At 71.9% G+C, this 56,865-nt stretch carries 51 protein-coding genes and 1 pseudogene (1 of these 52 only partly in view); 16 read left to right on the top strand and 36 right to left on the bottom strand.

What is annotated here, in order from left to right; genetic code table 11:
* From JS756_RS23185 to JS756_RS23170, 4 genes are all read right to left on the bottom strand, one after another.
* On the bottom strand, positions 1-144 hold the start of the coding sequence (locus JS756_RS23185) for an aspartate kinase (RefSeq protein WP_205385110.1). The gene continues 1,134 nt to the left of window position 1, outside the view; only the first 144 of its 1,278 coding nucleotides appear in the window; it begins with the start codon at positions 142-144; the stop codon falls past the left edge of the window.
* 574 nt (positions 145-718) lie between these two features.
* Positions 719-1,378 (bottom strand): DUF5063 domain-containing protein, encoded by a 660-nt coding sequence (locus JS756_RS23180; RefSeq protein ID WP_205385109.1) that lies wholly within the window; start codon positions 1,376-1,378, stop codon positions 719-721.
* On the bottom strand, positions 1,371-1,970 hold the full coding sequence (recR, locus tag JS756_RS23175; protein WP_205385108.1) for a recombination mediator RecR: 600 nt from the start codon (positions 1,968-1,970) through the stop codon (positions 1,371-1,373). Before recR ends, JS756_RS23180 begins: the two co-directional genes overlap by 8 nt.
* A 59-nt stretch (positions 1,971-2,029) precedes the next feature.
* Positions 2,030-2,374, bottom strand: a complete 345-nt coding sequence (locus tag JS756_RS23170; protein ID WP_205385107.1) for a YbaB/EbfC family nucleoid-associated protein — start codon at positions 2,372-2,374, stop codon at positions 2,030-2,032.
* A gap of 282 nt (positions 2,375-2,656) precedes the next feature.
* Between JS756_RS23170 and JS756_RS23165 the strand changes: the two genes are divergently transcribed.
* Positions 2,657-3,409: an SLATT domain-containing protein gene (locus tag JS756_RS23165; RefSeq protein ID WP_205385106.1), complete on the top strand. Its 753-nt coding sequence runs from the start codon at positions 2,657-2,659 to the stop codon at positions 3,407-3,409.
* Between the two features lie 58 nt (positions 3,410-3,467).
* Here the strand turns inward: JS756_RS23165 and JS756_RS23160 are convergent, their stop codons facing one another.
* Positions 3,468-5,687, bottom strand: a complete 2,220-nt coding sequence (locus JS756_RS23160) for a serine/threonine-protein kinase (RefSeq protein WP_205385105.1) — start codon at positions 5,685-5,687, stop codon at positions 3,468-3,470.
* A gap of 324 nt (positions 5,688-6,011) precedes the next feature.
* Here JS756_RS23160 and JS756_RS23155 point away from each other — a divergent pair, with 324 nt between their 5' ends.
* From JS756_RS23155 to JS756_RS23145, 3 genes are all read left to right on the top strand, one after another.
* Entirely contained in the window at positions 6,012-7,370 is a 1,359-nt protein-coding gene (locus JS756_RS23155; protein ID WP_205385104.1) for an aspartate aminotransferase family protein, read from the top strand.
* A gap of 253 nt (positions 7,371-7,623) precedes the next feature.
* The gene (locus JS756_RS23150; RefSeq protein WP_205385103.1) at positions 7,624-8,325 is read left to right on the top strand and encodes a GntR family transcriptional regulator; all 702 of its coding nucleotides are present in this window, start codon (positions 7,624-7,626) and stop codon (positions 8,323-8,325) included.
* Between the two features lie 101 nt (positions 8,326-8,426).
* Positions 8,427-9,077 (top strand): putative DNA-mimic protein, encoded by a 651-nt coding sequence (locus tag JS756_RS23145; protein WP_205385102.1) that lies wholly within the window; start codon positions 8,427-8,429, stop codon positions 9,075-9,077.
* A 56-nt stretch (positions 9,078-9,133) separates the two neighbouring features.
* On the opposite strand, the gene JS756_RS23140 is transcribed toward JS756_RS23145, so the two are convergent.
* Both JS756_RS23140 and JS756_RS23135 read right to left on the bottom strand, forming a co-directional pair.
* Complete coding sequence (locus JS756_RS23140) at positions 9,134-9,328, bottom strand: hypothetical protein (protein WP_205385101.1); 195 nt, start codon at positions 9,326-9,328, stop codon at positions 9,134-9,136.
* A 111-nt stretch (positions 9,329-9,439) separates the two neighbouring features.
* Positions 9,440-10,723, bottom strand: coding sequence for an adenylosuccinate synthase (locus tag JS756_RS23135; RefSeq protein WP_205385100.1), 1,284 nt, complete (start codon positions 10,721-10,723; stop codon positions 9,440-9,442).
* Positions 10,724-10,918: 195 nt separating this feature from the next.
* Between JS756_RS23135 and JS756_RS23130 the strand changes: the two genes are divergently transcribed.
* Entirely contained in the window at positions 10,919-11,767 is an 849-nt protein-coding gene (locus tag JS756_RS23130) for a diacylglycerol kinase family protein (protein ID WP_205385099.1), read from the top strand.
* A gap of 119 nt (positions 11,768-11,886) precedes the next feature.
* Here JS756_RS23130 and JS756_RS23125 read toward each other — a convergent pair whose 3' ends face one another.
* Positions 11,887-12,393 carry a GbsR/MarR family transcriptional regulator gene (locus tag JS756_RS23125; protein WP_205385098.1) on the bottom strand — a complete coding sequence of 169 codons (507 nt, stop codon included), beginning with the start codon at positions 12,391-12,393 and terminating at the stop codon, positions 11,887-11,889.
* Between the two features lie 103 nt (positions 12,394-12,496).
* Between JS756_RS23125 and JS756_RS23120 the strand changes: the two genes are divergently transcribed.
* The 3 genes from JS756_RS23120 to JS756_RS23110 all read left to right on the top strand — a co-directional run bounded on the left by JS756_RS23120 (position 12,497) and on the right by JS756_RS23110 (position 15,428).
* On the top strand, positions 12,497-13,432 hold the full coding sequence (locus JS756_RS23120) for an ABC transporter ATP-binding protein (RefSeq protein ID WP_205385097.1): 936 nt from the start codon (positions 12,497-12,499) through the stop codon (positions 13,430-13,432).
* Between the two features lie 4 nt (positions 13,433-13,436).
* A complete protein-coding gene (locus tag JS756_RS23115; RefSeq protein ID WP_205385096.1) occupies positions 13,437-15,038 on the top strand; it encodes an ABC transporter permease in 1,602 nt (533 codons plus the stop codon).
* Between the two features lie 168 nt (positions 15,039-15,206).
* Entirely contained in the window at positions 15,207-15,428 is a 222-nt protein-coding gene (locus JS756_RS23110) for a hypothetical protein (protein WP_205385095.1), read from the top strand.
* Here the strand turns inward: JS756_RS23110 and JS756_RS23105 are convergent.
* The 4 genes from JS756_RS23105 to JS756_RS23090 all read right to left on the bottom strand — a co-directional run bounded on the left by JS756_RS23105 (position 15,403) and on the right by JS756_RS23090 (position 19,857).
* On the bottom strand, positions 15,403-16,620 hold the full coding sequence (locus tag JS756_RS23105) for a cytochrome P450 (RefSeq protein WP_205385094.1): 1,218 nt from the start codon (positions 16,618-16,620) through the stop codon (positions 15,403-15,405). The genes JS756_RS23110 and JS756_RS23105 overlap by 26 nt on opposite strands.
* 61 nt (positions 16,621-16,681) lie before the next feature.
* A complete protein-coding gene (locus JS756_RS23100; protein WP_205385093.1) occupies positions 16,682-17,407 on the bottom strand; it encodes a response regulator in 726 nt (241 codons plus the stop codon).
* Positions 17,404-18,786, bottom strand: a complete 1,383-nt coding sequence (locus tag JS756_RS23095; protein ID WP_205385092.1) for a sensor histidine kinase — start codon at positions 18,784-18,786, stop codon at positions 17,404-17,406. Before JS756_RS23095 ends, JS756_RS23100 begins: the two co-directional genes overlap by 4 nt.
* 201 nt (positions 18,787-18,987) lie before the next feature.
* Positions 18,988-19,857, bottom strand: a complete 870-nt coding sequence (locus tag JS756_RS23090) for an alpha/beta hydrolase (protein WP_205385091.1) — start codon at positions 19,855-19,857, stop codon at positions 18,988-18,990.
* 197 nt (positions 19,858-20,054) lie between these two features.
* Between JS756_RS23090 and JS756_RS23085 the strand changes: the two genes are divergently transcribed.
* The gene (locus JS756_RS23085) at positions 20,055-20,678 is read left to right on the top strand and encodes a TetR/AcrR family transcriptional regulator (RefSeq protein ID WP_205385090.1); all 624 of its coding nucleotides are present in this window, start codon (positions 20,055-20,057) and stop codon (positions 20,676-20,678) included.
* Between the two features lie 207 nt (positions 20,679-20,885).
* Here JS756_RS23085 and kynU read toward each other — a convergent pair whose 3' ends face one another.
* The 3 genes from kynU to JS756_RS23070 all read right to left on the bottom strand — a co-directional run bounded on the left by kynU (position 20,886) and on the right by JS756_RS23070 (position 23,475).
* A complete protein-coding gene (kynU, locus tag JS756_RS23080) occupies positions 20,886-22,073 on the bottom strand; it encodes a kynureninase (RefSeq protein ID WP_205385089.1) in 1,188 nt (395 codons plus the stop codon).
* Positions 22,066-22,914 (bottom strand): tryptophan 2,3-dioxygenase family protein, encoded by an 849-nt coding sequence (locus tag JS756_RS23075; RefSeq protein WP_205385088.1) that lies wholly within the window; start codon positions 22,912-22,914, stop codon positions 22,066-22,068. Before JS756_RS23075 ends, kynU begins: the two co-directional genes overlap by 8 nt.
* A 147-nt stretch (positions 22,915-23,061) precedes the next feature.
* A complete protein-coding gene (locus JS756_RS23070) occupies positions 23,062-23,475 on the bottom strand; it encodes a DUF3151 domain-containing protein (RefSeq protein WP_205385087.1) in 414 nt (137 codons plus the stop codon).
* A 127-nt stretch (positions 23,476-23,602) separates the two neighbouring features.
* On the opposite strand from JS756_RS23070, the gene JS756_RS23065 reads away from it, so the two are divergent.
* On the top strand, positions 23,603-24,178 hold the full coding sequence (locus JS756_RS23065) for a hypothetical protein (protein ID WP_205385086.1): 576 nt from the start codon (positions 23,603-23,605) through the stop codon (positions 24,176-24,178).
* Positions 24,179-24,300: 122 nt separating this feature from the next.
* Here the strand turns inward: JS756_RS23065 and JS756_RS23060 are convergent, their stop codons facing one another.
* From JS756_RS23060 to JS756_RS22995, 14 genes are all read right to left on the bottom strand, one after another.
* Entirely contained in the window at positions 24,301-25,809 is a 1,509-nt protein-coding gene (locus JS756_RS23060; RefSeq protein ID WP_205385085.1) for an MFS transporter, read from the bottom strand.
* 6 nt (positions 25,810-25,815) lie between these two features.
* Positions 25,816-26,838: a class II fructose-bisphosphate aldolase gene (gene fbaA / locus JS756_RS23055; protein WP_205385084.1), complete on the bottom strand. Its 1,023-nt coding sequence runs from the start codon at positions 26,836-26,838 to the stop codon at positions 25,816-25,818.
* Positions 26,839-26,971: 133 nt separating this feature from the next.
* Entirely contained in the window at positions 26,972-27,544 is a 573-nt protein-coding gene (gene pyrE / locus JS756_RS23050; RefSeq protein ID WP_205385083.1) for an orotate phosphoribosyltransferase, read from the bottom strand.
* A gap of 10 nt (positions 27,545-27,554) precedes the next feature.
* Positions 27,555-28,343, bottom strand: coding sequence for an aldose epimerase family protein (locus JS756_RS23045; protein WP_205385082.1), 789 nt, complete (start codon positions 28,341-28,343; stop codon positions 27,555-27,557).
* 38 nt (positions 28,344-28,381) lie between these two features.
* Positions 28,382-29,368 carry an SRPBCC domain-containing protein gene (locus JS756_RS23040; protein ID WP_205385081.1) on the bottom strand — a complete coding sequence of 329 codons (987 nt, stop codon included), beginning with the start codon at positions 29,366-29,368 and terminating at the stop codon, positions 28,382-28,384.
* Between the two features lie 71 nt (positions 29,369-29,439).
* On the bottom strand, positions 29,440-31,077 hold the full coding sequence (locus JS756_RS23035) for a polyamine aminopropyltransferase (protein ID WP_205385080.1): 1,638 nt from the start codon (positions 31,075-31,077) through the stop codon (positions 29,440-29,442).
* Positions 31,078-31,205: 128 nt separating this feature from the next.
* Positions 31,206-31,724, bottom strand: a complete 519-nt coding sequence (locus JS756_RS23030) for a DUF2617 family protein (protein ID WP_205385079.1) — start codon at positions 31,722-31,724, stop codon at positions 31,206-31,208.
* A gap of 361 nt (positions 31,725-32,085) precedes the next feature.
* Complete coding sequence (locus JS756_RS23025; RefSeq protein WP_205385078.1) at positions 32,086-32,409, bottom strand: hypothetical protein; 324 nt, start codon at positions 32,407-32,409, stop codon at positions 32,086-32,088.
* A gap of 189 nt (positions 32,410-32,598) precedes the next feature.
* Positions 32,599-33,861, bottom strand: a complete 1,263-nt coding sequence (locus JS756_RS23020; protein ID WP_205385077.1) for a tyrosine-type recombinase/integrase — start codon at positions 33,859-33,861, stop codon at positions 32,599-32,601.
* 590 nt (positions 33,862-34,451) lie between these two features.
* Complete coding sequence (locus JS756_RS23015) at positions 34,452-34,691, bottom strand: helix-turn-helix transcriptional regulator (protein WP_205385076.1); 240 nt, start codon at positions 34,689-34,691, stop codon at positions 34,452-34,454.
* 250 nt (positions 34,692-34,941) lie between these two features.
* Positions 34,942-36,561 carry an AICE element replication initiation protein gene (locus JS756_RS23010; protein ID WP_205385075.1) on the bottom strand — a complete coding sequence of 540 codons (1,620 nt, stop codon included), beginning with the start codon at positions 36,559-36,561 and terminating at the stop codon, positions 34,942-34,944.
* A complete protein-coding gene (locus JS756_RS23005; protein WP_205385074.1) occupies positions 36,558-37,088 on the bottom strand; it encodes an HNH endonuclease in 531 nt (176 codons plus the stop codon). Before JS756_RS23005 ends, JS756_RS23010 begins: the two co-directional genes overlap by 4 nt.
* Positions 37,085-37,513, bottom strand: coding sequence for an XRE family transcriptional regulator (locus JS756_RS23000; RefSeq protein WP_307790908.1), 429 nt, complete (start codon positions 37,511-37,513; stop codon positions 37,085-37,087). The genes JS756_RS23005 and JS756_RS23000 overlap by 4 nt, the downstream gene beginning before the upstream one ends.
* Entirely contained in the window at positions 37,510-37,818 is a 309-nt protein-coding gene (locus JS756_RS22995; protein ID WP_205385073.1) for a hypothetical protein, read from the bottom strand. The genes JS756_RS23000 and JS756_RS22995 overlap by 4 nt, the downstream gene beginning before the upstream one ends.
* Positions 37,819-38,064: 246 nt before the next feature.
* Between JS756_RS22995 and JS756_RS22990 the strand changes: the two genes are divergently transcribed.
* Together JS756_RS22990 and JS756_RS22985 are read left to right on the top strand one after the other, a co-directional pair.
* Positions 38,065-38,823, top strand: coding sequence for a GntR family transcriptional regulator (locus JS756_RS22990; RefSeq protein WP_205385072.1), 759 nt, complete (start codon positions 38,065-38,067; stop codon positions 38,821-38,823).
* Positions 38,820-39,383, top strand: coding sequence for a P-loop nucleotide/nucleoside kinase family protein (locus JS756_RS22985; protein WP_307790906.1), 564 nt, complete (start codon positions 38,820-38,822; stop codon positions 39,381-39,383). The genes JS756_RS22990 and JS756_RS22985 overlap by 4 nt, the downstream gene beginning before the upstream one ends.
* Before the next feature lie 990 nt (positions 39,384-40,373).
* Here JS756_RS22985 and JS756_RS22980 read toward each other — a convergent pair.
* The gene (locus tag JS756_RS22980) at positions 40,374-40,937 is read right to left on the bottom strand and encodes a hypothetical protein (protein ID WP_205385071.1); all 564 of its coding nucleotides are present in this window, start codon (positions 40,935-40,937) and stop codon (positions 40,374-40,376) included.
* 546 nt (positions 40,938-41,483) lie between these two features.
* On the opposite strand from JS756_RS22980, the gene JS756_RS22975 reads away from it, so the two are divergent.
* On the top strand, positions 41,484-42,677 hold the full coding sequence (locus JS756_RS22975; protein ID WP_205385070.1) for a pyridoxal phosphate-dependent aminotransferase: 1,194 nt from the start codon (positions 41,484-41,486) through the stop codon (positions 42,675-42,677).
* A 237-nt stretch (positions 42,678-42,914) separates the two neighbouring features.
* Here the strand turns inward: JS756_RS22975 and JS756_RS22970 are convergent, their stop codons facing one another.
* Complete coding sequence (locus tag JS756_RS22970) at positions 42,915-45,074, bottom strand: plasmid pRiA4b ORF-3 family protein (protein WP_205385069.1); 2,160 nt, start codon at positions 45,072-45,074, stop codon at positions 42,915-42,917.
* A 228-nt stretch (positions 45,075-45,302) separates the two neighbouring features.
* Here JS756_RS22970 and JS756_RS22965 point away from each other — a divergent pair, with 228 nt between their 5' ends.
* The 3 genes and pseudogenes from JS756_RS22965 to JS756_RS22955 form a co-directional block, all read left to right on the top strand.
* Positions 45,303-48,212: an SCO1167/SCO6262 family helicase gene (locus tag JS756_RS22965; protein WP_438817339.1), complete on the top strand. Its 2,910-nt coding sequence runs from the start codon at positions 45,303-45,305 to the stop codon at positions 48,210-48,212.
* Positions 48,209-49,522, top strand: a complete 1,314-nt coding sequence (locus JS756_RS22960) for an SWIM zinc finger family protein (RefSeq protein WP_205385068.1) — start codon at positions 48,209-48,211, stop codon at positions 49,520-49,522. Before JS756_RS22965 ends, JS756_RS22960 begins: the two co-directional genes overlap by 4 nt.
* 58 nt (positions 49,523-49,580) lie before the next feature.
* Positions 49,581-50,018: pseudogene (locus tag JS756_RS22955) on the top strand (aminotransferase class I/II-fold pyridoxal phosphate-dependent enzyme); the annotation flags it as partial.
* Positions 50,019-50,262: 244 nt separating this feature from the next.
* Here the strand turns inward: JS756_RS22955 and JS756_RS22950 are convergent.
* The 5 genes from JS756_RS22950 to JS756_RS22930 form a co-directional block, all read right to left on the bottom strand.
* On the bottom strand, positions 50,263-51,009 hold the full coding sequence (locus JS756_RS22950; protein ID WP_307790904.1) for a UPF0158 family protein: 747 nt from the start codon (positions 51,007-51,009) through the stop codon (positions 50,263-50,265).
* Between the two features lie 120 nt (positions 51,010-51,129).
* The gene (locus JS756_RS22945; RefSeq protein ID WP_205385067.1) at positions 51,130-53,217 is read right to left on the bottom strand and encodes a hypothetical protein; all 2,088 of its coding nucleotides are present in this window, start codon (positions 53,215-53,217) and stop codon (positions 51,130-51,132) included.
* Positions 53,218-53,903: 686 nt separating this feature from the next.
* Positions 53,904-54,458 (bottom strand): hypothetical protein, encoded by a 555-nt coding sequence (locus JS756_RS22940; RefSeq protein WP_240204216.1) that lies wholly within the window; start codon positions 54,456-54,458, stop codon positions 53,904-53,906.
* Positions 54,455-56,278, bottom strand: a complete 1,824-nt coding sequence (locus JS756_RS22935; RefSeq protein WP_205385066.1) for an alpha/beta hydrolase — start codon at positions 56,276-56,278, stop codon at positions 54,455-54,457. The genes JS756_RS22940 and JS756_RS22935 overlap by 4 nt, the downstream gene beginning before the upstream one ends.
* Before the next feature lie 9 nt (positions 56,279-56,287).
* On the bottom strand, positions 56,288-56,695 hold the full coding sequence (locus JS756_RS22930) for a hypothetical protein (protein ID WP_205385065.1): 408 nt from the start codon (positions 56,693-56,695) through the stop codon (positions 56,288-56,290).
* Between the last annotated feature and the right edge of the window lie 170 nt (positions 56,696-56,865).

Genomic DNA, 56,865 nt, shown 5'->3' with positions numbered 1-56,865 from the left:
GTCCGTCGTGTCGCCCATCGCGGAAACCACGGCGACGACCTGGTGGCCGTTCTTCTTGGCTTCCACGATCCGCTTGGCGACGCGCTTGATGCCCTCGGCATCGGCTACGGAGGAGCCTCCGTACTTCTGCACGACAAGGCCCACGTGCGCTCCTCGCTCCGTTTGTGTTCTTTCCGCATGTACGACGGTGCACTGCGGTCGGTTCAGTCTATCGAGCGTCCGAAATCACCCCCCGCGATATCGCATGGTGAGATACCCCGGGGCCGCTCCGGCCGCTCGCGTCCAGAGGGCTCATGCCCAAGGGGCGGGAGGGCACGCGGGAATGTGGGTCGGGTCACATGTTCGGGGGGCGGAACCGGCCGTCGCACCCCGGCGGCAGCAAGGGGGACGACCACGGCGGCGGCCTGCGGGGCACTCCGGACGCGCAGGGCGCCGCGACCTGCGGGGCCGCCGCCCCGGTCACACCCCCGGAAGATCGCGTCGCCCCGGGGGGCTTCCCCCACGGCGCACGACGCGGGGTCGCCCGGAACTCCCGAGCCCCGGCACGGCACCGGCACGCGGGCGACTCGGAGGCGGCGGCAGGCCGACGGGGCGCACGAGCCTCACTGTCCGGAACACGGCAGCCGGGGAGAAGAACCGATCCGCCCGGCCTTGAGGACACGCCCCCCGCCCCGGGTGCCGGTCCCGGCACCGCGGACCGTCGTCCGCCGCAGCGGGGTCAGTCCGCCTGCTTCATGCCCAGCGGACCCGCGATCTCCTGGGCCATGACCTCGCCCGCCTCGAACTCCAGGGTCTCGTCCCCCATGCCCTGGTCGGTGTCCAGCCCGTCCAACTCCTGGAGGGGCTGGTTCAGCCGGACGTGGGCGAGGATCGAGTGGAGGGCGCGCAGGGTCGCGGACGCGGTCGAGCCCCAGTTGGAGAAGTACGAGAACTGCCACCACCACAGGGCCTCGCTGGTCCGGCCGGCGCGGTAGTGGGCCATGCCGTGGCGCAGGTCGGTGATGACGTCGGCCAGGTCGTCGGAGATGCGGGCCGGGACGGGCGCCTTGCGGGGCTCGTAGGGGTCGAAGACCTCGGAGTAGACGTCGATCGGCTCCAGCAGGCGGGCCAGGTTCTCGCGCAGCCCGTCGGCGTCCGGCTCCGGGCCGGGGTCGGGCTCGTAGCGCTCGTCGGGAACGACGTCCTCGTGCGCGCCCAGGCGACCGCCGGCCAGCAGCAGCTGGGAGACCTCAAGGAGGAGGAAGGGGACCGCCGAGGCCGGCTCGTCGCCCTTGGCGACCTCCGTGACGGCCACCAGGAAGCTCTCCACCTGGTCCGCGATCTGGACCGCGAAGTCGTCCGGGTTGTGCCCGGTCGCATGCAGCGTGGCGTCAGACATCTAGGAGTCGTCTCCCCTCGAAGGCGCGGCCGAGGGTGACCTCGTCCGCGTATTCCAGGTCGCCACCCACCGGGAGGCCGCTGGCCAGGCGGGTGACCTTCAGGCCCATGGGCTTGATCATGCGTGCGAGGTACGTGGCCGTGGCCTCGCCCTCGAGATTCGGATCGGTGGCCAGGATCAGCTCCGTGACCGTCCCGTCGGCCAACCGCGCGAGAAGTTCTCGTATACGCAGGTCGTCGGGTCCCACGCCCTCGATCGGGCTGATCGCTCCGCCCAGCACGTGGTACCGGCCCCGGAACTCGCGGGTGCGCTCGATCGCGACGACGTCCTTGGGCTCCTCGACGACGCAGATGACCGACACGTCTCGGCGGGGGTCGCGGCACACGGCGCACTGCTCCTCCTGCGCCACGTTGCCGCAGACGGCGCAGAAGCGGACCTTCGCCTTCACTTCGAGCAGGGCCTGGGCGAGGCGCCGGACGTCCGTCGGCTCCGCCTGGAGGATGTGGAAGGCGATCCGCTGCGCGCTCTTGGGACCGACGCCGGGCAGCCGCCCCAGCTCGTCGATGAGGTCCTGCACCACGCCTTCGTACAACGGACTGCCGTCCTTCCTCGTTCTGCTTCTCTACGTACGGTAGATGCCGCCCGCCTGTCTTAGAAAGGCAGACCGGGAATACCGCTGCCGCCGCCCAGTCCCTGGGCGAGCGGGCCCAGCTTCTGCTGCTGGAGGGTCTGCGCGTTCTCGTTGGCCGCCTGGACGGCCGCGACGACCAGATCGGCGAGGGTCTCGGTGTCCTCGGGGTCCACCGCCTTCGGGTCGATCTTCAGTGCGCGCAGCTCGCCGGCGCCCGTGACCGTCGCCCGCACCAGGCCGCCGCCGGCCTGGCCCTCGACCTCGGTCTGCGCCAGTTCCTCCTGGGCCCTGGCCAGGTCCTGCTGCATCTTCTGGGCCTGCTGGAGCAGCTGCTGCATGTTCGGCTGGCCACCACCGGGGATCACGGATCAGCTCCTGTCGTGCTGTCGTCAGCTGTCGTCAAGCCGTCACGGACCTCGTCCCGGTCCGCCTGGCACGAGCCTACGTGGTCTGCACCGGCGTCGCCGCAGCACTCTTTCGAGTGAGTCGATTGCGCGGTCTATACCTGATCAAGACCCACTTCCGGGCGGAAAGGTGAGGAAACCGGTCTCTTCGCCACCCATTGGGCGGTAGGAAGGGTCCGGCTCAGAGCACACGTCAGCATCATGTGTCACAGAATGTGACCGTTCGTCATTAGGGAGTGCCGGGTGGGTCAGCCGGAGATGCAGCCCGAGGGTCCGCCGCAGGACGGGCGGGGAGAGGGCGGGGCGGACCTGCGGCCGGGTGACCTGACCGGGCGGGCGTTCCCGCTCGGCGACTGGGGGGACCCCGCCCAGCGCCTTGACGACCTGTATCGCTGGGTGGAGCGCGGCGCGCTGGAGACGGCGGCCTGGTACCTGACGGACCGGGTGTGGAAGCGGCGCGGGGCGCGCATGCTGCGGTCGGGGGCGGCCGCGGGCGCGGTGTCGGCGGCGGCGCTGCCGCTGCTGGATCTCACCGGTGTCATGGGCGGGGTCGCCCCCTGGGGGTATCTCGCACTGCTGCTGGCCGTGGCGTGTGTGGGCGTGGACCGGTTCTTCGGGGTGACGGCGGGGTGGATAAGGGACGTCGCCACCGCCCAGGCGGTGCAGCGCCGGCTCCAGGTGCTGCAGTTCGACTGGGCCTTGGAGAGCGTGCGGGAGGTGCTGGGGCCGACGGACGGGACGGCCGGTGAGGCCGCCGAGCGGTGCCTCGGCGTGCTGCGGCGCTTCTCGGAGGACGTGACGGAACTGGTGCGGACGGAGACGACGGACTGGATGGTGGAGTTCCGCACCGGTTCCACGCCGATGGGGATCCACTCGGCGGTGGCCGCGGGCGGGGCCGCCCGGTCGGAGACCACGGGCGCGGGCGGTCGCTTTCCGGTGCCGCCGGGCGGCGCGCGGCCCAACATGCCCCGGCAGCGTCCCCCGGAACCGCGCTGAGCCCGATCCGCCCCCGGGGGATGCGGACGGCCGCGGTCACCCGACGCGTCCGGCCGTCTCAGCCCTGCCGGGTGTAGATCAACTTCTCCCCGGTGCTCGTGTTCAGCCGCTCCAGCCGCCCGTCCGGCAGCAGCGTGACCGTCGTCGGGGCACCCGGCGAACAGGACGAAGCCGGCTCCCCGGTCGTCACCGTCGACGAACCGATCTCCAACGGTCCTTGCGGACGCGGGCGTTGGGTCAGCTTCGCCTCGAACACGCAGTGGTAGGTGCCGGTGCCTGCGGGACCGTCGGCGACGAGGGTGAGGACCGTGTCGCCCACCTGGCCCTGGCTGATCGTGAGCCGGCGTGGGTTCGCGCCGCCGGCGTTGTCGATCGTCGTCGCCCAGGTGCCCACGTACCCCCCGGGGACCGCGCCCGCCTGCGGCGACGCGGACTCGGTGGACGGCGACGCGGACGGCTCGGTGGGCGTCGGCTCGGTCGAGGGGGACGTGTCGGCCCGCGTCGGCGCCGCGGGGGGCGTCGGATTCGGTGCGGGGGTCTCGCTCCCCCGCATCAGCGCGTACACGGCGCCGCCCGCGGCCAGCGCCACGACCAGGGCGATCACGACGAGGAGGGCGGTGGTGCGGGTGTTGCGCCCGGGCGAGGGCGCGGGGCCGCCGGGTGGAGCGGCCGTGGTGGCCGCGACCGGCGGCGGGCCGTAGGGCGGCGTGGAACCGAGACCGCCACCGGCACCGTAGGGCGGGGCCCCGGCGCCGGGTACCTGACCCCCGGGGCCGTAGGGCGGACCGGCGTAGGGCGGACCGGCGGTCGCCGGGGACGCCCCACCCGCGCCGTACGGCTGCTGGGGCGGGTACGGCTGCTGGGGCTGCTGCGGATACGGCTGCTGCGGGATCGCAGGCAGGCCGGTCGCCCAGCCGCCGGGCTGCTGGGGGTGGCCGTGCGCGGGCGGGGCGTACCCCGCCCCGGGGTACGGCTGCTGGGGCTGCTGGGGGTAGCCGTACGCCTGCTGGGGCTGCTGGGGCTGCTGGGGCTGCTGGGGCTGCTGGGGCTGCTGGGGATAGCCGTACCCCTGCTGGGGCGACGGGGTCTGCGGGTGTGCGGGCGGCGGCACGGGCGGTTCCTGGCCCGCGCCCGGGGCTCCGCCCGGGTCCGCGACGGTCGTCGGCGTGTGCCCCGGCGGCTGCCCGGGCGGGCCCGGGTCCGGCGCCGCGGCCGACGGCCGGACCGGTGCGCCGGCTGCGGCCGGTCCCATGGGCGCCGGCGGGGCAGCGGGCGTGGCGGGGCCGGCGGGGGCGGCCTGCCGCGGGGCGGCGGGCACGCCTCCACCTGCGGACGGCGCAGGCGCTGCCGCGGGCCCCTCCGGGTCCTCCGTGTCCAGCAGCCGCACGGCGTGCCGCCCCAACTGGGCCACCAGGGCGCTCGGCAGCCAGGGGTCGCGGGAGCGGCCGTCGGAGACGGTGTCGTCGGCGCCCGTCCGCTCCAGGACGCGGTCGAGACCGGGGCGGGCACCGGGGTCCTTCTTGAGGCAGTCGCGGACCAGGTCGGCGATGCCCTCCGGCACGCCCTCCAGGTCCGGTTCCTCCTGGGCTATGCGGAACATCAGGGCGTGCACGCCGCTGTTGGCGGAGCCGAAGGGCAGCCGGCCCGTGGCGGCGTAGGCGAGCACCGAGCCGAGGCAGAAGACGTCGCACGCGGGCGTGATGCGGTCGCCCCGCACCTGCTCCGGAGCCATGAAACCGGGCGAGCCGACCAGCGAGCCGGTACGGGTGAGGCCGCCCTCGGTCACCGTCTCCAGGGCTCGCGCGATCCCGAAGTCGATGACCCGGGGACCGTCGATCGTCACGAGCACGTTGGACGGCTTGAGGTCGCGGTGGACGATGCCGGCGGCGTGGATGTCCTGCAGGGCGTGGGCGAGTCCGGCCGCCAGGATCCGCACCGAGCGCTCGGGCAGGGCCCCGTGGTCGTGGCCGACGACCTGCTGCAGGCTGGGCCCGGCGACGTACCCGGTGGCCAGCCAGGGCACGGCCGCCTCGGTGTCGGCGTCCAGCACGGGCGCGGTCCAGTGGCCTCCGACCCGCTGCGCGGCCCGCACCTCCTGGCGGAACCGCTCCCGGAACTCCTCCTGCGCGGCGAGTTCCTCGCGGACCAGTTTGACGGCGACCGTGCGGCCCCGGTCGGACCGGGCCAGGTACACCTCGCCCATGCCGCCCGCACCCAGCCGCGCCAGCAGCCGGTACGCCCCGATCCTCTGCGGCTCCCCCGGCCCCAGTCGCTCCATGGCCGACCGCCCCTCCCCCCGTGCGCGCCCCTCCGACAGCCCGAGGATAGTGCCGGATTCCGGCAGGTGGGCGGGCCGGTCTCTACGGTTGAGTAACAGGTGCGCCCGGGCCGCGGTGCCGGCGGCGGAGTGCCGCCGGCACCGCGGAGGAGCCGTTCCGGCCCTGCGGTCGCACGCCCGCTCGCCATGCCGCGGTGGGCGTGCGGCCGGCCGGCGGCCCGACCGCCGCACGCCGACGGGATCGACAACCTGTCGCGGATCGCCCCCGACCGCAGACAGGACGCCGATACCGCGTCCGCATCCCGGACACCTACGCTCGCCCGCATGACCCCTCATCTGCCCGACCCCCAGGCCGGCGCCGCCGTGAAGGCCGCGGACCGTGCGCATGTGTTCCACTCCTGGTCCGCGCAGGACCTCATCGACCCGCTCGCCGTGGCCGGCGCGGAGGGGTCGTACTTCTGGGACTACGACGGCAAGCGGTACCTCGACTTCACCAGCGGCCTCGTCTACACCAACATCGGCTACCAGCACCCCCGAGTCGTCGCCGCGATCCAGGAGCAGGCCGCGACGATGACGACGTTCGCGCCCGCCTTCGCCGTCGAGGCGCGGTCCGAGGCGGCACGGCTCATCGCCGAGCGCACCCCCGGCGACCTGGACAGGATCTTCTTCACCAACGGCGGCGCCGACGCCGTCGAGCACGCGGTGCGCATGGCCCGTCTGCACACGGGCCGCCCGAAGGTGCTGTCGGCCTACCGCTCGTACCACGGCGGCACGCAGCAGGCGGTCAACATCACCGGCGACCCGCGCCGCTGGGCCAACGACAGCGGCACGAACGGCGTGGTGCGCTTCTGGGCGCCCTTCCTGTACCGGTCCCGTTTCTACGCCGAGACCGAGGAGCAGGAGTGCGCGCGGGCGCTGGAGCACCTGGAGACGACGATCGCGTTCGAGGGTCCGGGGACCATCGCGGCGATCATCCTGGAGACGGTCCCGGGCACCGCCGGGATCATGATGCCGCCGCCGGGCTATCTGGCCGGGGTGCGCGAGCTGTGCGACAAGCACGGGATCGTGTTCGTGCTGGACGAGGTGATGGCCGGGTTCGGCCGCACCGGTGAGTGGTTCGCGGCGGACCTCTACGGGGTCGTGCCGGACCTGATGACCTTCGCCAAGGGCGTGAACAGCGGGTACGTACCGCTCGGCGGGGTCGCCATCTCGCCGGCGATCGCCGAGACCTTCGGCCGGCGGCCCTACCCGGGCGGTCTGACGTACTCCGGGCATCCGCTGGCCTGCGCCGCCGCCGTCGCCACGCTCCGGGTGATGGCGGAGGAGGGCGTCGTCGAGAACGCGGCCCGGCTCGGTGCCTCGGTGGTCGAGCCGGCGCTGCGGGCGCTGGCCGAGCGGCACACATGCGTCGGCGAGGTGCGCGGCACCGGCATGTTCTGGGCACTGGAGCTGGTGCGCAACCGTGAGACGCGGGAGCCGTTGGTGCCGTACAACGCGGTCGGCGAGGCGAACGCGCCGATGGCGGCCTTCGCGGCGGCGGCCAAGGAGCACGGGCTGTGGCCGTTCGTGAACATGAACCGGACGCATGTGGTGCCGCCGTGCAACGTGACCGAGGCCGAGCTGAAGGAGGGCTTCGAGGCGCTGGACGCGGCGCTGTCGGTGGCCGACCGGTACGCCGTCTGAGGCGTGCCCGGATCCCCGGCGGTGCCCCGGCCCGGCGGGGATCCGGGCGATGACGCTACGCGGGTAGGGCGGCCCGGCTGCCGGAAGCGTAAGGTGGCGTGCTCGTGGAGGCGGATCCCCAAGATCCCCGAGATCCCCGAGACCCCTGGGACCACTGGGACCACTGAGGGCGATCACAGGGATCACGGAGGTCACGCGGATCGCCGAGTCCGACGAGCACGCCACCCGCACGTGGAGAGGGAGCCACCCGACCATGCCCGGCAGCACCGGAAACGGCGCCGTGACCCGCAGCACCCTGCGGCAGCAGATCGCCGACGCGCTTCGCGACGAGGTGCTGGCCGGCCGGCTGGGGCCGGGGCGGGCCTTCACGGTGAAGGAGATCGCCGAGCAGTACGGCGTCTCCGCGACCCCGGTGCGCGAGGCGCTGGTGAACCTGTCCGCGCAGGGCTTGCTGGAGGCCGACCAGCACCGGGGCTTCAGGGTCCGCGAGTACTCCGTCGAGGACTACCGCGACATCATCGAGGCCCGCAGCCTCGTCATCGAGGGGATGTTCCTCGCCCTGGACGACGGCCACCGGGGCTACCGGAACCTGGAGGACCCGCAGCTGGCGGGCGCCGTGGTCGGGGTACGGCGGCGTGGCGAGGAGGCGCAGCGGGCGGCGGCGGCCGGCGACCTCATCGTGCTGATCGGGTACGACCTGCGGTTCTGGCGCGAGCTGAGCGCCCTGTTCGGCAACCCCTACCTCGCCGACTTCCTGCACCGGCTGCGGGTGCAGTCCTGGGTGTGCGCGGTGCAGCATCTGCGGCGCCTGCCGGATCTGCGGGGCCGGCTGTGGGCGCGCCACACGGAGCTGGTCGACGCCCTGCTGCGACGGGACACCGAGGCGGCACGGGCGATCGTCACCGCGTACAACGCGCACTCGCTCGCCGTGATCGAACGGCTCGCGGACGGCTGAGGACCCCCGGTGGGGGTACGGGACCTTCGGGCACCGACTAATCTGCCTTGACCACCGCGTGTGCCCCCTGTTGCCGTGCGTTGTTGTGTGAGGAGCCCTCTTTGGCCTGTGACCTGTGGCTGGTACCGCTCGTCGACGTGTTGTGCCACACGCCCGACAACCCGTTCGCCGAGGAACTCGCGCAGTACAACAAGGTGCTTGCCGAGTCCGGACTCCCGCCGGTGCCGGTGTACCAGTACATGCCGGGGCTGTCCGGCGAGGTCGCCCCGGTGGCCGGCTTCGACTACGACGCCCTGCATTTCCTGCGCCGCGCCTACCTGCTCCAGGTGTGCGGGCTGCCGGTGACGCCGGTGGACGAACTGGGCGGCGACTACGAGCAGTTGCTGGAGATGTTCGAGACCACGGCCCAGCAGTCCCATCTGGTGTGGCACTACGACCATGCGGGCGCCTACGTCCCTCTGGACTTCCCCACTCCCCTGTTCGACGACGAACTGCTGGCGGGGGGCGGCCCGTTGGGCTCAACGCATGCGCTGCTGCGGGAGCTTGAGCAGGTCGCGGCGGCGATCGGCATCGACCCGGCCAACCCGCCGGCCGCGCCCGAACCGCCGCCCGCCCCGACGGACCTGGAGCAGCCGGCCGCCCCGGCGCCGCACGACCCCAGCCCGTTCGCCCGGGAGCGCCACGTCTGGCTGGGGCTGCACGCGGCGGCGACGCGGAGCCTGGCCCAGGGCTCGATGATCGTGTTCAGCTGACGGCCGGGCCGCCGGCGCCCGTGGGCCGTCGGTGCGACGAGCACGTCGGGCGGGGCTCATGCGACGAGCCTGATCTCCGGCGGCCACAGCACGCCCTCGGCGAGCAGGAGCGCCGGCCCCAGATGGACGGGGCACACGTACAGGTGGGGGCGCCGGTAGCGGACCACCTCGAACCGGGCCGGCTCTCCGCACCCGGTGCCGTCGACCTCTCCGCCGTACGGGCCTCGGCACCGCACCACATGCTCGGCCATGCTCCGATTCGAACGCGAAACGGGCGCCTCCGCTTGCCGGAGGCGCCCGTTTCCCTGCGCCGTTGCGGACGTGTGACCCGCGGGGGCCCGCGGCCGCACGCAGGCCGCGCCCTACAGGAACGAGTTGATCTCGATCGTCTCGTCCCGGCCAGGGCCCACGCCGATCGCGGAGATCGGGGCGCCGGACATCTCCTCCAGCGCCTTGACGTAGTTCTGGGCGTTCTTCGGCAGGTCGGAGAAGGACTTGGCCTGGGTGATGTCCTCGGACCAGCCCGGCAGCGTCTCGTAGACCGGCTTCGCGTGGTGGAAGTCCGTCTGCGAGTACGGCAGCTCCTCGACGCGCCTGCCGTCGATCTCGTACGCCACGCAGACCGGGATCTGCTCCCAGCCGGTGAGGACGTCGAGCTTGGTGAGGAAGAAGTCGGTCAGGCCGTTGACGCGGGTCGCGTACCGGGCGATGACGGCGTCGAACCAGCCGCAGCGCCGGTCACGGCCGGTGGTGACGCCCCGCTCGCCGCCGATGCGGCGCAGCGCCTCGCCGTCCTCGTCGAAAAGTTCCGTCGGGAAGGGTCCCGCGCCGACGCGGGTGGTGTAGGCCTTGAGAATGCCGATGACGCGGCCGATCCTCGTGGGGCCGACACCGGCGCCGGTGCAGGCGCCGCCGGCGGTCGGGTTGCTGGACGTGACGAAGGGGTAGGTGCCGTGGTCGATGTCGAGCAGGGTGCCCTGGCCGCCCTCGAACAGCACGACCTTGTCCTCGTCCAGCGCCTGGTTGAGGACGAGCACGGTGTCGGCGACGTACGGCCTGATCTGCTCGGCGTAGCCCAGCAGTTCCTCGACCACCTGGTCCGCGGCGATGGCCCGCCGGTTGTAGAGCTTGGTGAGGACCTGGTTCTTGACGTCGAGGGCCGCCTCGACCTTCTGGTGCAGGATCGACTCGTCGTAGAGGTCCTGCACGCGGATGCCGACGCGGTTGATCTTGTCGGCGTAGGTGGGGCCGATACCGCGCCCGGTGGTGCCGATCTTGCGCTTTCCGAGGAAGCGCTCGGTCACCTTGTCGACAGTGACGTTGTAGGGCGTGATGATGTGCGCGTTGCCGCTGATGAGGAGCTTGGAGGTGTCGACACCGCGCTCATTCAGGCCGCTCAGCTCGGAGAGCAGGACCGAGGGGTCGACGACGACGCCGTTGCCGATGACAGGCGTGCATCCGGGGGAGAGGATTCCGGAAGGGAGGAGGTGGAGAGCATACTTCTGATCGCCGACGACCACCGTGTGGCCGGCGTTGTTGCCGCCCTGGTAGCGAACGACATAATCCACCGAGCCACCGAGCAGGTCGGTGGCCTTTCCCTTGCCTTCGTCACCCCACTGAGCACCGAGCAGCACAAGTGCGGGCACGCGCGTACACCCCTTCCGGGCGGGGCATGTCCAAGGTCAGGGGCGTACGCGGACGGTCTTCCGTCGCGTGCACCGCGACCGTCGTCGGCCGCCAACCGTCGGACCGGGTGCCCCGGAATAGACGAAGCCCCTGGCGCAATAGCGCAAGGGGCTCTTGCACAAAGATGCTACCCGAGGAAGCGAGGCAGGACCGAGGTGGCGACTTATCCGGCGTCCGAACAGCTGCTGGTGATCATCGACCCGGTCGCCCGGCGGACGGACGGAGAGTCGGTCCGGATCGCGAAAGACGTGCTCAGCGCGGGTGCGGCGACGAAACTGTGTCTGCCGAACGGACCCGAGGAGTTCGCCCGCGCCCTGGCGCGGCGCGGGGCGCGGCGGCCGGTGGTGGTGGGTGACGACCGGGCGCTCGTCCGGGCGGTGTCCCTGCTGCACCGGCGTCGGGAGCTGGCCGGATCCGTACTGTCGGTGGTCCCGGTCGGGAGCACGCTGTCGCTGGCCCGTTCGCTGGGCGTGCCGACCGGCGCGGTGGCGGCGGCCCGGGCCGTGCTGGACGGGGACGTGCGGCGGCTGGACGTCCTGGTGGACGACAGCGACGGGGTGGTGCTCGGGGCGGTGGGGATCCCACCGGTGCGGGAGGAGGCGCCCCGGGAAGCCGACGCGGTGCCCGCGGACGGCCACCCCTGGCTGCGGACCTGCCAGTCGCTGGTGCGCACGCTGGTGCCGCTGCGCCCCGCCCGCCCACTCGCCGCGACCGGGCCCGCCCGGCTGCGTGTGGAGGTGGACGGCGCGACGGTGGTGGACCTGGACCAGCCGGTCGAGGCGGTGTCGCTGACGCCGGGTGCCGCGGGTTCGGCCCTCGTCGAGGTCCGCCCGGTCTCGGTCGGCTCGGAGGCGCCCCCGGTGCGGGCGGAGGGGCGGATCGTCTCCGTCTCCGGCGGGGACTTCCGCTACCGGGCGGACGCGCAGGTGGTGGGGCCGGTACGGCGGCGCACCTGGACGGTGGTGGAGGGGGCGCTGGGAGTGACCCTGCCGACGCCCGTGTGACCCGCTGAGGTCCGGGCGGGCCCAGCCCCGCCTCGGGGTCCTCCCGGGGCCGGGGGCGAAGGGCCGGCCGTGGGGTCCGCGACCGAGGGAGGGGCGGCAGGCGGTGGGCGGCCGGCGGCTCAGGACGTGCCGAACAGCTTCTCGCGGTGCACCCGCCAGCGTTCCATCATCGCGGCCACGTCCCTCTCGATGAACTCGAAGAAGGCGAGGGTCTCGGTGAGGCGGCGCCCGGCCGGGGTGTCGGGGCCGAGGCTGGTGACGCCCTCGCGCAGGGCGTCCTCCCACCGCTTGATGATCGCCTCGCGGTTGGTGAGGGCCTCGTACCACTGGTCGCTGTGCACGCGGTACCGCTCCCGGCGTGACCCGGGCTCGCGCTCGCGGGAGAGCATGTGGACCTGGGAGAGGTAGCGGACCGCGCCGGAGACGGCCGCGGGGCTGATCTGCAGCTGTTCGCCCAGCTCTGCGGAGGTCAGGGTGCCGGTGTCGGAGGCGAGCAGCGCGGTGAAGACCCGGGCGGGCATCCGCGGCAGCCCTGCTTCCACGAGCTGCGCGGCGAAGTGCTCGACGAAGCGGGAGACCGCCTCGGGATCCCTGGGGTACCCGTCCGCCGTCGTCGGCTCGGTCATGCCGCGATCATCTCCCCTGTTCAGGCATCGCCCACGAGTCTAACGTCGATTCAGGCCCTTCCTTAACTTCACAAATTTCTGAAGCAAGCGTACGTTCGGGTCCATGACGAAGGCAATCACCGTCTCCGGACTGCACAAGTCGTTCGGCCGCACCCCGGCGCTGGACGGCCTCGACCTGGAGGTCGGCACCGGAGAGGTCCACGGCTTCCTCGGCCCCAACGGCGCCGGAAAGTCCACCACCCTGCGCGTCCTGCTCGGCCTGCTGCGCGCCGACGCCGGCACGGCACAGGTGCTCGGCCGCGACCCCTGGAGGGACGCGGTGGAGCTGCACCGGCACATCGCCTACGTCCCCGGCGACGTCACCCTGTGGCGCAACCTCTCCGGCGGCGAGGTCATCGACCTGTACGGACGCCTGCGCCAGGGGGGCCGCGCGGAGCGCGGCGGGCGTTCGGACGGGCTCGACCCCCGGCGGCGCGCGGAGCTGATCGAGCGGTTCGAACTCGACCCCACGAAGAAGGGGCGGACCTACTCCAAAGGCAACCGGCAGAAGGTCGCCCTCGTCGCCGCGTTCGCCTCCGACGTCGATCTGCTGATCCTGGACGAGCCGACCGCGGGACTGGACCCGCTGATGGAGGAGGTCTTCCAGCGCTGCGTGGCGGAGGAGCGGGGGCGCGGCCGGACGATCCTGCTGTCGTCCCACATCCTGAGCGAGGTCGAGCAGCTCTGCGACCGGGTGAGCATCATCCGCAGGGGCCGCACCGTCGAGAGCGGGTCGCTGGCCGACCTGCGCCACCTGACCCGGACGAGCGTCGCCGCCGAACTGGCCGGCCCGCCCGACGGACTCGCGCGCCTGCCCGGCGTCCACGACCTCGACGTGCAGGGCCGCCGCGTCCGGCTCCAGGTCGACACCGACCGGCTGGACGCCGTGCTGCGCCGGCTGAGCGAGGCCGGCGTGCGGTCGCTGACGTCGACGCCGCCGACGCTGGAGGAGCTGTTCCTGCGTCACTACACCGCCGACGACGACGAAGAGGCGAGGTGACGTCATGACGACCGCCTTCGCCGTACGGACCGGCAGCACGCGCCAGCTGGCGGGCACCGGCACGCTGCTGCGCTTCGCGCTGCGCCGCGACCGGGTGATGCTCCCGGTGTGGATCGCGGTGAACACGCTCATGGTCCTGTCGATGCCGAACGCCCTGGGGGCGGTGTACCCCACCGAGGCCGACCGCGTCGGCCTGATGCGGCAGATGCAGGCCAACTCCTCCCTGCGGGCGATGATCGGCCCGGTCTTCGGCGACTCCGTGGGCGCCCTGACGGCCTGGCGCATCGGGGTGTTCGCCGCCGTCCTCGCCGCCGTCATGAGCCTGCTCGTGGTCGTCCGGCACACCCGTGACGAGGAGGAGAGCGGCCGGCAGGAACTGGTGGCGTCCGGGATGGTGGGGCGCCGCGCCTCCCTGACGGCGGCGCTGCTGGCGGCGGCCGTCGCCGACGGTGTCCTGGCCCTGCTGCTGGCGGTGGGCCTGGCCGGACAGGGCTCGGCCGGGGCGGTGGCCTTCTCGCTCGGCGTCGCGGGGGTCGGCCTGCTCTTCGCGACGACGGCGGCGATCGCCGCGCAGCTGACGGAGAGCGCACGCCTGGCGCGCGGCCTGACGTCCGCCGTGCTGGGCACCGCGTTCGTGCTGCGCGCGGCGGGCGACGCGGCGACGGACGACGGCTCGTCGGTGCTGACCTGGCTGTCGCCCCTGGGCTGGGCGGAGAATCTGCGCGCCTACGCCGGGGAACGCTGGTGGGTGCTGCTGCTGTTCGCGGCGGCGGTTGCGGCGCAGGGGGCGGTGGCCTACGCCCTGGCGGGCCGGCGTGACGTGGGGATGAGCTTCCTGTCGACGCGGCCCGGACCGGCGGCGGGCCGGCTGGGCTCGGCGGGCGCCCTGGCATGGCGGTTGCAGCGCGGCAGCGTGCTGGGCTGGTCGGCCGGCTTCCTGATCGCCGGGGTGGTCTACGGCGGGATGGCCGAGGGTGCGGCCGACCTGGTCGGTGACAACGCGCAGGCCCGCGAGATCTTCGAGCGGATGGGCGGGCAGGCGGCCCTGACGGACGCGTTCCTCGCGGCGATGGCGGGCGTGATGGGCCTGGTCGCCACGCTGTACGTGGTGGGGTCGGTGCTGCGCCTGCACGGCGAGGAGACCTCGGGCCGGGCCGAGGCGGTGCTGGCGGGGCCGCTGGGCCGGCTGCGCTGGGCCGCGGGCCACCTGCTGGTCGCCTTCGGCGGGGCGGCGTGGCTGATGCTCCTGGCGGGCCTCGGGCTGGCCGCCGGTCACGGCCGGGAGGCCGGCGCGCTGGTGGGCGCCTGCCTGGTGCAGGTGCCGGCGGTGTGGGTGCTGGGCGGGGCGGCGGTGCTGCTGTACGGCCTGGTGCCGCGTGCCGCGCCGACCGCGTGGGGCGTCGCGGGCGCCGTCGTGCTGATCGGCTGGATCGGCCCGGCGCTGGACCTGCCGCAGAGGGTGCTGGACCTCTCCCCCTTCGGCCACCTGCCGAAGCTGCCGGGCGGGGCGATGCACTGGTCGCCGCCGCTGGTGCTGCTGTGCCTGGCCGCGGCCCTCACGGCCACCGGACTGGCCGGCCTGCGCCGGCGGGACATGACCACCTGAACCCGCCGCCCGGCGGTGGCGCGGCCGGCCGCGCCACCGCCTCGCGACGCGACGCGCCCGCGCCCGCGCCCCCGCAGGGCACGTGCGGGCGGGGTGGACGGGAGGTGGTGGGGCTGCGGAAACCCGTCGGGGGCGCGCAGGACGTCCCTTCCGGGCGTGGGAGCGCGGATGCAGGCCGCCGCGGGGTGTCTGACCGCGGCCGTGGGGGCGGGCGCGGGCCTGGCGCTGTGGTGCGTCGGGCTCCGCCACCGGTTCTGGCGGTTCGAGCAGTCCCCCGACCGGAGCGTTGCGTACGCCGAGTTGCCCCTGGCGGTCCTCGGCGGCACGGCCGCCGCTCTCGTCGTGGGGGCCCTGGCCCGCCGCCTCAGATCACGACGGGCAGGGCGGTGAGCCCCCGGATCACGAAGTTCGGCTTGCGGGCGGGCTCGGCGGCCGGGGCGAGGGCGGGAGCCCGGGTGAGCAGGGCCCTCATGGAGGCGGCCAGCTCGACGCGGGCGAGCGGGGCGCCGATGCAGTAGTGGATGCCTGCGCTGAAGGAGATGTGGGGGTTGTCGGAGCGGGTGAGGTCCAGGCGCTCGGGCGCCCGGAAGACCGCCGGGTCGTGGTTGGCGGACCCGAAGAGCATGGCGATCTCGGCGCCGCGCGGGATCGTCGTCCCGTCGATCTCGATGTCCTCCAGCACCCAGCGCTCGAACAGCTGGAGCGGGGTGTCGTACCGCATCAGCTCCTCCACCGCGGTGGGGACCAGCCCGTGGTCGGCGCGCAGGGCCGCCAACTGCTCCGGGTGGCGGAAGAGGGCCCACCAGCCGTTGACCGTGGCGTTGACGGTGGCCTCGTGGCCGGCGTTGAGGAGCAGGACGGCGGTGGAGACCATCTCCTGCTCGGTGAGCCGGTCGCCCTCGTCGTGCGCGGCGATCAGCCCGGAGATCAGGTCGTCGCCGGGCTCCCGGCGGCGGGCGGCGATCAGGTCGCGCAGGTAGCCGGAGAACTCCACCGACGCCCGTACGGCCCGGCGGGCCACCTCCTCCGGCGGATTCAGCTCGTACATCCCGCAGATGTCCGCCGACCAGGGGCGCAGCAGGTGCCGGTCGCCCTCGGGGATGCCCAGCATCTCGGCGATCACGGCGACGGGCAGCGGCTCGGCGACGTCGGCGAGCAGGTCCCCGCCGCCCCGCCCGACCAGGCCGTCGACCAGGTCGCCGGCCAGCCGCTCGACGTACGGCACCAGCCGCTCGACCGTCCGCGGGGTGAACGCCTTCGACACCAGGCGCCGGATCCGGGTGTGGTCGGGGGGCTCCAGGTCGAGCATGCCGTGGTCGTTGAGGGTGTGGAACGGCTCGTGCTCGGCGGGCGGCGGTGTCCGCCCGAAGTCCTCGTGCGCGAACCGGTGCAGGTACGTGCGCCCCAGCCGCCGGTCCCGCAGCAGCGCGGACACGTCCGCGTGGTGCGGGACGAGCCACTGGTCGGTCGGCTCGTAGTACAGGACCCGCCCGCGGCCGCGCAGCTCGGCGTAGGCGGGGTAGGGGTCGGCGAGGAACGCCGGGTCCCAGGGGTCGAAGGCGAGACGGGTGGGGGCTGGCATGCCCGGACGCTAACGCGTGCGGGACGCGCGTGGCCAGGGTGCGGTCGGCCGCGGCACCCCGTCAGCCAGGCGTCACCAGCCTCGCCTCGTAGGCGAACACCGCCGCCTGGGTGCGGTCCCGCAGGCCGAGTTTGACGAGGACACGGCTGACATGGGTCTTGATCGTCGACTCGGCCACGACCAGCCGTTCGGCGATCTCCGCGTTGGACAGGCCCTGGGCGATCAGGATCAGGACCTCCGTCTCGCGTTCGGTGAGGTCCCCGTAGGGGGCCCGGGCGCCGGCGCCGGGGTGCGTCGGCGAGGGCGCCGGGGTGACCGGCAGCCTGGAGAACTCCGCGATCAGACGCCGGGTCACGGAGGGAGCCAGCAGCGCATCCCCGGCCGCCACCACCCTTACGGCGTCGGCCAGTTGACGGGCCGACGCGTCCTTCAGCAGGAAGCCCGAGGCTCCCGCGCGCAGCGCCTGGTAGACGTACTCGTCCAGGTCGAAGGTGGTGAGGACCAGCACCTTGGCCGTGCCGCCCGCCGCGACGATCTCCCTGGTGGCCTCGATGCCGTTCAGCTCGGGCATGCGGATGTCCATCAGGACGACGTCCGGGGACAGTTCGCGGACCTTCGCCACGGCCTCGCGCCCGTTGACGGCCTCGCCGGCCACCTCGATGCCCGGCATGGCGTTCAGCAGGACCGAGAAGCCCTCGCGCACCATCATCTGGTCGTCCGCGATCAGGACGCGGACGTGCGCACCTGCCCCGCCCGCGGTACCCGCCGCGCCGGCCGTGCCCGTCATGTCTCGTCCTCGCCGGTGGTCCGCGCGGGCAGGAACACCGAGACCTCGTAGCCTCCGTCGGGCCTCGGGCCCGCCGTCATCTCACCGTTCAGCATCGTGACGCGTTCGCGCATGCCGGTCAGGCCGTGGCCCGCGCCCGGCGAGGGCTTCGGTGTCGAGCGGTTCGGGGGTGGGGAGTTGACCATGCGCAGTCCCAGCCCGCCGATGACGTGGCCGATCTCCACCCGGGCCGTCGCGCCGGGGGCGTGGCGGAGCGTGTTGCTCAGTGCCTCCTGGATCATGCGGTAGGCGGACAGCTCCACGCCCGGCGGGAGTTCGCGGACGGCGCCCGTGACCGTCTTCTCGACCGTCAGGCCCGCCTCCCGCACGTTCGCCAGCAGGGCGTCCAGGTCGGCGAGGGTCGGCTGGGGGGCGTCGGGGGCCTGGTGGTCCTCGGCCCGCACCACGCCCAGGACGCGACGCAGTTCGGTCAGGGCCGCCACCGCGTTCTCCCTGATCGTGGCGAAGGCCTGGGCCAGCTCCGGGGGCGGGTCCTCCACCCGGTAGGGGGCGGCTTCCGCCTGGATCGCCACCACCGACATGTGGTGCGCCACGACGTCGTGCAGTTCCCTGGCGATGGTCGTGCGCTCCTCCAACAGGGTGCGCCGGGAGCGTTCGTGTGCGGTCGCCGACTGCTGGGCGGTCACCTCCTGCCGGGCCTCGCGGCGGATGTGCCGGACGGTGACCGCCAGCAGCGCGATCGCCGACAGGAACAGGAACTCCATCGTGTCCGAGCCGTAGACGTGACCCGCGAACGGCTCCGACAGCAGTCCGTAGAGCGCCGTCAGCAGCCACATCCAGGCCGCGGTGCGCGGGCGGGTGCGGAGCGCCACCAGCGTGAGCACCATCAGGTGCCCGGCGAAGGTGCCCGGCTGCCACGGCCAGGTGTCCAGGTCCCAGCCGAGCACGGCGAGCAGAGGTATGGAGGCGAAGGACAGCCAGAACGCGGCGACGGGCCGCAGCAGGGTCGACGCGACCGCGGCCGCGGGCAGCAGGCTCAGCAGCAGATACGCCGGGGACCCCAGGTCCTCGCCCACCGAGACGCCCGCCATGAGGGCCAGCCACGCCATGAGCAGCACGAACGCGTGCCGCCCCCACACCGCGGGGCGCCTGAGCGACGGCGGCAGGCGCCGCACGATGAGCGCCTCGGCGCTCGACGGGGGCAGGGGGCGGTAGGCGAGGGCGTCCTGGATCAGGTCCCGCCGCATGCCGCGCAGGGCCGCCATCACCGCCCGGACCTCCGGGCTGCGCGGCACGTACGCGGCGAAGTCGCCGTCCAGGGGGGCCGTCCCGGCCCCCCTGGACGGCCCCGTGGTGTGCGTCTTGCTGGTGTCGGTCACGCGAGAACCGTAGGCCGCCCCTGCCGCCGCGGTCGTCCCCTGGGAGACGGGTTCGGGGCCCTCCGCCTCAGGTACTACGGCCGCGCCGGCCCCGGTTCGGGCGGACCCGGGCGAGCGGGACCCCGGACGGGCGGACCCGGGCCGGCGGAGGGACCCGGTGCCCGGGAAACCGGTGCCGGGCGGGCCGGTCCGTCCCGGGTCTCACCAGGCCAGCTGTGCGATCTCCTCGGCCACCACCGCGCACGCGTCGGCCGCCGGGTCGATCAGGGGGAAGTGGCCGACGTCCTCCAGCAGCGTCAGTCCGACGATCTCGCCCGCCTTCGCCGCCGCGTCCGCGTAGGCCTCGGCGACCGCCTGCGGCACATCGAGGTCGGTGCGGCCCTGCACCAGGGTGGTGGCGATGCCGGTGGGCAGCAGCAGGGCCGGGTCGGCGTACGGCCGGCGATCGGCGAACCCCTCCTGACCGCCGAGCAGTTGGAGCGAGGCGTTCCCGCACACGTCGAGCTTCTCGGCGACCGCCAGGTCGGCGATCGGGGCGAGCGCGACCACACCGCGCAGCGGGGCGGGGCCCTCGGTGCGCCAGGGTGCGTCGGGGGGCAGGACGTGCCGGGCCGCCGCCCACAGCGCCAGGTGCCCGCCCGCCGAGTGGCCGGTGAGCACGGTGCGGCGCGGGTCGGCCTGCGGCAGCGCCTCGCGGGCGAGGACGGGCAGCGCGTCCAGCGCGGCGGCGACGTCGTCGAAGGTCTCCGGCCACCGGCCGGCCACGGCGGGATGCTGCTCGGCGCCCCGCCGGTACTCCACGCTGGCCACGGCGAACCCGCGCCGGGCGAGGAAGCCGGCGAACGGGCTGACGTGCCGCCGGTCGTGGGGGGATCGCCACGCGCCCCCGTGCAGGACGACGACCAGGGGTGCGAGGCCGCCCGGGCCGCTCAGGCCGCCCGGGGCGTAGAAGTCGATCACCTGGTCGGGGTGGTCGCCGTAGGGGGAACTGATGTCGGGGTCGACGGGCGGGTGCGAGAAGGCCGACTCCTCCTCGGCGGCGGCCCGGGTTGCGGCGACGTCGTCCGGCATGCTCCAACCTCTCAGCGACGAAACGGACTTGGTGAACCGGGTCGTGGTGGACCAGGAGAGAAATAGGCCGTTGGCCGGGACGTTATCAGGCCGGTGACGTGCACCGACACCGTGGATGTGACGCAGGGTGAGGGGTAAACGGTTCTGCAGTTTCGTTACGCTGCCGGGGTAGCGTCCGCGTGTCCGAGGAGCCCGTCATGTCCGCCCGACCCGGCACCGTACGTCCCGGAGGGCGTACCGCGCGTGTCCGTACCGCCGTGCTGCGGGCGGCCGGCGACATCCTGGCCGAACACGGCTTCGCCCACCTCGACCTCGCGGACGTCGCCCGGCGGGCCGGGGTCGGCAAGACCACCGTGTACCGCCGGTGGGGGTCGGTGACCGGGCTGGTCACCGACCTGCTGGCGGAGCTGGCCCACGACGCGGCGCCCCACCGGGAGACCGGGTCGCTGCCCGGGGACCTGCGGGCCTACGCGCTGCTGGTGCAGCGGGAGGCGGCCGATGCCCGGCAGGGGGCGCTGCTGCGGGCGGTGGTCGCCGCGGCCCCGTGCGACGGCCGGACGGCGGCGGCGTTGCGGCGGTTCTTCGAGGTCCGGGTGGAGGAGTGGGTGCCGTGCGTCGAACAGGGCGTCGCCCGGGGGGAGTTGCCTGCCGGCACCGATGCGGCGGCCGTGGTGCGGGCCGTTTCCGCGCCGCTCCACCAGGAGCTGCTGACCACCGGGGTGGCCCCCGCCCCCCACGCGGCGGAGTGCGCGGCGCGGGCCGCGTACGCGGCGGCGGTGGCGGGAGCCTATGCCGGGGCGGCCCCGGTCACCGGTCGGTGACCGGGGCCGCCCGGTCCACGCGCGGCACGGGCCGGCGGGGTCCCGCAGGTCGCGCCGGCCGCGAAGGACCCGGGACGGCCCCCGGGCGGGCCGGGGCCGGGCTCCCCGTGCACCGGCGGCCGGCCGAAAGGACGCGGGGACCGCGCGGCCGTCCGCGGCGACACCGCGGACGGCCGACAGCGCCCCACGGCGCTTCCGGCCGAGCGCTCAGCCGGCCAGAACCCGGGCCAGCACCCGAGCCGCCCGCTCCGTGTCCGCGAACCCGACGTACAGGGGCGTGAAGCCGAAGCGCAGGACGTCGGGTGCGCGGAAGTCGCCGACCACACCCTCCGCGATCAGCCGCTTCATCACGTCCCCGGCGTCGTCGCACCGCAGGGCGACCTGGCTGCCGCGCTCCGCGTGGGCAGCCGGGGTCAGGGACTCGACACGGCCCGGCGGCACGTACTGCTCGACGCACTCCAGGAAGAAGTCCGTCAGTGCCAGGGACTTGGCCCGCACCGCTTCGATCGACACCCCGTCCCAGACCTCCAGGGCGGCCTCCAGGGCGAGCATGGACAGGATGTCCGGCGTGCCGACGCGGCCCCGCAGGGCACCCGCCGCCGGCGCGTAGTCCTGCCGCATGCCGAACGGCTCGGCGTGCGAGTTCCAGCCCGGCAGGGGGGAGTCGAAGCGGGGCTGGAGGTCGCTCCGGACGTACAGGTACGCGGGGGAACCCGGGCCGCCGTTGAGGTACTTGTAGGTGCAGCCGACGGCCAGGTCGACGCCGTGCTCGTCGAGCCCGACCGGCAGCGCACCCGCGCTGTGGCACAGGTCCCAGACGGCGAGGGCGCCGGCCTCGTGGACGGCGGCCGTCAGCGACGGCAGGTCGTGCAGGCGGCCGGTGCGGTAGTCGACGTGGTTCAGGAGCACCGCGGCCGTGCGCTCCCCCAGCACCCCGGGCACCTGCGCCGGGGGCACCGGGCGCAGCGTGCAGCCCGTCATCCGGGCCGCCGACTCGGCGATGTAGCCGTCGGTGGGGAACGTCGTCGCGTCCACGACGATCTCGTCCCGTCCACCGCCCGCCATCCTGACCGCGGCGACCAGCGCCTTGAAGACGTTGACGCTGGTGGAGTCGCCGGCCACGATCCGGCCGGCCCCGGCCCCCACGAGCGGCGCGATCCGGTCGCCGATCCGCTCGGGTGCCGTCCACCAGCCGCTCTCCTCCCAGGAACGGATGCGCAGCTCACCCCACTGGCGGCGGACGACGTCCTCGACCCGCCCCGGCACGTTCGACGGCAGCGCGCCGAGCGAGTTGCCGTCGAGGTACACGACGTCGTCGAGGACGAACCGCCCGCGCACCGGCGCGAGCTCGTCCGCACAGTCCAGCTCCCGTGCCCGCTCGGCCGGCTCAGACATGGGACCTCGCCGTCCACAGCTCGGGGAACACGTTCTTCTGCGCCCGCTTCTCCAGCCACGCCACACCGGCGGAGCCGCCCGTGCCGGGCTTCGCGCCCATCGCGCGACGGGTGGCGACGAGGTGGTCGTTGCGCCACCGCCACACCAGTTCGGCGACGTCGGTCAGCGCCTCGCCGAGGCGGGCCAGCTCGTCGTCGGGATCGCCGGCGTAGACGGCCGTCCAGGCCGCCTCGACGGCCTCGGAGGGCTCGTGGCGCCGGGTCGCGTCCCGCTGGAGGACGGAGTCCGGGACGGCGTGGCCGCGCCGCGCGAGCAGCCGTACGACCTCGTCGTACAGGCTCGGCTCGTGCAGGGCCTTCTCCAGCTCGGCGTGGACGCGCGGGGCACCGCGGTGCGGGACCAGCATCGACGCGGACTTCTCACCGAGCAGGAACTCCATGCGCCGGTACATCGCCGACTGGAAGCCGGATCCCTCGCCGAGGGCGCTGCGGTAGGAGTTGAACTGGGCCGGGGTGAGCTGTCCGAGCGGCGTCCAGGAGGCGTTCAGCGCCTCCAGCTCCCTGACGGACCGCTTCAGCGCCGCCAGCGCCGTGGGGACGTCGTCGCTGCGCAGGGCCTGCGCGGCGGTCTCCCACTCGTGGACGATGACGGTGAACCACAGCTCCATCACCTGGGTCGTGACCAGGAAGACCATCTCTCCGGGGTCCTCGGAGAGGGTGTGCTGGAGGTGGGTGAGGACGTCGGCCTTGACGTAGTCCTCGTACGGGGTGGTGCCGTGGAAATCGAGATGCGGGGTCTCGGGCTCCTGAGCCACGTGGGACTGATGAGCCTGGTGGGACATCGCTGTCTCCTGCTGTACTCCGGGTAGCGGTCCGCCCCTGCCGTTACCGGCACGGGGGCCCCGGTCCCCACCCGCATCCTGCGCACCAGCCCGGAAAACCGCAAGGCCCGCCCGATACCGGACGGGCCCCGCGCCGGCGCGGGCGGTTCAGCGGAGCGTCTGCGCCGCCGTCTCCGAGGAGTCCTTCAGGAACTGGGTGCAGCGCTCGTACTCCTCCTGCTCACCGATGGCCTGCGCGGCCCGGGCGAGGCCGTGCAGTGCGCGCAGGAAGCCGCGATTCGGCTCGTGCTCCCAGGGGATCGGGCCGTGGCCCTTCCAGCCGCTGCGGCGCAGGGCGTCCAGGCCGCGGTGGTAGCCCGTCCGGGCGTAGGCGTACGACTCGACGACCGAGCCCCGCTCGAACGCCTCGTCGGCCAGCCGGGCCCAGGCCAGCGAGGACATCGGGTACTTCGCGGCGACGTCCGCGGGCGCCGTGCCGCCGGCCAGCAGCTCCCGCGGCTCGGGGTCGTCGGGCAGGTGGGTCGGGGGCGGGCCCCCGAGGAGGTTCTCGTGCATCGTCATACGGTCCAGTCTGCTGCATTGTCCTTGATCAGTAACAGTTGCCCGGCCTCCGCGGGGAACCGTCCCTTCCGGGACGAGACTTCCTGCCGGAGCACCACGACCACGCTCACGACCCCGGGGGATCCGCATGCGCACCACGAGGACGGCACCCGCCCGCGGACTCCTGCTCGCGGGGGCCCTCTCCGCCGCCGTGCTGACGGCGGCCACGGCCTGCGGCCCGGCGGACGACCACGCAACCGGCACCCCCGCTCCGAGCACGACCACCGCAGCACCCACACCCCCGTCGTCCTCACCCTCCCCGTCCTCCGTGTCCCCCTCCCCCGCACCGGCCTCAGCGGCCGCGGCCGACGCGCCCTGCGCCGGCGACCGGGGCGGTGTGGACCTCCAGCTGCACGGCCACGGCATCCACCAGGACATCGTGACCCTGTCCGCCCAGGAGGGCCGCTGGGACTGCGCCGACCCGGACGGGCCGACGTGGCACACGACCGGCCCCGTGCACGAGGTACGGCTCGCCGAGACCGCGCGCATCACCGTGAACCGCCCGTTCTACGACACGGGCGCCAACCGGCCGATCGGCGTCCAGCCGTTCCTCGACCGGCTCGACACGGCCGCGAAGGACCCCTGGAACGTGCTGGTCTTCTCCTACTCCACGGACCCGGGCGACGCGTCCGTCGTCCGCCTGGACCAGCGCCGCATGCCCTGACCGGACCGGGTGGAGTCCGCTGCGGACCGGCAGCCCCCTGCCGGCGGCGCGGGAAACCGCGCGAACCACCACGACGACGCGACAGCCGACCGACGGCATACCGTGGCGGCGCCAGCGGAGCGCTACGGCAGGTCGCCGCGCCGCGGCTCCAGCGGAGGCGCGGCGACGGCGCAGTGGGTGTGGCACTCCGGGTGACGGCAGCCCGGGACCGGGCGCCGCACGGTGGCGTAGGCGAGCAGCGCCCCGACGACGAGGACGCCCGCGCAGATCGGCATGGCCCGCCGGAACGCGGCGTCGAACGCGGACGCCGACCGGTAGGCCTCCGGGCCCATGCCGGCCAGCAGCGGCAGCGCGGCCACCGCGACCAGGCCGGCCGCACGGGCGGCCGCGTTGTTGATGCCGCTGGCCAGGCCCGCCCGGGTGTTGTCCACGGAGGCGAGGACGGTGGCGGTCAGCGGGGCGACGAGGGTGACCATGCCGGCTCCCATGACCAGCAGGGCGGGCAGCACGTCCGTCGCGTAGTCGGCGTCGATGCCGACCCGCAGCATCAGCAGCATCGCCGCCGCGCACAGCAGCGGGCCGACGGTCAGCGGGATGCGCGGGCCGATCCGGTCGGCGAGCGCGCCCGAGCGCGCGGAGAACAGCAGCATCAGGATCGTCGTCGGCAGCAGGGCCGTACCGGCCTGCAGGGGCGAGTAGCCGCTCACGACCTGGAGCTGGAGCGCGGTGAGGAAGAAGAAGCCGCCGAAGGCCGCGTACACGCACAGGGTGACCAGGTTGACGGCGGTGAACTGCCGGGAGGCGAAGATGTCGAGCGGCAGCATCGGGTCCGGCCGCCGCCGCTCGACCATGACGAAGGCGACGGCCGCCAGAGGCCCGGCCACCGCGGCCACGACGACGGCGACGGACCCCTGGCGCGCCTCGATCAGCGCATACGTCAGCAGGGCGAGGGCGAGCGCGCCCAGGGTCGCGCCGAGGACGTCGAAGCGGCCGTGGTCCCGGGCGTCGGACGACTCGGGGACGTGCCGCAGCGCCACCGGCACGCACACCAGGGCCAGGGGCACGTTGAGCAGGAAGACCCAGCGCCAGCCGGGGCCGTCCACCAGCCAGCCGCCCAGGAACGGCCCGACGGCCGCGCCGATGCCCCCGAAGCCCGACCACAGGCCGACGGCCCGCCCCCGGTCGTCGGGGTGGAAGGACGCCTGGATCAGGGCGAGCGAGCCCGGGGTGAGGAGCGCGCCACCGATGCCCTGGAGGGCGCGGGCGGCGATCAGCACGACGGCGTTCGGGGCGAGCCCGCACAGCAGCGAGGCCGCCGCGAACCACACCACGCCCAGGACGAAGATCCGGCGGCGGCCGTAGCGGTCGCCGAGCGCGCCGCCAAGGAGGATCAGGCCGGCCAGCGTGACCATGTAGGCGTTCACGGTCCACTGCAGGGCCGCCAGCCCGGTGCCCAGGTCGCGGCCGATGCGGGGCAGGGCCACGTTGACGACGGTGGAGTCCAGCAGGGCCATGCTGGAGCCGAGGACCGTCGTGAGGAGGATCCAGCGGCCCGTGGCGGCGCTGGGGCCGCTCAGACGCACGGAGGCCGGGGCGGGGGACTGCTGCGTGCCCCCGACCCGGCCTGCCATCTCGTGCTACTTGATCCGCGTACCGGCGGAGCGGAGGCTCTGGCAGGCCTCGACGACGCGCTTGGCCATGCTGGCCTCGGCCAGCTTGCCCCAGGTGCGCGGGTCGTAGGTCTTCTTGTTGCCGACCTCGCCGTCGACCTTGAGGACGCCGTCGTAGTTCTTGAACATGTGGTCGGCGACGGGACGCGTGAAGGCGTACTGCGTGTCCGTGTCGATGTTCATCTTGACGACGCCGTTCTCCAGCGCGGTGCGGATCTCCTCCACCGTGGAGCCGGAACCGCCGTGGAAGACGAAGTCGAACGGGGAGGAGGTGCCGAACTTGGCGGCGACGCCGTCGCTCAGCTCCTTCAGCAGCTCCGGACGCAGCACCACGTTGCCGGGCTTGTACACGCCGTGCACGTTGCCGAAGGAGGCGGCCAGCAGGTAGCGGCCCTTCTCGCCGAGACCCAGCGCCTCCGCGGTGCGGATCGCGTCGTCGACCGTGGTGTAGAGCGAGTCGTTGATCTCGTGCGAGACGCCGTCCTCCTCGCCGCCGGTCGGGGTGATCTCGACCTCCAGGATGATCTTCGCGGCGGCGGCGCGGGCCAGCAGTTCCTGCGCGATCTCCAGGTTGTCGGCGAGGGTCTCGGCGGAGCCGTCCCACATGTGCGACTGGAACAGCGGGTTCTGGCCGCGGGCGACGCGCTCCTCGGAGACGGCGATCAGCGGACGGACGTACCCGTCGAGCTTGTCCTTCGGGCAGTGGTCGGTGTGCAGGGCGACGGTGACGTCGTACTTCCGGGCGACGATGTGCGCGAACTCGGCCAGGGCGACCGCGCCGGTCACCATGTCCTTGCTGTGCTGGCCGCCCAGGAACTCGGCGCCGCCGGTCGAGATCTGGATGATGCCGTCGCTCTCGGCCTCGGCGAAGCCGCGCAGAGCCGCGTGCAGGGTCTGCGACGAGGTGACGTTGATGGCCGGGTAGGCGAACTTGCCTGCCTTCGCCCGGTCGAGCATCTCGTTGTAGACCTCGGGGGTTGCGATGGGCATCTGTCCGCTCCTTGTATGTGCGGGTGGGCGTTCTTGGTGCTTACGGCACTGTCCAAGACCATGGGGGCGACGTCATCGTCGGCCCCATCTTTCCAGACTCGGCCGGAAGGTCCAGGTGCCGTCCGCGAGCCGGTCAGTCCAGGCCGAGCTCGTCCTTGGAGTACGCGAAGAGGTACGGAACGCCCGCACCGTCCTGGATCTTCTCCGCGGCGCCGGTGGCCCGGTCGACGATCGTCGCGACGGCCACGACCTCGGCGCCGGCCTCGCGGACCGCTTCGACGGCGGCCAGCGGGGAGCCGCCGGTGGTGGAGGTGTCCTCGACGACGAGCACGCGGCGGCCGGCGATGTCCGGGCCCTCCACGCGCCGCTGGAGGCCGTGCGCCTTGGCGGCCTTGCGGACGACGAAGGCGTCCAGGCGCCTGCCGCGGGCGGCGGCGGCGTGCAGCATCGCGGCGGCGACCGGGTCGGCGCCCATGGTGAGGCCGCCCACCGCGTCGAACTCCAGGTCGGCGGTGAGGTCCAGCAGCACCTGGCCGACCAGCGGGGCGGCCTCGCCGTCCAGGGTGACGCGGCGCAGGTCGACGTAGTAGTCGGCCTCCAGGCCCGACGACAGGGTCACCTTGCCGTGCACCACGGCCTTGTCCTTGATCTGCTGCAGCAGCGCGCCGCGCGTGCCGTGCGGCGTTGCTCCGTTGACGTCCGTCATGTCTGCCAGCTTAAGGGCGGCGCCAGCTCCAGGTCGTGGCGGCCTCCAGCGGCTCCAGCGGTGTGACCAGCCGGGGGAGGGTGTTCAGGCCGTTGGGCGGGCCGGTCTGCGGCTCGACGCAGACGGCCTCCGCCTGCTCGTCGTAGACGACCACCCACTCCTCGCGGCTGGTGACCCTCAGCTCCAGCCGGCCCGGCCAGGTGAGCGTCACGTCGACGCCGCCGGGCATGCCGAAGCAGTCGTCCCAGGGGCCGGGCCGCGGGGCGGTCCGGTTGCCGGTGGGCAGGTGGTCGTCGCCGCGCTCCTCCTGCCAGGCGGGCGCGAAGTCGATCTCCGCGTCGACCCCGTCGAGGTTCCGGTTGAACCAGGGGTGCCAGCCGATCTGGGCGGGGAAGGAGGAGTCGATCGTCTCCACGGACATCGTCAGCGTCAGCGAGTCCGGGGCCAGGGCGACGACCTGGGTGACACGGCCGGCGTAGGGCCAGGGCTCGACCAGGTCGTACGTGATCACCGCCTCGTCCTGCGCCCGGCGGGCCACGCGCCAGGCTCCGTCGCGGGCGGTGCCGTGGATGGCGTGCGGCGGGGAGTTGAGCGGCATCTGATGGGTCGCGGCGCCGTCCTGGAACTTCCCGTCCCGGATCCGACCGCACCAGGGCACCATCGGGAAGCAGCCGAACCGCTCGCCCTGCCGCAGCAGTTCGACGCCCCCGACGCGCAGCCCGGCGATCCGCCCGCCGTTCCCCGGCGCCACTACCGCTTCCGCGTCACCCGCGGTCAGCGTGATGTCTTCGTCACTCACGGGACGACCCTACTGGCCCGGCGGCGGCCAGGGACGGCTCAACGCCGCCTGCGCAGCACCCGTCCCACCACCACCGCGGACGCCACCGCGGCCACCGCGACCGGCACCGCCCAGCGCAGCGCGGATGCCGGGGACACCGGCTGCGGCGCGGGCACGGGCGCGTACCGTCCCCGCGGCGGTGCGTGGTCGACCTCCTCGGCGCTCCGGCCGATCATCGTCCGGCGCGCGTGGGCGGCCTCGGCGACGGGCTTGCCGTCGTCCGCCGCCTGGTCCGGCGACGACGTCGGCACCTCGGTGTCGAAGGCGGACTCCTCGTGACCGGCGTCCCCGGTGTCAGGGGTCTCCGCCTCGTCCGCCTCGTCCGCGGCCTTCGGGCGATCCTCGCCCGCCGGGCTCCCCGGGGGCCGTCCCGCTTCCCCGGCCCGGGCGGCTCCTCCGCCCTCCCGGGGGCCCTCGGCCTCCCCGCCGGGGCCCGGCGCCGGGGCGTCGTCCGCGTCCGGCGTCGTCTCGAAGTCGCTGGTGGCCGCCGTCTCGAACTCCCCGGCGGACAGCAGCTCGGGCGACTCGGCCTCCCCCGCACCGGGGTGCCCCGGCTCCCGGGCCGACGCCTCCTGCCCCAGGTGCTCCACGCAGCGGTTCAGCAGCCGGGTCACCGCCCCGGCGACCTCGTCCGCGGGCAGCTCGGCGACCCGGCCGCCGGCCGTCGCCGTACCGTCGAAGGTGACGAGGGTGCCGCCCTCCGCGTCGCGCAGCCGCACCGTGAGGGCGAGTTCCACCGTGCCGCTTCCGCGGGCCTCGCCGGCGTCGCCCTCGACGTGATGGGAGCCGTCGTCCCGGGCGGTGATCCGCAGGGCCCCCCGGTAGGTGATGCTGTGACCGCCGATGCGGAGCTTGAGCCGTCCGGCCAGGGGTGCCCCGCCGGCGTCCTGCTGGAGGCCGGGAACGGCCCGGGCCACGCGCGCGGGGTCGGCCAGCACGGCTCTCAGCCGCTCGCCGGGCACCGGAACGAACACCTCATGCTCCATGGCGCGGACTCTACCCAGGGACGCCGCGGAGCACCCTCACCCGGACGCCGATTCGTGCGTGCATTCGGGCGTCAGTAGCGCGGATGTACGAGCGTCGACACCCGCAGGCCCCGGATCCGGGTGCGCTCCGCCGCCCGCGCGTCCGCCGCCAGCCGGGCCGTGGTCAGGGTCCGCGGCGACGGCTTGCCGGGCGCGAGACCGAGGGCGGGCCGGCGGCCGGCGGCGGCGAGGACGAACCCCCAGTCGTGCGGGGCGCGGGAGGTGCCGGCGGACCGGTCCGGCCCGGTGGCGAAGCCCGCGTCGCGGGCGGCGACCCGGTAGGCGGAGACCCGCAGGCCGGCGGCGCGGATCGTCGTGGCGGCGGTCCAGAACGCCCGCGGCCGGGAGGACACGCGCCCGGCGTGGACGGCGAGCCGGCCGCCCGGGGCGAGCGCGCGCCGCGCCAGGCCGTAGAACTCCTGCGAGTACAGCTTCGTGCTGGCGGTGATGCCCGGATCGGGCAGGTCGCAGACGACGACGTCGTACGAGGCCCTGGGCACCGTGCGCAGCCAGGTGAAGGCGTCGGCGATCGCCACGTGGACGCGCGCGTCGCCGAGGGCGTGCTCGTTGAGCCGGGACAGTGCGGGATCGCTGCGGGCCAGCCGGACCACACCCGCGTCGAGTTCGACGATGTCGACGCGGCGCACGCGCGGGTGCCGCAGCACCTCCCGCGCGGCCAGGCCGTCGCCGCCGCCGAGGATCAGCACGCGCGCGTGCGGGCCGTTCATCGCGGGATGGACGAGCGCCTCGTGGTAGCGGCGCTCGTCGCGTCCGCCCACCCGGAGCCGACCGTCGAGGAACAGGTCGAGGGGCCGGCCGCGGGTGCCACCGGTGAGGACGACCTCCTGGACGTCGGTCTGCCGGGCGACGCGGACGTCGTCGCCGTACACGGCGTGCCGGGCGGCCCGTTCGAAGTCGTCGACGAGGGCGGCGGCGCAGGCGAGGACGCCGAGCACCGCGAGGTTGGCGGTGAGCAGGATCCAGCGGGCGCGGGGGCCGAGGTCGCGCCGGAAGAGCCCCAGGACGAGGGACCCTCCGGCGACGACGTTGACGGCTCCGGTCAGCAGGGAGCTGGTCAACTGGCCCAGGAAGGGCAGCAGGAGGAAGGGGAAGGCGAGGCCTCCGACGAGTGCGCCGACGTAGTCCGCGGCGAACAGGTCGGCCACCGCGCCGCCCGCGTCCTGCCGGCGGACGCGCTGGATCAGCTCCATCAGCAGCGGCACCTCGGCCCCGATGAGCAGGCCGATGGCGAGGGAGAAGGCGACGAGCAGGCAGCGCGGGCCGTTCGCCCACAGGCCTCCCCAGTTGCCGGTCCAGGCGAAGACGGCGTAGAGCGCGAGCGCGCTGCACCCGCCGACCAGGGCGAGGAGCACCTCCAGGGCCGCGAAGCCGGTGGCCGCGTGCCGGCGCAGCCGCTTGGCCACCAGCGAGCCGATGCCCATCGCGAACACCATGACCGACAGCACCACGGACGCCTGGGTGACCGAGTCGCCGATCAAGTAGGAGGCCAGGGCGACCAGTTCGAGCTCGTACACCAGGCCGCAGGCGGCACAGACGAACACGCACGCCAGCACGAGGAACCGCCCCGTGCCCGGCCGGACGGGCAGCCGCGCGGGGCCGCCCCGGGGCGGCGTGTTGCCGGGCGGGGCGGGCGCGTGCGGTTCGATCACGAAAGCGACGTTACGTCACGTCTCTCGTACGCTTCGTCACCCACACGTGTGGAAATGGTAGTTGGCGGTCCACTGAGGTTTGCGCCCCGCGCACCCGCGGTGGCTCGGCCGCCACCCGGCGGGCCCCGTCACGACACGGCCGGCACCCGCGCACCCACCCGCGTCCGCGTCGCGACGAGCTGCCCGTCCTGCGGGTAGGCGTGCCAGGTGCGCCAGTGCACCTGCCTGTCCTGCCGCTGCGCGAGCATCGCGGTGAACGCGTGCGGGCTGCCGGGGAAGACGCCGGCGAGGCCGTTGGGGTGGTCGGCGACCAGGGCGAGGAGTTCCTGCGCGCGGCCGGCGAACGAGCCCGGCGAGAGCACTTCGACGCGCGCCGCGAACTCGTACTCCCAGTCGCCCACCCGCTTGGCCACACCGAGCGGGAGGGGCGTGCTGCTGCCCGGGATGCAGGCGACCGTCTCCGAGCAGGCGCCCCGCTCCTCCTCCAGCAGCACTTGATGGGAAGCACCGAGCAGCCGCAACTGAAGTCTCGCGTCCGCCAGTTCGAGGTCGAGCGTGGCGAGCGCGGGGAGTGGTTCACGCCCCAGGGCCCAGGCGAGGTCGGCCGCGCGCGTGTCGGTGTAGGAGGTGTTCAGGGTCGTGAGCATGGATCGGCTCCGCTAGAACGCAAAGAAGAGGGCGTTGGTCCGGCACACCCCGGTCGATACCGGGAGATCGGCCCGGTCAACCCAGTCGGGGAGGCATCCGCGCAAGACGTCCGAGGGGCTGGGGTGGTGTTTTAGAGGGAATCATGAACTGTGGCGCCGCCACAGCGTTTTTACCCAACTTCGTGGGGTTTCCATCCCTCAGAGGGCTGCACAGCTCAACTGTTCAACCAGGGAGTGCGCCGCCTTGCCCGGCAGCGCCCCCCGCGCACCGGGGCCGGGAGCACGACCGCGGGGTCCGGCCCAGGCCCGGACCCCGCGGTTCGGATGCGGTTCCCCCTTGCTGGAGCTCAGCTGCCCCGTGTCAGCTGCCTCCCCCGCATCCGCTCCCGCAGGACGACCCGCCTCCGCAGGACGACCCGCCACCGCAGGACGATCCACCGCCGCAGGAGTGCCCGGAGTGGCCCGAGTGGCCGCTGTCGGTCGAGGACGAGCCGCACGACGCACCACCTCCGTCCGTCCCGCCGGCCCACCAGCTGGTGTGACCGGAGCTGCGGCTGTACGCCCGGCCGGAACCGCGCCGGGCCCCCTTCTTGTACGTCCGGGCGCCGCGTCCGCTGCGTGCGCTGGAGACGACCGCCGCGACCAGCACGACGACGACCACTGCCAGGATGATGCCGATGATCATGGCGTCACCCTCCTTCCGAATCCTTCGAAAGCCCCCCGAAGCAGCCCCCGTGGGCGCCTCGCTCGCTGCGTGACGGGACGATGCCCGCGCACCGCGCGCCCCAAAGCAGAGTTGAGGAACATCTGAGGGTGATGCAAGGGAAACGGCCCCTGACCTGTGCAGAAGGGCAGTTCAGGGGCCGTCAGTGCCTCACTGGGCCGTCTGTGGGCCGTGATCTTCCTGGGAGAGGCGCTGGAACACGGTGTCGATGGCCCGGCGGGCACGCTCCCGGCTGTCGGGCATCAGGTGGGCGTACACCCTCAGCGTCAACCCTGGGTCAGCGTGCCCCATGTACTCGCTGACGGCCTTGATGTTCTCGCCCGCGTCCAGCAATGCGGACGCGTAGAAGTGCCTCAGGGCGTGCATGCCGTGCTCGCGCGCCGACTCATACTTGCCGTCCTCATCCACTGCCGGGATGAGCCCAGCGACAGCAAGCGCGGGCTTCCACTCCTTGCCGTTGAAGTTGCTCCGCCACACCATGCCGCCTTGCTCGGCCGTGAAGACCAGCCGGGCGGACACCTTCGGCCCCTCCGGCACGTCCCACGGCAACGTGATCTCCACAGGCTTGAAGGCGTCCATATGCGCCCGCAGGGCTTCCACCACGGAGCCCGGCAACGGCACGTCACGCTGCTTGCCGCCCTTGGGCAGGGCGAAAACCGGATGCCCTTCCACGTGCTTGATCTGCCGGACCACGCGGAGCGTGCGTCCCTCGACGTCGATGGCGTCCTCAGCAAGCCCGAACACCTCGCCCTGGCGTAGGCCGCATCCGGCCCCGACGTCGACCATCGCTCGGTACCGATCGAGAAGGGCAGCGCGAACGCCGAACACCTGGGCGGGCACCCAAGGAACTACGGGATGCGGGTCAGGCTTGGGTCGCCGGACGGTCCGTGCACCACACGGGTTGCGCGACAACAAGGTGTCGTCGACAGCGGCAGACAGGACCGCCTGAACGTCCGCGAAGATGTTCCGGGCGTAGGAAGGACCGACACCGGGCTTCGCCTCCAGGGCAGCAACGAACTCCCTGATGTGCTCAGGCCGGAAGGTTCCGATCGGACGGGAGCCGAGCACCGGGTATGCATGCAGCCGGAGGCGCCGGCCGAGTTCCTTCCGGGTCATCGCGCTGGGTGTCTTGGTGTCCAACCACTTCTCGGCGTACTGCCGGAACGTGATCTGCATGGACTTGGGGTCGGTGTACTGACCGCGCGTCATGTCCGTCTCGATCGCGCTGAGCCACTTCTCAGCGAGACGCTTCTTGCCGTCAGGGAAGCTCTTGGACTTCTCGGTGCCGTCGGGGCCGATGTACCGGGCGCGGTAGCGCATGCCCGTGCCGTGCCGGTCGGTCTTGACGCGGATGGTCTTGCCCTTCGCGTCGGTCTCGGTCTTGTACCAGCGGTCTTGGATGTGGCCAGCCATGCGGGCTGACTCCCTTCGCGGTAGCAGGGGGCGGCGGGCCTTGGTGGCGTCCGTCCGGCCGGTTTCGGGGTGTGCTGGATCGGGCCCGCTACTTGCTAGAGGCCTGATCGCTGGGGGTTTGGGGTGCTAGCGGGGTTGCTACCGGTAGCGAGTCGGGCCGCTACCGGCAGCGGGGCCCCGGCGGGTCTCAGGGAGGCGGAGAGAGGGGGTCTCGGGTGCCTTCAGGAGGGGATTTTCGGGGGGTGCTGGGGGCATGCCTCCCTGCCTCCCTGAGCGGCCGTTTGCGCTGATCAGATGGAGGGAGGCGGGTCAGGGAGGTGGTCAGGGAGTTCTCCCTGACTCCCTGGGTCGGCGGGCCGTGCCTCCCTGCCGCTCACGGTGTCCGCCTGGGGTCCGGCGGGGAGGCGGAGACAGGTTCCGGGAACGGCCGTCAGAGGGGGGTTTCGGGAGGGTTCCGGGGGTGCCTCCCCGCCTCCCCAAACGGCTGTTTGCGCTGTTCAGTGCGGGGGATGTGGGCCGGGGAGGCGGTTGGGGAGTTCTCCCCGCCTCCCCGGCCCGGCGGGTGGTGCCTCCCCGTCGGGTGGGACGGCTCAGGCCGCGTCTTCGAGGGCGGTCCGTTCGGCCTCCCACGCCTGTACGGCGGCCGGGTTGAAGCGGAGGTAGCGGCCGACGCGGAAGCCGGGCGGGCCGATGCGCTTGCGGCGCCACTGGTAGACGGTCTCGACGCTGGGGAGGCTGAACATGGTGACCAGGTCTTCGGGGGTGAGGTAGCGGTCCGGGAGGCCGCCGCGCAGGATGGCGCGCGGGTCGGTCGGCTCTTCGGTGGCCATGGCGGTGGTGACTCCTCGTGTCCGTGGGGCGGTGCGTGGGAGTGGTGCCGGTCGCCGTCCTGGAGAGTTGGTGTGTCTCAGCGTCCGCAGCGCCCTAGCGTCCGCACAGCCGCGTTGCCGCAGGCCAGTGGGGGTGAGGAGTGTGGACGCTAGTGCGGACGCTGGGGGCGCGGGACGGCTGTAGTGTCCGCAGGTTCGACGTGTCCGGGCCGCTGGTGTGCGGCCCGGCCCGGCGGGTGTTCCGGCTACGTCAGCGCTGGTCGGGCGAAGGTTCAAAGTGCCCCGGCCGGGCCACCTCCGGCCAGAGATGGGCCTGTTCGGGTGCGGACGCTGACTCGTCCTCGTCGGGTGCGCGGGACAATGTGAGGAGTCGGTGTCGGTGCCGGTCGCGGCTACGCTGCGTGTCGTCCACCCTGATTCCGATGGACCGCAGCAGTGGGGCGAGCCGCTTGACGCGTCCGCTGGCGCGGGTGGCGTCCTTGGGCCAGGTCGGCGGCCGGACCAACGGCGCTGGCAGCGCTTCGAGCAACTGTCCGGCGGTGCCCTGCCAGGTGCCCGCCTGGTCCACCAGGTGGGCAATGGCCATGGCGAAGGGGTCGCCCTCCAACGCGTCCGTGGCGACGTTCGCCGATGTGGCGAGGTAGTCGGCCAGGGTGTGCCAGCCCTGTGTCTGGTCGACGGCTGCGAGCACGCGGGCGAAGTCGGCCATGCGCGGCATGGACTCCAGCCGCACCGACGGCAGGACCGCGAGCACGCACGCCAGCACGTCGAACAGGGCCCCGAGCACGGCGGGCCGTACCGCCTCGAAGGTGGCGTCCAACTCCTCCTCGGAGCGACGCCGGTCGGAGTCGATGAGCTGCAAGTCGAGCATGAGCACGCGTTCGGCCAGGTCCCCGGCGAGAGCTCCCGCGTCGATCGTGGTCATGGCCAGCACCCGCTTGAAGGTGAGGACGACCACGTCGTCATCGGTGTACAGGGCGCGGTCGACCACGCCGTCACCGGTCACCGCCTTGCACAGGGTGTCCGACAGCCATGGCGGGATCGTTGAGATGTTGTCCAGGCAGAGTGCCCATGAGCTGAACGCCTGCCGGGACCACGCCTTTTCGTCGCGTGGCTGGCTGCGCTTGGCGGCCGGGGACGGGTCGATGAGGTTGATGAACATCTGCGCGGCCTTGGACTTGCCGGTGCCCTGTTCGCCCTTGCAGACCAACGCGGGGTGCGGGATGTCCGGGATCCACGCAGCGACGAGCCAGGCTACGAGCTGGTGAAACGCGGAGACGTCCATGTTCAGCAGGGCGTGCAGCTTGGCCAGTCCGTCACCGTCCAGGACGGGTTCGGGCATCGGGGCCATGGCGCCGGAGCGGCGGAAGAGCACCGGGGCCCGGTCGACCACCTTCCAGCCGCCGCCGGTCACGACGACCGCGCGGCCGTCGGTGCTGCCGAGGTCGACCACGACCGCGCCGGACGGATCGCGCCCCACCCGCAGGTGCACCGGTTCGGGGTCGGTGTCTTCCGCGATGCCCTCCAGTACGGTCATGGCGTCCGCGAGCGCGGACTGTGAGGCCACCTCGCCGGGGTAGGCGTCCGCGAACTGCCGGGCCAGCCGCTGACGCAACCCGCCCTTGTTCCGCAGCGGCAGCGCGATGTTCGGCCCGGCGAGCGCGACCGCGTACGGGCGGCCGTCGGGGGACATCACGAACCGGTACTGCTCCCGTGCCATGGCCACGATCCGCGCGGCGGCCGGCGGGGGCTTGCCGTCGGCGCCGTGCCCGGATCGGCGCGGTGCCGGTCGGGTCGGGTCGACGGCCGTCCGATTCGTGCCGGGGTGGGCGTGGCCGTTGACGGGCCGGTCGGATCGGGTGGTCGTCACGCGAACACCGCCTCTTGGGTCGGGCCCGCGCACGACCGCACCGGGCGGGGCACACGCAGGCAGTCGGATCGCACGATCGAGCGCACACGACCGGGCGTGCTCGATTCGTGCAGGGTGCGGGTAGACCGTTCGCCGTTCGGGTCGGCCGGTCGGGGCGTGACGCCGGGCGTGACGGGGGTCGTCACGCTGGTCGGCGCCGTGTGGTGGGCGGCTGCGAGTCGGGCCAGGAGCGGCAGGTCGACCGGGCGGACCACCGGCGCCGTCGGGTCGACCCATGCCAGCAGGACCAGGGCGAGAGAGAGCGGGAAGCGGTCGGCCTTGGCCTGGTTGCAGTCGACGCACGCCAGCATCAGCGAGGTGACCGACCACGACCGCCACAACGAGCACGGCGCGACGTGATCCAGGGTTGCCTCACGCAGATCGGCGAACGGCTGACGGCAGTAGGTGCAGCGCTGCCCGTGGCGGCGCGCGAGCTGTTCCTTGCGCACGCGCCGCCGCGCGGAGTTCAGACCACAGGGGACGGTCACGCGCTCGCCCCCCGCACGGTGCCCAGGGCGGTGGTCAGCCGCTCGACCACTGCGGCCAGATCGTTGACCCGGGCCAACAGCTCATCCATGGCGCTCTCACGCCGCTGCACGGTCAAGCCGAGTTCGGCCGGGGTCGTCCGGTACAGGCTGGACAACAGGACCCGGTACGTCTCGTTCGGGCGGCGTACCCCGCGCTCCCAGTCCGACATGTACACCCGAAGCGACGCCTCGGAAGCGATCTGCCAGCCCCAGTGCTCCGCGAGCAGTACCAGGGCCCGCACCACCTTGTCCTGCGACCAGCCACGCGCAACCCGCGCCCGCCCGAGCGGCGTGTCCGCCGCCTGCAACTCCGACGGCTGCCGGGGCACCACACCGTCCACACGCACACGCAGCGCAGACACGGTGGTCGTGGTCGGGGCGCTCACGCCGTCACCCCGAACGTACGCGTGATCGCGGCACCAAGACGGGCCACGAACGAGCACAACACGTTCCCGGGCACACGGCCGCTATGGACGTCCAGGGCCATCGAGGCCCACGCCTCCAGCTCCCACGCCGCCGCCGTGGCGAGCGCGGTCCGTGCCGCCGCCCGCAGCGCGGCCGGGTCGTCGACCTCGTCCCCGAGCAGCAACAGGGCCGGGCTGTAGGTCAGCAATCCCAGCAACTCACCGAACGACAGTCCTCCGACCGGCGAGCCGTCCAGCCCCGTCACCTGATCGTTCGTCCGTCCCACGACAGTTAAAGGCATGATGGTTTTGCCCCTTCGAGGGTCAGGGAGCGGCTGTCTGCTTGGCGGTGGAAGCCGCTCCTTGCTTTTCCTGGCCTGACCAGGACGTTTCGCTGTTCAGCGCACGCCAGATAGGCGGTCTCTGATCGACCAACCCACCCGGCGAGCACATCCCTAAGGTTCCCTAGGGCACCCTAGGGTGTCAAGGGGTACAGTAGGGATGCCGTCCACTGAGACAAGGGAGCAAGCGAGATGTCGGATCAGGCCGACAATCGAGCGCCGTACGCGCAGATTGCCGCCCACTACACGGAGCTGATCACGTCCGGCGAACTACAGCCGGGCTCTCTCCTGCCGAGCATCAAGAACCTCGCGCAGGAGTGGAAAGTCAGCACCGCGACCGCCGAAAAGGCGTTGAGGAAACTCCGCACCGAAGGGCTTGTCAGGGGGATTCACGGCATCGGGACAGAGGTGCTGGACCGTCCTGCTCCGATGTCTTCCGGCTCCCAGCGGCAGGACCGAGGCCGCCGCAGCGGGTCAAGTTGGGGGTCCGGCGAACGCTCCGACTCCCACCAGGCCGCCGTGGTGCCAGCACCCGCAGATGTGGCCCGGGCACTGGACATCGAACCGGGTTCGGACGTAATCAGGCGGCGTCGCGTGTACCGCGACCGCCACGGGATCGTGGCGCACTCCACGTCATGGATTCCTTCCTGGTACGGGAAGTTGATCCCGGAGTTGGCGAAGAACGAGCGGCTGACCGGCAGCACCTCGCTACAGCTCATCGCGCAGGCCACAGGCCGACCTGTCACCCATCGCATCGACACCGCATCAGCACGCCTACTCACACCTGAGGATGCGCAGCTCCTGGAGCTGGACCCCGCAAAGCCGCCGGCGGAGCCGGTAGTCGTGATGACAGCGAAGTTCGTCGACAGCGAGAGCAACATTGTGGAGTACGGCGTTGACCTCGGGGGCCCCGGTCGTACGTGGCGCACTGAATCGGACGTCGCCCAGTGACAGCCACCCACGACACCTCGCGGCCGTTCTGCGTGCTGATGGCAGGACTCCCCGGCTCAGGCAAGACGACGCTTTCCCGTGCGCTCACAGCCCGTGGGTTCGCGCGGCTGTGCCCCGACGAAGAGATGTTCCGCCGACATGGCGTCTACGGGGTCGACTTCCCGCGGGGCATTTTTCCGACCCTTGAACGCCCGGTCCTCGAAGAGGTCGCCGAGGAACTCCGCGGGCAACTCCGTGCCGGGCATGACGTGGTGGTCGACCACGGGTTCTGGACACCGGACGACCGTGCTCGTTGGCGGTCGATCGCGACCGGCGCGGGTGCGAGCACGGTGCTCGTCTACCTGGAGGCGAGCCACGAAGAACTCTGGGCCCGTGTGAGCAAGCGAAATGCGCGGCATGAGGCCGACCCGAACTCGATCTACTTCGCCGAGAGCGACCTACTCCGCTACCGGACCCGGTTCATACCTCCGGAGCCAGACGAGCCTCACATCGTGTACAACGGCGACCCCGATTCGGTCCTGAAGGCACTGGACGAAGCTGCTCAGCAGGGCAGTAGATAGAAGGTGCGGCCCTTGGCCGCGCGACCCTTGGCAGCTCGCTACGCTCGCGCGCGATGACGCTCAGGAGCCCCGACGACCGTCGCGCTCCGGCGGACTCGTGGCGCCGAACGAAGAGACCACCCCCGCTCTGTCGGGCCGGGTGGTCTCTTCGTCGTTCCGGAGCGTCTACGTTCCGTGCAAGCAAGAGGAGCACGCCGGGCCCGGGGTGCTCCTCTTGCCTCTACAGAACGTTCAGCGTCCCGCAGCGTCCGCGACCCGCCCTCCACTAAGAGCCGCCCTGACCAGCGAAAAGAGGCTCTCAGTAGCGGATGGTGACCGGACGCTGCGGACACTGGCGGACGCTAAACAGTTTGTTTAGCGTCCGCAGGAAAGGTGCAGGTCAGATGGGGTGAACGATGTCCGACGGACGCTGCGGACGCTATCTTCCCTCAACTCTCCAGTAAGGGGGAGAGGAAGGCTCTTCAGGAGGGGGCAGGATCACGGTACGGACGGCCGTCGCCCCCCTACTGAAGAGCCGTGGTGAGCCACGCAGAGCGGGAGGGCCCGGCGGTGCGGGCCCATGTCTGCCGTCTTGCCCCTTGAAAGGCTCCAGGACGGCCTTTACCGGCGGGGTGGGACTGGGCGCACGCCGGGTAAAGCCGCCCATGGACGCCTTCCAAGGGGGCGCGGCACCCAACCCCGATGACGGGCCCCGCGCGAGCGCAACGAGCCGCCAGGGGACGCGCGGCCGCAGGCCGCTCCTTCTTGCCCCTTGGGCGCAGATCCTTTCGAAGGACAGGCTGAGGCATTTACCGATTTGGCTCGACTGCCGGTAATGGAGATCCATTCGAAACGGGCAGGTCACGCTCGCACGCCGGATCAAGATCGACAGTGCGGAGAACGCGGGCTCCGGCATGGCCCATGGCAGGTGGTTCAGCGGATCACTCTGGCGGGCCTCAAGTCGCATTTCACGCAAATAGACTCCGGCCTCCCGGAAAGAGCTGCATCCGTTTACGATTTAACTGATTCTTCTTTTGGAAGTTGAGGCCGCGGGTTGAGAAATGCTTCCAATCGACCCCCTCTCTTCAGCTTATTAGCCGTCAGGAATTCACCAAGTACTACCCATGCCGCTTCTGTCAGCGTTGCTGCAGTTCCTAATGCAACAGCCGCCCAACGCAAGTTCGGAGCGGCGCCTGTTGGACCTGCTGGGACTGCCACCACAGTCAGGCCAGACAGGAGACTCAGCAGCCCAAGGCTGTAAGCCCTTCTTGCCCGGTTCGACCATGCATCAAAATAGACCTTACTCAGTTTCAGTTCATCGATCAGCTGCGAACGTCGATAGGGCTGCTCCCAATCAGGCCACCAGGCCATAAGGTCCTGTGCTGTAACCAGGTGCCGTCGAGCCCAAAAGACCGCTTGCACGGCGAAGACCAGTAGAGCAGCGGCGAGTAAGAAGAGTAGTGCAGCTAGGTCGGGCCAACGGACATCACCAGCCCCAAGCCTAAGGGCCTGAACCGTTACAGAGAGCGAGAATCCGGCCAGTAAGGGCGCGGCGACGGTACCCATGCTGGTCAATGCGTCGGCTGCTCCATAGCAGGTGGGGGTTGTCTCAGAACCCCAGAAAGGTCCTCGGGCATCCGGTGGCCGGTAGGCTCTTGCGCCTTCGTTCGTCGTGCTCATGCCTCAGCTCAGCAGTAGCATTTAAACGGGATATAGGTTGGTGCACGAGGTGATCACAATGGCGAAGCAACCTCCACGACCGACACGGTCTCACTACTCCGATCGGGGAGAGCGGCACCGCCGCTCAAATGAAATTCCCCGGTCCGCCAGCACTGGGTACGGACCCGCTGACCCTGCCCCTCCCCCTCCCGACGGGGCAACCCGGTGTGCAAAGTGCGGGCATATCCGAGAAAACCACCCGAGTTACTGCCGCGGTGACTTCTCTTCCTAGTCTTCGGGGCCCTGAGCGGGGCCGTCTGTGGGCCGTCCGAGGATGGCCAACATCGACAGATGACGACAGTTGCCGACAGCTCAACCCCTGCTCAGAAGTGGCGCGTTGGGTTCCTCCGCAGGCGCCCACCCCCGAAGGTAAGTTGAGGAACTCCAGAGCTTCGGCGCACGATGGCCCGCATGACCATCACGCCGCGCCCTCTCCTCAACCGGCGCCTCGCCGAGTTCGGGACGACGATCTTCGCAGAGATGTCCGCCCTGGCCCTGAGTACCGGCTCCATCAACCTCGGCCAGGGCTTTCCCGACACCGACGGCCCCGAGGAGATCCGCGAGGCTGCGGTGCGGGCGCTGCGCGACGGGCGCGGCAACCAGTATCCGCCGGGCCCGGGCGTCCCCGAGCTGCGCACCGCGGTCGCGGCGCACCAGCAGCGCCGGTACGGGCTGGCCTTCGACCCGGACACCGAGGTCCTGGTCACCGCGGGCGCCACGGAGGCGATCGCCGCGGCGCTGCTCGGGCTGCTGGAGCCCGGTGACGAGGTCGTGGCGCTGGAGCCGTACTACGACTCCTACGCGGCGTGCATCGCCATGGCGGGCGGGCGGCGGGTGCCGGTCACGCTGCGCCCGCACGAGGGCGCCTTCCGCCTGGACCTGGACGAGCTGCGCGCCGCGGTCACCGACCGCACCCGGCTGCTGCTGATCAACACGCCGCACAATCCGACCGGTACGGTCCTCACCCGGCAGGAGCTGACCGCGATCGCCGAGCTGGCGGTGGAGCGGGACCTGCTGGTGGTGACCGACGAGGTGTACGAGCACCTGGTCTTCGACGACGTCGAGCACGTGCCGCTGGCGACGCTGCCGGGCATGCGGGAGCGGACGGTGACGATCGGCTCGGCGGGCAAGACGTTCTCGTTCACCGGGTGGAAGGTCGGCTGGGTGACGGCGGACGGTCCACTCGTCTCCGCCGTCCGAACAGCCAAGCAGTACCTGACGTACGTCGCCTCCGGGCCCTTCCAGTACGCCGTGGCCGAGGCCCTGCGCCTGCCCGACGCCTATTTCACCGCCTTCCGCGACGATCTGCGCGCCAAGCGGGACCTGCTCAGCGCGGGCCTCACCGATGCCGGCTTCACCGTCTTCCGGCCGGCCGGCACCTACTTCGTCACCACCGACATCCGACCCCTCGGCGAGGCCGACGGCCTCGCCTTCTGCCGCGCCCTGCCCGAGCGGGCGGGTGTCGTCGCCATCCCGAACGCGGTCTTCTACGACCGCAAAGAGGCCGGGGCACCCTACGTGCGGTTCGCGTTCTGCAAGCGCACCGAGGTACTGGCGGACGCGGCGGAACGGCTCCGCAGGGCATTCACGCACTGACCGCTGCCCTACCGGGCCGGTCGCCATGTTCCTCGTTGCGTGCCGCGCCTCACCCGCCCGGAACCTTCGCACAGAGGCCGCCCCGTCGCGGCGGTCATTGCGATGCTTGCCGCACCACAGGGGCGGACGGCCGCTACGAGAGCTGACAGGGCTGGAGCGGCCCCCGGGGCCGGGCACAGCCCCGGTCGGTACCGGAATCGCTCGACGCTCACACGTTCCGGTACCTCTTCCGTCACCTCATCGCCGGCGCGGGGATCCGACCTTGGTCACGGACCTGCGCAGCCGCTTGGCCAGCGCCTTGTCCCGAGCCCTCAGATGTCGCCCTGCCGCTTCCAGGACGGCCCCGGTGGCGGGGTGGTCGCAACGCCAGAGGTCGTCGGCGGCCCGCTCCAGAAGCGGCAGCACCGAATCCCCCTCCTGTTCCAGGAACATGGCGAGTGCCTCGTCCGCCACACCGAGCGGGCCCCACAGATGGTCCACGAGCCCCCACATCTGGAGTTCCGGACCGTGTCCCTCGGGGATCTCACCGCGGCCGGCCAGCGCGATCGCCGCGGTCTCGGCGCAGCCGGGGACCTGGGAGGCCGCGGCTTTGCGCAGGACCGCGAGCGCTCGCGGTTCATCGAGTTCCGCGAGCACCTGTGCGGCGGCAAGGCGGCGGAGGGCCGCATCGGCTTCCAGACCCGCGCAGGCGTCGATGAGCTGGACCGCAGCCGGGCCCTGGCCCCGATGGCTGATCCATCCGGTGATCTCGGAGTGGGCGGCCTCCTGGTCGTAGTCGAGCAGGGCGTCGAGCAAGGTCGGGGCGTCTGCGTCGGCCAGTTCGCCGATGAGAGGAGCGTGGAATCCCTCGGCGAGCAGGTACTCGCGCAGTCCGTGGCGTCCCAGTGGGGTGAGCCTGAGCCGTGTCCCGGCCGACGGTGTGCCGTCGCTGTCCACGGCGCTCGCCTCGATGCCGAGGATGCCGAGGAGGACGTGATCCCGCTGCCGGCTCGTCTCCGGGCCGGTCTCGATTTCCGCCGCCTGGTGCTCGGCGAGGACAAGGGCTGCCTGGTCGAGGATCTGCAGGAGGAACAGTTCGACCAGCCGTGCCTCCTGCTTCGGGAGCCCCTCGCGGAGTGCGCCGACGAGCAGTGCGCTGTCCAGCCATTCGCCGTCGGGAACCTCGTACAGCGCCCGCAGCACCACCGCCGGCAGGCCGTGGCCGTCCTCGTCCTCCATGTCCAGCGCGCCCAGCAGCACCGGGGACAGGCCGAGGTTCCCGAGGTCGTTCAGATCGTCGAGTTCGTCTTCGAGCGCATGGCACCAGAGTTCCAGTACTCCCTCGTCGTCCGCGGCAGCGGGCAGGCCGGTACCGGGGTGGGCCACGCCCTTGCCGATCTCCACCAGGTCCCCGTACACGGCGAGCCGCCAGGGGTCGTCCAGGCAGGGCAGGTCTCCGGAGCTGCGCAGACGGGCCAGTCGCTTGTCGCGCTCCTCGGGCCGGAGTGCGCTCAGTTCGTCGTCCTGGGTCCAGAGTGCGAGTTCCTGGACGGCCTGGCGGCCCAGCGCGGGCTTGAGCACGTCCCGGGACGTGACGGCTCGTCCGTCCTGGCACCAGTGGGCCAGACGGAGGGCGGAGGCGATCAGCGGCACCTGCCGGGCGGCTGCGGCGAGTTCCGCACGTGGTGCCAGGGACACGGGTCGCACCGGAACGGACTCCATGTCCAAGTCATCCTCGTCCTCGCCGTCGTGGACCTCGCCGCAGGGGCAGCGCCGCCCGCTGAGGGCGGCTTCGGCCGGGTCTGGTGCCGGGGCGGCCGTGGGCGGCCGCGGGTCCAGTCCGGCCAGCTGCCGGTCCAGGGCGTCGCGGTCGAAGCGGGCGGTGTCGAACCCCTCCTCGCGCAGGGTCTCGACCAGGTCGGTCCACGGCTCGGGGGCCGGTGCGCCGCGGTCCTCGACGGCGTCGAGGACGACCTGCAGCCCCCAGGCTCCCCCGATGTCCTCGGCATAGGGCATGGCGCGGCGGCCCCCGGTGCAGCGGACGCGCCGGTCGGGGGTGGACGCGGGGAGGATCTTCTCCAGCGTGATCCGGTGCCGCCAGTCGTCGCCGAAGTCATAGGTGTACTCCAGCCGGCCGCCTTCGTAGGGCAGCACCTCGGCCACGGTCACGGACTCCTCGTCCGCCTCGCGGAAAGGATCGCGGTCCACCGGTGCGTCGAAGTCGACGAATCGGCGGCCGGAGCCAGGTTCGGTGAAGGAATGCAGGTGGGAGTCGTCCCAGCCGAAGCATGTCTGGACGATGTCGTGCAGGCAGCCGAGCGAGGTGTCGGCGGGCAGGGTGACCCGGCGCCAGACCGGCGGGCTGATGTCTCGCAGGGCGATCTTCAACTGGTAGGTCGGCATGGGCTCGGCGATCACGGCGAAGGGTTCCCTCAAGGCGGAGGCGGATTCCGGCACCGGTAACGGGCTGCGATCGCAAAGAGGTCGCGCCGGTCCTCGGCGGGTGCCGGTGACATCTTTCCGCACTGCGCCGAGTGGGCGAAACACTTCTGGCGTTTCCTGTCCGTCCGCGCGGATAGCCTTGACCCGCCGAGGGCTCGTGGGCTACCCGCGCCCTCCCGAGCAGTTGCAGGAGCCTGGCCAGGAGTGGGTGTGGTGGCGAAGGTGTACCCGTCGGCGGAGCCCGAGTCGGCGACTTGGGACCGGGAACGGATGTTTGCCGGATTGCCGGAGCTCGCCCTGGGCGAGGCGGTGTTCCTTCCCGCGGATCCACCCCGGGCGGGGCGGATGGCGTTCTGGACGCCTGGGAGTGAGCCACCGGACCTCGGGGTGGAACCCGAGGAACTCACCGTGGTCAGGCCGCACGGTTCGTCCGTGCGCCGGGCGCGGGTGGTCGCCGTGCTGCTGCCGGTGGAGCAGGCGCTGCCGCTGCTGACCCGCTGCCGGGCACTCGGCGCGGACGGCAGCGGGCGGGCGTCGGCGGGTACCGCGTTCTGGGGCGCAGCGGCCCTGCTGGGGCTGCGTCTGCTCGCCCGGGGCCGGATACTGCCCGGGGTGTCGCCGAAGGGATTCGACGCCTGGCGGGTCGGTCCCCTGGACACAGAGGACCACGAGCGGCTGACCGCCCTTGCCGCCGCCATGCCTCCTCAGGCCCGCGCGGTCGCGGTTCCCGGACTCCCCCGCCTCACCCTTCCGGCGGCCGAGCCGCTGCTGCGGGCCTTCCTGGACTCCGTGGCCGATTCCCTCGCCCGCCCTCCCGCCGCCCGCCAGGTGACCGGCGAACCGGCGTTCGCGGCGCGCGCCCCGCAGTCCGTGCCCGAGCAGCGGGGGTGGGCGGCGGAGGTCGCCGCCGGCCGCGATGCGGGCCTCGCGGTGTCGCTGCGGCTGGAACTGGGCCGCGCGGACTCCTTCCAGGCCGTGGTCCAGCTGCGCAGCCTGGCCGATCCCACAGTGCTCGCCGACGCCGCGGACCTGTGGTCCGGCCACGCCACCGCCCCCGAACTGTTCGGTCCACGGGCCAAGGTGGACACGCTGCTGACGCTGCGCCGGGCCGCCCGCGCCTGGCCCCCGGCCGGACGGCTGCTGGACTCCGCCGCCCCGGCAGGTCTGGAGCTGTCCGACGAGGAGGCCCAGTCGTTGCTGGGCGACGCGGCGGAAAGCCTTGCCGCCGCCGGGGTCGCCGTGCACTGGCCCAAGGAGCTGGTACGCGAGCTGACGGCCTCCGGCGTCCTGGAACCCGTACACCGCAAGGGAACGCAGTCCGCGGCCGAGTCGTTCCTGTCCTCCGGCGGCCTGCTGGACTTCCGCTGGCGGGTCGCCCTCGGGGACCGGGAACTCACCGAGGAGGAGCTGGAACGGCTGGTCCAGGCGCACCGGCCGATCGTTCGGCTGCGCGACCAGTGGGTGGTCGTGGACCCGGAGCTGGTCCGGCGGCTGCGACGGACCAGGCAGTCCAGGGCGGCCTCGCTCACCGCGATCGACGCCCTGGGCGCCGCGCTGACCGGCAGTGTCGAGGTGGACGGCGAGCAGGTGGCGGTCACCGCCACCGGCGTACTGGAGGAACTGCGCTCCCGGATCGCCGACCCCGAGGCCCGCGCCGCGCGCGAGCCCCAGGGGCCGCCGAAAGCCCTGGCCGCAACTCTGCGCGACTACCAGCTGCGCGGCCTGAACTGGCTGCACCGGATGACCTCGCTCGGCCTGGGCGGCTGCCTCGCCGACGACATGGGCCTGGGCAAGACCGTGACCCTGATCGCTCTCCACCTGCGCCGCCAGGAGCGGAAGACCACCGCCGGCCCGACCCTGGTGGTCTGCCCCGCCTCGCTGCTCGGCAACTGGGAGCGCGAGATCCGGCGCTTCGCACCGGCCACCCCGGTGCGCCGCTTCCACGGTCCCGGCCGCGACCTGGCCGGCCTCGACGGCGGTCGGGACGCCGGCTTCGTCCTGACCACCTACGGGACCATGCGCCGCGACACCGAACGCCTCACGGAGCAGCCCTGGGGCCTGCTCGTCGCCGACGAGGCTCAGCACGTCAAGAACCCGCACGCGCTCACCGCCCAGGCCCTGCGCAGGATCCCCTCGCGGGGACGGGTCGCGCTGACCGGCACCCCGGTCGAGAACAACCTGTCCGAACTGTGGTCACTGCTCGACTGGACCACCCCCGGCCTGCTCGGCACGCTCGCCTCCTTCCGTGCCCGCTACGCCACGGCTGTCGAGGGCGACCGCGACGAGCAGGCCGCCCGGCGGCTGGCCGCGCTGGTCCGCCCCTTCCTGCTGCGCCGGCGCAAGTCCGACCCGGGCATCACGCCCGAACTGCCGCCCAAGACCGAGACCGACCAGCCGGTGTCCCTGACGAGGGAACAGGTCTCGTTGTACGAGGCGCTGGTGCGCGAGCTCATGGCCGAGATCGAGGACAGGCAGGGCATGGCGCGGCGCGGCCTGGTGATGAAGCTGCTCACCGGCCTGAAGCAGGTCTGCAACCACCCCGCGCAGTTCCTGAAGGAGCCCGCGGGCGCCAGGCTCCCGGGCCGTTCGGGGAAACTGGAACTCCTGGACGAACTCCTGGACACCGTCCTGGCCGAGGGCGGGTCGGCGCTGGTCTTCACCCAGTACGTGGCCATGGGCGCGCTGATCGAGCGCCACCTGTCCGACCGCGGTGTGGGCACCCTGTTCCTGCACGGAGGCACCACGGTCAAACGCCGCGAGGAGATGGTCGACGCCTTCCAGAGGGGTGAGAAAAGGGTGCTCCTGCTGTCCCTCAAAGCCGCCGGTACCGGACTGAACCTGACCAGGGCCGGACACGTCATCCACTACGACCGCTGGTGGAACCCGGCCGTGGAGGACCAGGCCACCGACCGCGCCTACCGGATCGGACAGACCCAGCCGGTCCAGGTGCACAAGCTGATCGCCGAGGGCACCGTGGAGGACCGGGTCGCCGAGATGCTCCGACAGAAGCGGGAACTGGCCGACTCGGTGCTCGGCTCGGGCGAGGCGGCCTTCAGCGAGCTGAGCGACAGCGAGCTGGCCGAACTGGTCACGCTGCGAAGGACGGGACGATGAGCAGACGCATCCCGGCTCAGAGGGAAGCCGCGCGCACCTTCGAGGCCCTCCCGCCGGCCAAGGGCAGCCGCGCGCCCTTCGCCGAGTCCTGGTGGGGCCGCGCGTGGCTGCGCTCCCTGGAGGAGTCGTCCCTGGACTCCGGCCGCCTCTCGCGCGGCCGGACCTACGCGCGCGGCGGCGCGGTCGGGCCGGTCACCGTCTCCCCCGGCTCGGCCGCCGCTCCGGTGCAGGGCAGCCGCCGCACCCCGTACCGTTCCACGGTCCAGGTCGAGCAGCTGACGGACCGGCAGTGGGACCGGCTGCTCGACATGATCGCCGAGCGGGCCGCCAACATCGCCGCACTGCTGGACGGCGAGATGCCCGCCGGGCTCGCCGACGACGCCGAGGCCGCCGGCGTCCCGCTGCTGCCCGGCCCCCGGGACCTCGACCCCGAGTGCAGCTGCCCCGACTGGGGCTACCCCTGCAAACACGCCGCCGCCCTCTGCTACCAGGTCGCCCGGCTCCTGGACCACGATCCCTTCGTGCTGCTGCTCCTGCGGGGTCGCGGCGAGCGGGAGCTGATGGACGAGCTCGGCCGCCGCAACACCGCTCGCGCCTCCGCCGAAGCCGCCGCATCCGCAGCGACCACAGGCGCGGTCCCGGCCGCGGTCCCGGCCCGGACCGGTGATCCAGCCCGGTCCGCCTTCGCCTCCCGTACCGCGCTCCCGCCCCTGCCCGGCCCGCCGCCGCTCCCCGATCGGCCCGGCCGCGGCCCCGCGCTGGTGGACTCCGCCGTCCCGGAGGGCGGTCTGGACCCGGTCGCCCTGGAACTGCTCGCCGCCGACGCCGCGACACGTGCCCACCACCTCCTCGCCGGAGCTCTCGGCACACAGCATGCCGACACGGCCCCGCCCGCCCCGCTCACCGAATGGCAGGACGCTGTCCGCCTCGCCGCCACTCACCCCACCATGGACGTCTTCGCCAGGATCGCCTCGAACTGCGGCCACACCCCCGGCGAACTCGCAGCCGCCACCCGTGCGTGGCGGCATGGCGGCGCGGCAGCCCTGGAAGTGCTGGAAAGCCCCTGGAATCCGCCCGCCTCCCTCCTGGAGCGCGCCCGCGAGGCGCTGCGCGCGGACTGGGCCGACGGCAGACCGCCCCGGCTCCGCTCCTGGCGCAACCGCTGGACGGTCGAGGGTCAGGCTGCGCAACTGCGCCTGGGCCGCGACGGACTGTGGTATCCGTACACCAAGGACCGGGGCACCTGGTGCCCCTCCGGACCACCCGACGCCGACCCCGCCGTCGTCCTGAGCGCCCTGCTGGCAACCTGACCCGCGCCGTACACAAGCCGCACACGAAGCCGCACACAAATAGGTGTGCGAATACGGAGTGGCCTGGGTGACGGCGGACGGCCCACTCGTCTCCGCCGTCCGAACAGCCAAGCAGTACCTGACGTACGTCGCCTCCGGGCCCTTCCAGTACGCCGTGGCCGAGGCCCTGCGCCTGCCCGACGCGTACTTCGACGCGTTCCGTCCGGACATGCGCGCCAAGCGGGACCTGCTCGCGGGCGGCCTGGAGAAGGCAGGCTTCAAGGTCTTCCGCCCAGCCGGCACGTATTTCGTCACCACCGACATCCGCCCCCTCGGCGAGACCGACGGCTTCGCCTTCTGCCGCGGGCTGCCCGAGCACTGCGGAGTCGTGGCGATCCCCAACACGGTCTTCTACGACCACCGGGAGGCGGGGGCGCCGTTCGTACGGTTCGCGTTCTGCCAGCAGACGGCGGTATGGGAGGAGGCCGCCTCCCGCCTCAAGACACTGGGCGCATAGGGGCCCCTGGGCGGTCGGGCTATTCCGTGTCCTTCGGGTGGCGCGGGGAGGCGTACACCGGGATCACGGTCAAGGTCTCCGGGCTGACCAGGTAGCGGACCCGGCCGCCACTGGTGATCTCGTACTCCCACTGCTCCAGCTCGGAGCCCTTCCATTCTCTGGTCGCGTGCCTGCCGCGAAGCTGGTGCTGACGGTTCCCATCGGCCCGCGACAGCGGGTCTGCGCGAAGGGCTTCCAGACAGAGTCATACCGGCCCCGAAGGACACGTACCCGAGCTGGGCTCTGCGAAGAAGGTGATGTGCGGGCAGTAGCCCTCCTCGGCCAGCCAGGCGCGGGCCCGGCCGCGCTGTCGCTCATCGCGGAACCGGTGGTACCGGCTCCAGGAGCGCTCGTCACCAGCGAGGACGTCCTTGAAGCGCCGGAAGGCGCCCCGCCCACCGAGGGCGATCCGCAGCCGGTCGGCAAGGGCGGCGTCCTCGACCTCTTCGATGAACAGCTCCATGTCCCGGTAACCGGCCGTTGACCCCAGAGCCGGCACGTACAGCCATCGCTCGGGATCGCCGTCCTCTTCGGCCTCGGGCCCGGGCCCCAGCTCATCGGTGAACGCAGGCCAGCACTCCCCGGTGGTCAGATCGATCCGGCCCCCGGACTCGGCCGGGTCGCCCTCCAGCAGCATGGCGAGCATCTCCAGATCGACCGCGAGCGGGCGCAGGAGGGAGATCGTCGCGTCTCCCGTGGCCGCGCGCAACCGGTCCACCAGCTCCTCATCGCCCCGGAAGCCACGCTCCTGGAGCGCGCTGCGGAACAAGGCTGCCGTCTCCGCAGCCCTCGGCAGGCCCTGCGCCGCGGCCCCGGCCACACCATCGCCGGCCAGCTGCAGCACCTCACCCACGGGACCACGACGCAACGCCGCAAGCAGCGCCACTCCGTCCTGCGCGTGGAGCGCGCCACGCACGGCCCGCAGCCCGTCCTCGTCCCATCCCTCAGCCACGACCCCGACAGTACGCGCCACCGAGGACGTACGACGCCGGGATACATCGGTCTTTCTCCGCCCGGCTCCGTGCCGGTGCCGGCGCACCCGGCGCCTGGGGGCCAGGCGCCGGGTGCCCGGTCAGCGGGGCAGCCTGCGACCGCTCTTGCCTGAGGAGCGCCGAGTCTTCCGGGCGCGGCCGATGCGGACGCCGTGGGTACCCAGCGCCCGGGCCGCCAGCTGCCTGAGATCGTCGAGTCCGGCCCGGTCCGGGTGCGCGGAGTCCAAGGCGGCGGCAACCGCGTCCCTGGCCTGGGGGCCCTGAGCGCGCAGCGTCTCCTCGGCGCCGTCCCCGCCGCCCGCCAACTCCACGAGCTGAAGCAGGCTCTCGGCAAGCACCAGCAGAGACTCTGCCTCGGTCATGTCTTCCGGGGACAGCAACTCACGGTGCGCCAACGCGTTCAGCGCCAGCGGCGCCAGCTGTGTGTCTCGCCGCAGCGTGCGCAGCAGCCGCTCGCCCTCACCGTCGGGCAATGCCGCCAGCAGCACGTCGAGCATCGCCTGCGCACGCGTGCGGAAGGTCATGGTCCTTACGGCGTCGGTCAGTTGCCGAAGGGCACCTTCCCGCTCGCCGCAGGCCGTGATCCAGCCGGCCAGCTCCGTGCGGGCGGCGTCCGGGTCGTAGTCCTCGGCCAGCACCCCCAGCAGGCCGGCCGCCGGCGCCCGGGCCAGTTCACCGACCAACGGTGCGTCCCTGCCGGCCGCCAGCAACCGCTGTCGTGCGGCCCGGGTACCGAGCTCGGTGAGACGGATGAGCTCGACCGGCCCGGCGGTCAGCTCATCCCGCCGGGCATCGGAACGCTCCCGCGCCGCCGGGTCCGTTGCCGCCCCCGCGACGCCCAGCAGCTCCGCGAGCTCCGGCGGCATGTCCGCGAGCAGCGCGGGACCGGCATCGGAGAGGTCGATGTCGAGGAACACCGGATCGGCCATCCCACGGTCACGCTCGATCGCGCCCAGGTCGTCCAGCAGGTCGAGCACCGCGCGCAGGTCCCGGTCGGCGTGCTCGAACCACATCCGGTGCTGAAGGTCCGACCCGGCGTCGAGCTGGAAGGCGGTCCGATAGGCCAGGTGTACCGTGTCGCGCAGCCGCGGCCAGGGCATCGGGTACGGCAGGCTGTAGAGGGTGTTCAGCACGTCGTCCAGGATGTGCTCGTAGACGTCGAAGAGCATCGACTCGGCGTGCCAGCCGCTGCGTGCCCCGATCAGGGCCTGCCGCAGTTCGAAGCACGCGTCGAAGGCACGCAGCCACAGCTGGAGCGGGTCGGCCAGCACCGGCCGGGCCTTGGCCACCGCGTACAACCGCCCTTTGACCACCCGGACCAGCCGTGCCTTCTTCGCCCACTCCATCAGCAGTCCCAGCCGCGGCAGGTCGGCCGAGGAGCGCACCCCCTCGATCTTGTCGCCGGTGTCGAGTAGGTCCACCAGCTCGCGGGCCTCCGCCATCCGCAGACGTCCCGTCGCCGTCACCGGTCGGCCGCCCTGCCCCGGCCATTCGGCGAGTCCGCGCAACTGCGCCACGGTCGTCGACGCCTCGGCCCGTCGGCGCAGTTCGTCGTCCGGGGGAAGCATCACGGGCAGTTGCGGCTCGGCCCGGGGCACGCCGGACAGCGCGCGGCCGGTCAGCCGCCGTTCCATGATCGCGGCGAGAGCCTGCTGATCGTAGGCGACCTCTCCGCGCTGCGCCCGGTCCGCGAAGCGCTGGAACGCCGCCCCGTCCTGGACGTCCACGCCCTGCTCCGCGGCCGTCATCGCCCAGAACTTCGCCAATCCCCAGCGAGTCCGGTCCGTCATCGCCGCCAGATGCTGTTCCTCGACCCCGTCGACCGCGGCAAGGGAATTCTGGAGTGAGGGGCCGCGCGGGTCCGCCAACTGTGCGGCGTGCAGATAGCGCAGTAGCGTGCGCAGTGTGCCCGGGGCGTCGACGCGTTCCTCCCCGGGAAGCTCGGTGACCTGCTGGGGAACCCAGGAGAGCAGTAGCTCCTCCACATGGCGCGACTCCCACAGCCCCAGTCGGCCGTCGGCAGTCGACAGGTGCCGGTAGTCCAGCACCGTCTCGGCCGTGAACGCGTCCACCGGCAGCCCCTGCTGCCCGGCCCACCGCACCAGGCGGTCGACCAGCAGCCCACGCGCCGCCTCGAACTCCTCCTCGGCCTCGGGTTCGAACCGCATCCGCATGAAATCTCGTCCACCTGTCTGCAGCAGTCGTTGCCGTGCCACGCTGTCGCCGAACCTGGGCCGGCAACTCGGCCGAGGACGATTGGGCCCGCTACCTCAGGGAAGTACATGGTGATCGTCGCCCGCAGCAGAACGCGGCTTCGAACCTCCGTGCTGCGAACCGGACTTCGTCGCACGGACTCACGGCACAGCACGGCACGCTCCCTGGCCGATCCCGATCGACGAAAGGCCAGGCCATCCCAGCCGGCTGCCCCGACCAGGAACGACCACGTCCGGCGACGGCGGCACGGGCCTTGCCGCGGCCGGGGGTTCTTCGTCGGCGCACGTCCGCCTCGGGCTCCGGGCCCGGCAGTTCGTCGAGGTCGAGGGTGAAGGTGCGGCCGTCGGCCAGGGGGATGGGGAGCTTGCGCGTGCCGTACTCGTGGGAGTGTGCCGCGATGCAACCGGTGGCGGTCGGCCGGGTATGGAGGACGACTTCCTGGGCGTAGGGGTCCACGACCAGGCAGATCGAGATGCCGTAGTAGCCGTGCTTCGCGGTGCAGTCGTCGTAGTCCTTGCGTGCGGAGGACGTCGCCCCTCCACCGCAACCCCTCAAGCGGAGGTCGGGAAAGGCGCTCTGTGCCGCTGACAGCCCAGCAGCCTCAAGATTCCGCCGAATTCTTGACTTCCGGACAGGTGCGTCAACTTGAAAGCGGCTCATTGCTCGACCAGAACGACGACTTTACATTCGGCGCCGGCAACTCCTGCTTCGAGTAGTCAGGGCCGTTCGGTTTACTGGTCGGCTGAGCAACATCGGACTTCTCAACACACGGGGTGGTGACGCTCAGGTGGGCCTGACCATTAGGTGCGATCAGGACTTCGAGCTGGAAGCCGTCCTGTGTCTCGAAGTTGGCCGCCAGCCCGTTCTGGCTCGTGGCGACGAGCTTATACCCCTTTCCCTTCCAATAGCGTTCCAGCACACCAAGAAAACTTCCCCGCCGTTCGGTCGAGATGATCGTCATGACGGAACGATCACGGTCCACATAGCAGTCGCCAGGCATGGAGTACGTGTGGGTCCATTGAACGGGAGGCTTGATGGCAGCAAATGTCTCGTCCAGTATCGCGTCCGCCCTATCGGCCGCCTCTTGCAGGTTCATCTTCGATGGACTTTCCTTGTTTGAGGATGCGGCACCTGACCCGCCGCACCCGGAAATAAGCAGAGCCAGTACCGCGACCGACGCAATCTTGATTCTCATCGCGGCGCATCCCTCGTGACGTATCCTGGCTGCCCTGCAACAATGGCAGCGATGTTTCGCGCAGAAACCTTGTCCTTCCCTTCCTCCGGGGTGAAGTAATTACTATGGGCCTCGATATCCATTTTGGATTCCCACACGTTGGGGAAGGCAGGCTGAACCAGCTCCGGTCCGGGCATGGTCTCAAATCTGTTGGCGCCGAACGCTTTACTTGCCGGATCCTTACCGAACCAGATGTCGTCGTCACCCAGGTCGGCGATCTCCCCTCCGAGGTACGCGCCGGCCGGCCCCCCTCCAAAGAATCCCATAGTTCCCGCCAAGGCTTCCTTTGACGAAGGGAGCTTGGTGACGATGTCGTTCTCAGCCGCGCCCACCCAGACATGCCCCTTTCCCACCCCCAGGTCCTCCGCTTTGTCAACTCCTACACCGGGACTTCCGACGAGAATGATGTCATCAGCGCCTGGAACCCCTCCCGCCTCCTGTGTGGCGGCCCCTACAAGTCGAGAACCATAGGAATGTCCGATGACGGTGACATGGGGATCAGCATTCTCATTGGTAGCCGAAATTCCACTCATGAAGCTGTTGTAGGCCGGGGCGCCGCGCTCAGCGTCGACGGCAGTCATCACATCGATCGATTGAGGGGCATCGTAGCCGAGCCATACGATCGCAGATGAGGATGGATCCAATTTCTGGGCACCTTTAGCCGTATAGTAGGCGCGCTTCACCGTACCGTCGGCAAATCCAGAGTCGAGTTTGGTACCCAAGCCAGGCACATAAGCCGAGACGTTCTTCGAGGTGTCCGGGTTCCCGTAGGCAACGATCGCCCTCCCATTTCCTTCAAGACCGACACCCAGAAGGTACATAGGGGGTTGGCTTCCGGCGTTGAGCTTGCTCTGGATCCCCTTCAGTCCTTCGAGTTTTCCTTTGGACGCCGCGTCGTGCTGGCTCTCCAGCTGCGCGATGAGGAGGTGGATGTTCTCCCGGTTCGCCTCGTCCCGGACCGTTGACGGGATCCCGTCCAAATTGCCGATGATTTTCGGGAACGCCTTCTTGCATTCCTCGCGCTCCTCGTCACTGAGGCTGTCCCACCATTCCTTGCGGTCGGCGGGTGACTTGTCCAGCGGGATATGGTCCAGAAGGTACTCAGTGGCTGCTGAGCTCACAGCATCGACATCTGATGCCACATCCGCCCACGTGGTTGGGTCTATGTTCACCCCCGGGACTGCCTTGAGCTTGTTCAGCGCCTTGCTGTAACGATCATCGATCTCCTGAGCTTCCCGTACAGCGTGGGCGATGCGGTTGGCGATATCCACGGCTTTGGCGTGGTGCGGATTCGGGTTCTTGAACTGAGGGTTGCTCGGCACCAACCCCGATGGTTGAAAATCCGTGTTGTTGCCCGTGATCAGCCCGTTGTTGCCCAGGACTGTGCCACCCGGAATCGGCTCACCGGTGAGCTCGTTCTCACCGCCGGCGGGATACGTGATGGTGCCGTCCGTGTTGACGATGTACGCCAGCGCTGCCGCATCGTCCAGTGCCTCAGTGAGGCGCCGCCTGGGAGCGGTGATCTCGGACGAGAAGCCGTCGAGAGCTCCAGTGATCAGGCCGCACTCGACCTGGGTGTAGTGCAAGTTCTCTGACAGCTTCCGCAGCTGCTTGAGTGCCGCGTCCGCGGCCTCACCCTCGTTGGCCTTCTGCATGGCCGCGGTGATCTGCTTGTCGATGCGGTCCATGGCCGCTTCGGCCATACTGCTGATCGCGCGGTACCCGTCCGCTGCCTCCGCGTACTCGGTCGGCTTGAGCGCCTCGAGCGTCAGGTGGTCCATGTGTCCGGGTCACCGCCCCTTGCCCTGGCCGCCGGCGGGCGTGTCCTCGTAGTAGTCGGTCCTCAACTTGGCTAACTCGTCCTTGATGGCCTCGTCGGTCCGTAGCTGGTCGTTGCCCGCTTTCTCCAGCACGTCGGCAAGCCCGTCGCATACCTCGCCCACGTCCTTGACGTAGCGCTTCCAAGAGGCGTAGACGTCCTGCTGGGCCGCCGCGGTCAGGCACCCGGTTCCCTTCCCGAGTCCCGTCTGGCCCGACTCCGTCTTCATCCACGCCTTGTCAAGGTCCTCCCGTATCGACCCGACGTCTTCCCCCGCCTTGGTCCACGCCGCCTTGTCGGACCTCAGTTTGAGGACACCGCCGCCACTGCCACCGGAACTGGTAGCGCCTTGGTCGGCGGGCAGTTGGTTGAGCTCCATTTTCGTGGTGTGCCGCTCAGCGGCTGCGGCCTTGAGAGAGCTGGAGCAATGCTCATTACCTGTGGATCGGCTCGGGAGGGCACACGCGGAGGGCGTACCTTCCCGAGTGATCGATTGACTGGTATCGAGTAGGCCCGCGTTGCCGCGCGGGTCGGGAAGGCACGCCCGTG

The organism is Streptomyces actuosus (assembly GCF_016921115.1).
GTDB classification, from domain to species: domain Bacteria; phylum Actinomycetota; class Actinomycetes; order Streptomycetales; family Streptomycetaceae; genus Streptomyces; species Streptomyces actuosus_A.
The sequence above is the reverse complement of the archived record's forward strand: the minus strand, read 5'-3'. Positions and strand labels throughout refer to the sequence as shown.

Coding starts and splice junctions, on each gene's coding strand:
- JS756_RS23020 (WP_205385077.1), bottom strand. CDS start 33,861: ATGGCTGGCCACATCCAAGACCGCTGGTACAAGACCGAGACCGACGCG.
- JS756_RS23160 (WP_205385105.1), bottom strand. CDS start 5,687: ATGGAGCGACTGGGGCCGGGGGAGCCGCAGAGGATCGGGGCGTACCGG.
- JS756_RS23155 (WP_205385104.1), top strand. CDS start 6,012: ATGACCCCTCATCTGCCCGACCCCCAGGCCGGCGCCGCCGTGAAGGCC.
- JS756_RS22935 (WP_205385066.1), bottom strand. CDS start 56,278: ATGGACCACCTGACGCTCGAGGCGCTCAAGCCGACCGAGTACGCGGAG.
- JS756_RS23180 (WP_205385109.1), bottom strand. CDS start 1,378: ATGTCTGACGCCACGCTGCATGCGACCGGGCACAACCCGGACGACTTC.
- JS756_RS23090 (WP_205385091.1), bottom strand. CDS start 19,857: ATGCCGGACGACGTCGCCGCAACCCGGGCCGCCGCCGAGGAGGAGTCG.
- JS756_RS23040 (WP_205385081.1), bottom strand. CDS start 29,368: ATGGAGCATGAGGTGTTCGTTCCGGTGCCCGGCGAGCGGCTGAGAGCC.
- JS756_RS22960 (WP_205385068.1), top strand. CDS start 48,209: ATGAGCAGACGCATCCCGGCTCAGAGGGAAGCCGCGCGCACCTTCGAG.
- JS756_RS23030 (WP_205385079.1), bottom strand. CDS start 31,724: ATGCTCACGACCCTGAACACCTCCTACACCGACACGCGCGCGGCCGAC.
- JS756_RS22990 (WP_205385072.1), top strand. CDS start 38,065: ATGTCGGATCAGGCCGACAATCGAGCGCCGTACGCGCAGATTGCCGCC.
- JS756_RS23015 (WP_205385076.1), bottom strand. CDS start 34,691: ATGGCCACCGAAGAGCCGACCGACCCGCGCGCCATCCTGCGCGGCGGC.
- JS756_RS22945 (WP_205385067.1), bottom strand. CDS start 53,217: ATGCGGTTCGAACCCGAGGCCGAGGAGGAGTTCGAGGCGGCGCGTGGG.
- JS756_RS23115 (WP_205385096.1), top strand. CDS start 13,437: ATGACGACCGCCTTCGCCGTACGGACCGGCAGCACGCGCCAGCTGGCG.
- JS756_RS22930 (WP_205385065.1), bottom strand. CDS start 56,695: ATGGAGCTCAACCAACTGCCCGCCGACCAAGGCGCTACCAGTTCCGGT.
- JS756_RS23070 (WP_205385087.1), bottom strand. CDS start 23,475: ATGACGATGCACGAGAACCTCCTCGGGGGCCCGCCCCCGACCCACCTG.
- JS756_RS23150 (WP_205385103.1), top strand. CDS start 7,624: ATGCCCGGCAGCACCGGAAACGGCGCCGTGACCCGCAGCACCCTGCGG.
- JS756_RS23140 (WP_205385101.1), bottom strand. CDS start 9,328: ATGGCCGAGCATGTGGTGCGGTGCCGAGGCCCGTACGGCGGAGAGGTC.
- JS756_RS22975 (WP_205385070.1), top strand. CDS start 41,484: ATGGCCCGCATGACCATCACGCCGCGCCCTCTCCTCAACCGGCGCCTC.
- JS756_RS23025 (WP_205385078.1), bottom strand. CDS start 32,409: ATGATCATCGGCATCATCCTGGCAGTGGTCGTCGTCGTGCTGGTCGCG.
- JS756_RS23120 (WP_205385097.1), top strand. CDS start 12,497: ATGACGAAGGCAATCACCGTCTCCGGACTGCACAAGTCGTTCGGCCGC.
- JS756_RS23060 (WP_205385085.1), bottom strand. CDS start 25,809: ATGGCAGGCCGGGTCGGGGGCACGCAGCAGTCCCCCGCCCCGGCCTCC.
- JS756_RS23100 (WP_205385093.1), bottom strand. CDS start 17,407: ATGACGGGCACGGCCGGCGCGGCGGGTACCGCGGGCGGGGCAGGTGCG.
- JS756_RS23110 (WP_205385095.1), top strand. CDS start 15,207: ATGCAGGCCGCCGCGGGGTGTCTGACCGCGGCCGTGGGGGCGGGCGCG.
- JS756_RS23065 (WP_205385086.1), top strand. CDS start 23,603: ATGCGCACCACGAGGACGGCACCCGCCCGCGGACTCCTGCTCGCGGGG.
- JS756_RS23085 (WP_205385090.1), top strand. CDS start 20,055: ATGTCCGCCCGACCCGGCACCGTACGTCCCGGAGGGCGTACCGCGCGT.
- JS756_RS23075 (WP_205385088.1), bottom strand. CDS start 22,914: ATGTCCCACCAGGCTCATCAGTCCCACGTGGCTCAGGAGCCCGAGACC.
- pyrE (WP_205385083.1), bottom strand. CDS start 27,544: ATGACGGACGTCAACGGAGCAACGCCGCACGGCACGCGCGGCGCGCTG.
- kynU (WP_205385089.1), bottom strand. CDS start 22,073: ATGTCTGAGCCGGCCGAGCGGGCACGGGAGCTGGACTGTGCGGACGAG.
- JS756_RS23105 (WP_205385094.1), bottom strand. CDS start 16,620: ATGCCAGCCCCCACCCGTCTCGCCTTCGACCCCTGGGACCCGGCGTTC.
- JS756_RS23125 (WP_205385098.1), bottom strand. CDS start 12,393: ATGACCGAGCCGACGACGGCGGACGGGTACCCCAGGGATCCCGAGGCG.
- JS756_RS22940 (WP_240204216.1), bottom strand. CDS start 54,458: ATGAGAATCAAGATTGCGTCGGTCGCGGTACTGGCTCTGCTTATTTCC.
- fbaA (WP_205385084.1), bottom strand. CDS start 26,838: ATGCCCATCGCAACCCCCGAGGTCTACAACGAGATGCTCGACCGGGCG.